Annotated in this window: 39 protein-coding genes; 18 read left to right on the top strand and 21 right to left on the bottom strand. The window is 73.0% G+C overall.

The window, feature by feature from the left end; all coding sequences use genetic code 11:
* The first annotated feature begins 95 nt into the window (after positions 1 to 95).
* Positions 96 to 953, top strand: coding sequence for a hypothetical protein (locus AB0H64_RS41255; RefSeq protein WP_357636364.1), 858 nt, complete (start codon positions 96 to 98; stop codon positions 951 to 953).
* 66 nt (positions 954 to 1,019) lie between these two features.
* Here the strand turns inward: AB0H64_RS41255 and sigJ are convergent, their stop codons facing one another.
* From sigJ to AB0H64_RS41235, 4 genes are all read right to left on the bottom strand, one after another.
* Positions 1,020 to 1,958: an RNA polymerase sigma factor SigJ gene (sigJ, locus tag AB0H64_RS41250; RefSeq protein ID WP_357636361.1), complete on the bottom strand. Its 939-nt coding sequence runs from the start codon at positions 1,956 to 1,958 to the stop codon at positions 1,020 to 1,022.
* A gap of 225 nt (positions 1,959 to 2,183) precedes the next feature.
* Positions 2,184 to 4,688, bottom strand: coding sequence for an NACHT domain-containing protein (locus AB0H64_RS41245; protein WP_357636358.1), 2,505 nt, complete (start codon positions 4,686 to 4,688; stop codon positions 2,184 to 2,186).
* The gene (locus AB0H64_RS41240) at positions 4,685 to 5,362 is read right to left on the bottom strand and encodes a hypothetical protein (RefSeq protein ID WP_357636356.1); all 678 of its coding nucleotides are present in this window, start codon (positions 5,360 to 5,362) and stop codon (positions 4,685 to 4,687) included. Before AB0H64_RS41240 ends, AB0H64_RS41245 begins: the two co-directional genes overlap by 4 nt.
* A 43-nt stretch (positions 5,363 to 5,405) precedes the next feature.
* On the bottom strand, positions 5,406 to 8,966 hold the full coding sequence (locus AB0H64_RS41235; RefSeq protein WP_357636352.1) for an AAA family ATPase: 3,561 nt from the start codon (positions 8,964 to 8,966) through the stop codon (positions 5,406 to 5,408).
* Between the two features lie 76 nt (positions 8,967 to 9,042).
* Here AB0H64_RS41235 and AB0H64_RS41230 point away from each other — a divergent pair, with 76 nt between their 5' ends.
* Entirely contained in the window at positions 9,043 to 10,464 is a 1,422-nt protein-coding gene (locus tag AB0H64_RS41230; protein ID WP_357636349.1) for an NB-ARC domain-containing protein, read from the top strand.
* Between the two features lies 1 nt (position 10,465).
* Here the strand turns inward: AB0H64_RS41230 and AB0H64_RS41225 are convergent, their stop codons facing one another.
* Positions 10,466 to 10,939, bottom strand: a complete 474-nt coding sequence (locus AB0H64_RS41225; RefSeq protein WP_357636347.1) for a hypothetical protein — start codon at positions 10,937 to 10,939, stop codon at positions 10,466 to 10,468.
* 206 nt (positions 10,940 to 11,145) lie between these two features.
* Positions 11,146 to 11,799 (bottom strand): hypothetical protein, encoded by a 654-nt coding sequence (locus tag AB0H64_RS41220; protein ID WP_357636344.1) that lies wholly within the window; start codon positions 11,797 to 11,799, stop codon positions 11,146 to 11,148.
* A gap of 108 nt (positions 11,800 to 11,907) precedes the next feature.
* On the opposite strand from AB0H64_RS41220, the gene AB0H64_RS41215 reads away from it, so the two are divergent.
* From AB0H64_RS41215 to AB0H64_RS41200, 4 genes are all read left to right on the top strand, one after another.
* Positions 11,908 to 12,084 carry a hypothetical protein gene (locus AB0H64_RS41215; RefSeq protein WP_357636341.1) on the top strand — a complete coding sequence of 59 codons (177 nt, stop codon included), beginning with the start codon at positions 11,908 to 11,910 and terminating at the stop codon, positions 12,082 to 12,084.
* A gap of 51 nt (positions 12,085 to 12,135) precedes the next feature.
* Positions 12,136 to 12,432 (top strand): hypothetical protein, encoded by a 297-nt coding sequence (locus tag AB0H64_RS41210; RefSeq protein WP_357636338.1) that lies wholly within the window; start codon positions 12,136 to 12,138, stop codon positions 12,430 to 12,432.
* A gap of 66 nt (positions 12,433 to 12,498) precedes the next feature.
* Entirely contained in the window at positions 12,499 to 16,647 is a 4,149-nt protein-coding gene (locus tag AB0H64_RS41205) for a hypothetical protein (RefSeq protein ID WP_357636335.1), read from the top strand.
* A gap of 90 nt (positions 16,648 to 16,737) precedes the next feature.
* On the top strand, positions 16,738 to 17,418 hold the full coding sequence (locus AB0H64_RS41200) for a hypothetical protein (RefSeq protein WP_357636332.1): 681 nt from the start codon (positions 16,738 to 16,740) through the stop codon (positions 17,416 to 17,418).
* Here AB0H64_RS41200 and AB0H64_RS41195 read toward each other — a convergent pair.
* Positions 17,330 to 19,285: a hypothetical protein gene (locus tag AB0H64_RS41195; RefSeq protein WP_357636328.1), complete on the bottom strand. Its 1,956-nt coding sequence runs from the start codon at positions 19,283 to 19,285 to the stop codon at positions 17,330 to 17,332. The two genes, AB0H64_RS41200 and AB0H64_RS41195, sit on opposite strands and share 89 nt — an antisense overlap.
* Positions 19,286 to 20,335 (bottom strand): hypothetical protein, encoded by a 1,050-nt coding sequence (locus tag AB0H64_RS41190; RefSeq protein WP_357636325.1) that lies wholly within the window; start codon positions 20,333 to 20,335, stop codon positions 19,286 to 19,288. It lies immediately after the preceding gene.
* 227 nt (positions 20,336 to 20,562) lie between these two features.
* Here AB0H64_RS41190 and AB0H64_RS41185 point away from each other — a divergent pair, with 227 nt between their 5' ends.
* Positions 20,563 to 21,492: an NmrA/HSCARG family protein gene (locus AB0H64_RS41185; protein ID WP_357636322.1), complete on the top strand. Its 930-nt coding sequence runs from the start codon at positions 20,563 to 20,565 to the stop codon at positions 21,490 to 21,492.
* A gap of 88 nt (positions 21,493 to 21,580) precedes the next feature.
* Here AB0H64_RS41185 and nadE read toward each other — a convergent pair whose 3' ends face one another.
* Positions 21,581 to 22,393 (bottom strand): ammonia-dependent NAD(+) synthetase, encoded by an 813-nt coding sequence (nadE, locus tag AB0H64_RS41180; RefSeq protein ID WP_357636366.1) that lies wholly within the window; start codon positions 22,391 to 22,393, stop codon positions 21,581 to 21,583.
* A 320-nt stretch (positions 22,394 to 22,713) separates the two neighbouring features.
* On the opposite strand from nadE, the gene AB0H64_RS41175 reads away from it, so the two are divergent.
* Positions 22,714 to 28,182, top strand: coding sequence for a carboxyl transferase domain-containing protein (locus AB0H64_RS41175; protein ID WP_357636320.1), 5,469 nt, complete (start codon positions 22,714 to 22,716; stop codon positions 28,180 to 28,182).
* A gap of 27 nt (positions 28,183 to 28,209) precedes the next feature.
* Here the strand turns inward: AB0H64_RS41175 and AB0H64_RS41170 are convergent, their stop codons facing one another.
* Both AB0H64_RS41170 and AB0H64_RS41165 read right to left on the bottom strand, forming a co-directional pair.
* Positions 28,210 to 28,605: an alpha/beta fold hydrolase gene (locus AB0H64_RS41170; RefSeq protein WP_357636317.1), complete on the bottom strand. Its 396-nt coding sequence runs from the start codon at positions 28,603 to 28,605 to the stop codon at positions 28,210 to 28,212.
* 85 nt (positions 28,606 to 28,690) lie between these two features.
* Entirely contained in the window at positions 28,691 to 29,476 is a 786-nt protein-coding gene (locus tag AB0H64_RS41165; protein WP_357636314.1) for an SDR family NAD(P)-dependent oxidoreductase, read from the bottom strand.
* 72 nt (positions 29,477 to 29,548) lie between these two features.
* On the opposite strand from AB0H64_RS41165, the gene AB0H64_RS41160 reads away from it, so the two are divergent.
* Together AB0H64_RS41160 and AB0H64_RS41155 are read left to right on the top strand one after the other, a co-directional pair.
* The gene (locus tag AB0H64_RS41160; protein WP_357636311.1) at positions 29,549 to 30,004 is read left to right on the top strand and encodes a MarR family transcriptional regulator; all 456 of its coding nucleotides are present in this window, start codon (positions 29,549 to 29,551) and stop codon (positions 30,002 to 30,004) included.
* A 279-nt stretch (positions 30,005 to 30,283) separates the two neighbouring features.
* Positions 30,284 to 30,658, top strand: coding sequence for a DUF2255 family protein (locus tag AB0H64_RS41155; protein ID WP_357636309.1), 375 nt, complete (start codon positions 30,284 to 30,286; stop codon positions 30,656 to 30,658).
* A 126-nt stretch (positions 30,659 to 30,784) separates the two neighbouring features.
* Here the strand turns inward: AB0H64_RS41155 and AB0H64_RS41150 are convergent, their stop codons facing one another.
* From AB0H64_RS41150 to AB0H64_RS41135, 4 genes are all read right to left on the bottom strand, one after another.
* Positions 30,785 to 31,510, bottom strand: coding sequence for a cation transporter (locus tag AB0H64_RS41150; RefSeq protein ID WP_357636306.1), 726 nt, complete (start codon positions 31,508 to 31,510; stop codon positions 30,785 to 30,787).
* Positions 31,507 to 31,923, bottom strand: coding sequence for a metalloregulator ArsR/SmtB family transcription factor (locus AB0H64_RS41145; RefSeq protein ID WP_357636304.1), 417 nt, complete (start codon positions 31,921 to 31,923; stop codon positions 31,507 to 31,509). The genes AB0H64_RS41150 and AB0H64_RS41145 overlap by 4 nt, the downstream gene beginning before the upstream one ends.
* 540 nt (positions 31,924 to 32,463) lie before the next feature.
* Positions 32,464 to 32,874: a VOC family protein gene (locus AB0H64_RS41140; RefSeq protein ID WP_357636301.1), complete on the bottom strand. Its 411-nt coding sequence runs from the start codon at positions 32,872 to 32,874 to the stop codon at positions 32,464 to 32,466.
* 590 nt (positions 32,875 to 33,464) lie between these two features.
* Positions 33,465 to 34,331 carry an SDR family oxidoreductase gene (locus AB0H64_RS41135; RefSeq protein ID WP_357636298.1) on the bottom strand — a complete coding sequence of 289 codons (867 nt, stop codon included), beginning with the start codon at positions 34,329 to 34,331 and terminating at the stop codon, positions 33,465 to 33,467.
* 114 nt (positions 34,332 to 34,445) lie between these two features.
* On the opposite strand from AB0H64_RS41135, the gene AB0H64_RS41130 reads away from it, so the two are divergent.
* The 5 genes from AB0H64_RS41130 (at position 34,446) to AB0H64_RS41110 (ending at position 41,237) form a co-directional block, all read left to right on the top strand.
* Positions 34,446 to 35,141 (top strand): TetR/AcrR family transcriptional regulator, encoded by a 696-nt coding sequence (locus AB0H64_RS41130; protein WP_357636295.1) that lies wholly within the window; start codon positions 34,446 to 34,448, stop codon positions 35,139 to 35,141.
* Positions 35,142 to 35,447: 306 nt separating this feature from the next.
* Positions 35,448 to 36,779 carry a glycosyltransferase 87 family protein gene (locus tag AB0H64_RS41125; RefSeq protein WP_357636292.1) on the top strand — a complete coding sequence of 444 codons (1,332 nt, stop codon included), beginning with the start codon at positions 35,448 to 35,450 and terminating at the stop codon, positions 36,777 to 36,779.
* Complete coding sequence (locus tag AB0H64_RS41120; RefSeq protein ID WP_357636289.1) at positions 36,776 to 37,897, top strand: molybdopterin-dependent oxidoreductase; 1,122 nt, start codon at positions 36,776 to 36,778, stop codon at positions 37,895 to 37,897. Before AB0H64_RS41125 ends, AB0H64_RS41120 begins: the two co-directional genes overlap by 4 nt.
* Positions 37,894 to 39,924: an NAD(P)/FAD-dependent oxidoreductase gene (locus AB0H64_RS41115; protein ID WP_357636287.1), complete on the top strand. Its 2,031-nt coding sequence runs from the start codon at positions 37,894 to 37,896 to the stop codon at positions 39,922 to 39,924. Before AB0H64_RS41120 ends, AB0H64_RS41115 begins: the two co-directional genes overlap by 4 nt.
* Complete coding sequence (locus AB0H64_RS41110; protein ID WP_357636284.1) at positions 39,921 to 41,237, top strand: hypothetical protein; 1,317 nt, start codon at positions 39,921 to 39,923, stop codon at positions 41,235 to 41,237. Before AB0H64_RS41115 ends, AB0H64_RS41110 begins: the two co-directional genes overlap by 4 nt.
* On the opposite strand, the gene AB0H64_RS41105 is transcribed toward AB0H64_RS41110, so the two are convergent.
* Together AB0H64_RS41105 and AB0H64_RS41100 are read right to left on the bottom strand one after the other, a co-directional pair.
* Positions 41,212 to 41,904 (bottom strand): glycosyltransferase family 2 protein, encoded by a 693-nt coding sequence (locus AB0H64_RS41105; RefSeq protein WP_357636282.1) that lies wholly within the window; start codon positions 41,902 to 41,904, stop codon positions 41,212 to 41,214. The two genes, AB0H64_RS41110 and AB0H64_RS41105, sit on opposite strands and share 26 nt — an antisense overlap.
* On the bottom strand, positions 41,901 to 42,896 hold the full coding sequence (locus AB0H64_RS41100; RefSeq protein WP_357636280.1) for an NAD-dependent epimerase/dehydratase family protein: 996 nt from the start codon (positions 42,894 to 42,896) through the stop codon (positions 41,901 to 41,903). Before AB0H64_RS41100 ends, AB0H64_RS41105 begins: the two co-directional genes overlap by 4 nt.
* A gap of 172 nt (positions 42,897 to 43,068) precedes the next feature.
* Here AB0H64_RS41100 and AB0H64_RS41095 point away from each other — a divergent pair, with 172 nt between their 5' ends.
* Complete coding sequence (locus AB0H64_RS41095; protein WP_357636278.1) at positions 43,069 to 43,488, top strand: STAS domain-containing protein; 420 nt, start codon at positions 43,069 to 43,071, stop codon at positions 43,486 to 43,488.
* A gap of 9 nt (positions 43,489 to 43,497) precedes the next feature.
* On the opposite strand, the gene AB0H64_RS41090 is transcribed toward AB0H64_RS41095, so the two are convergent.
* Positions 43,498 to 43,968: a MarR family transcriptional regulator gene (locus AB0H64_RS41090; protein WP_357636275.1), complete on the bottom strand. Its 471-nt coding sequence runs from the start codon at positions 43,966 to 43,968 to the stop codon at positions 43,498 to 43,500.
* 160 nt (positions 43,969 to 44,128) lie between these two features.
* Between AB0H64_RS41090 and AB0H64_RS41085 the strand changes: the two genes are divergently transcribed.
* Complete coding sequence (locus AB0H64_RS41085; protein ID WP_357636272.1) at positions 44,129 to 45,067, top strand: hypothetical protein; 939 nt, start codon at positions 44,129 to 44,131, stop codon at positions 45,065 to 45,067.
* Positions 45,068 to 45,141: 74 nt separating this feature from the next.
* Here the strand turns inward: AB0H64_RS41085 and AB0H64_RS41080 are convergent, their stop codons facing one another.
* Entirely contained in the window at positions 45,142 to 45,555 is a 414-nt protein-coding gene (locus AB0H64_RS41080) for a helix-turn-helix domain-containing protein (protein ID WP_357636269.1), read from the bottom strand.
* Positions 45,556 to 45,639: 84 nt separating this feature from the next.
* Between AB0H64_RS41080 and AB0H64_RS41075 the strand changes: the two genes are divergently transcribed.
* A complete protein-coding gene (locus AB0H64_RS41075) occupies positions 45,640 to 46,455 on the top strand; it encodes an NAD(P)H-binding protein (protein WP_357636267.1) in 816 nt (271 codons plus the stop codon).
* 79 nt (positions 46,456 to 46,534) lie between these two features.
* On the opposite strand, the gene AB0H64_RS41070 is transcribed toward AB0H64_RS41075, so the two are convergent.
* Both AB0H64_RS41070 and AB0H64_RS41065 read right to left on the bottom strand, forming a co-directional pair.
* Positions 46,535 to 46,771, bottom strand: a complete 237-nt coding sequence (locus tag AB0H64_RS41070) for a hypothetical protein (protein ID WP_357636265.1) — start codon at positions 46,769 to 46,771, stop codon at positions 46,535 to 46,537.
* A 162-nt stretch (positions 46,772 to 46,933) separates the two neighbouring features.
* Entirely contained in the window at positions 46,934 to 48,667 is a 1,734-nt protein-coding gene (locus AB0H64_RS41065; protein WP_357636262.1) for a DUF6055 domain-containing protein, read from the bottom strand.
* Between the last annotated feature and the right edge of the window lie 100 nt (positions 48,668 to 48,767).

The following is a 48,767-nucleotide window of genomic DNA, read 5'->3' as shown; positions in this document are numbered from 1 at the left end:
CGCGGCGAGCAACATCAAGAGGGCCGGGCTGGTCCTCCGCGACGCCCGCGCGGCGTAGCGAGAAGCCACCCCGTTTACGGGGTGGAGGAGTCACGATGTCCTCGGGCCCCGTACGGCACCCGTTCCCGATAGCGACCTCCCTGGCCGACCCCATGGCGACCGGGACACCCCTGCCGCCTACGGGCCGACCTCGGTTCCTCGTCTCCGCGCGAACTCCGCTCGTCCACTTTCCCGAGAACTCCAAGACCGGCGTCTTCACGCCGGTGCCGCCCGCCGTGCACAACGCCGGGACCGGGGCGTTCGTCGCGAACATCTCGCTGCCGTCCGGCATTGCGAGCTCCTGGCACCTCGTGGCCGCCGCCCGGGACAACCGCACGTTCGCCATCGCCGGCTGGACCGAACCGAAGAATCCGGAAATCCGGTTCTTCCTGGTGCGTCTCGGCGACGACGGGCGCCCCGAGAAGCCGGTGGCTGTCCCACAGACCGACCCCGACGACCTCACGTCGGTCCACGACCTCGCCCTCAGCGCCGACGGCACCCGGCTGGCCTACGCCACGCCGCTCATCGGAGGCGGCGCCAAGATCTCGGTGCTCGACGTCGCCACCGGCCGGCGCCGGGACTGGAAGACGTTGACCCACTCCATGGTGACGGGCCTGTCCTGGGCCCCGAACGGTCGCTCGCTCGCCTGCGTGCTGGGGGGCCGGGCCATCGCCTTGCTCGACCTCGCCCGCCTGGGCACCGGCCCGGACAGCGCCGCGTCCCGGATCGTCAAGAGCTCCCTGGGCGCCCGGCCGATCGAGTCGGTGGCCCACACCCCCGACGGCAGCGCGCTGGTCTACGCCTCGGGGCACACCGTCGAACGCGTCCCCGTGGCGGGCGGGCCGGCGCAGGTCCTGGCCCGGCCGGAGATCGCGGTTGACGCTGAGGCGCCGTCGATCCGGCTGCTGGTGTAAGTCCCGCGGCACGCCCACGACTTCGGAACCGGCGCGGCGCCTTCGCATCAGTTTCGCCGGCGTGGGTCAGCCGGTCGTCCAGGGCCGGAGCTTGTCGGGGTTGCGTACCGCCCAGAGGCGCGTGATCCGGTCATCTGCGACATCGAACGCCATCACCAGCACGGTGGCGCCGTCCTCCTGGGCCACCAGGCCGGGGCGGCCGTTGACCGTGCGCTCCAGGATCGCCAGGCCGGGCGCCTTGGCGGCGATGTCGACCAGGTAGCGCGCGATCTGCTCACCGCCTTCGACGGGGTGCAGCACGGCGGCGACCAGGCCGCCGCCGTCGGCGATCCCCGTGGCGTCCGGGGCCAGCAGGCCGATGAGGGCGTTGATGTCCTTGGCCTCCCATGCCTGCTTGAAGTCCCGGACGAGACCGGCCTGGCGCGCGGGCGGGATCGCCGGAGCCTGCGACTCGCGGATGCGACGCCGGGCCGAGGAGGCCAGCTGGCGGCAGGCCGCCGGGCTACGGCCGACGATCTCCGCCACCTCGGCGAAGGAGTAGCGGAAGACGTCGTGCAGGACGAACGCCACGCGCTCGGCCGGGGTCATCGCTTCGAGGACGACGAGGAAGGCCATGCTGACCGACTCGTCCAGGGTGACCCGGTCGGCCGGGTCTGCCATGGCGCCGCCCGGCCGGCCGCTGAGCCACTCCGTACGGTCGGGCAGCGGCTCGGGAATCCATTCGCCCACGTAGCTCTCGCGCCGGGCCCGTGCCGAGCCGAGCAGGTCGAGGCAGATGCGGCCGGCGACCGTCGTCAGCCAGCCGCCGGGAGACTCGATGGCGTCCTGCTCCTGCGCGGACATGGCGTACCAGCGGGTGTAGGTCTCCTGGACGACGTCCTCGGCGTCGGCCAGTGAGCCGAGGAGCCGGTAGGCGACGTTGATCAGCTGACGCCGCTCGCCCATGATCGCGCTCAGGCTCGGATCGAACCGGCCGTCTCCCGGCCCGGATGCGGTGGTGCCCATGGTGTCGCCGACTTTCCCTCTGTCGCAGCTGCTCTCACCAGATCGACGGAACAGCCCTCCGGAATGTGAGGTCGGCGGCTCGCCTGACCGGTGACTACGTGTTCGACACCGCCCGCACGCGGATCGGGTTCGTCGCCCGGCGCGTACCTGGACGGCGACGACCCGTCGAAGTCGGAGTTCGACGTCTCCGCGGTCCGCCGGTCCTGACCGGGTCATCACGACGGCTCACGTGTCGTCGGCGTTCGCGGGCGGGGTGAGGAAGTCCTGGAGTTCGCGGTGCCGGAACTGGTACGTGGCGCCGCTGACGCGCAGCAGCCGCGCCTCGCAGGCCCAGTCGAGGAAGGTCCACAGCCGCAGCGGAAGCAGGCCCCGCGCGGCCGCGACGGCCACGCCGATCATGGTGCGGGTCCAGGCGATCGCGCCGAAGGCCAGGCCGAAGGTGACGCCGCCGATGAGCGCGCACACCAGCGACTCGACGACGTCCTGGTTCATCACGAACACCAGGAAGGCGGCGACACCGCCGGTGAGGCCGAAGGCCAGCCCGATGGTGGGGTTGCGGTGGAGGGCCTCGCGGGGGTGGGCCAGCTCCGCGTCCTTGCTCCAGCCCCCGGTGGTGATCTTGAAGACGACCCCGAGCGCGAAGGCCAGCACGAAGGCCCCGCTCACGCCGACGGCCAGCGGCACCGGGCCGGCGTGGGCCAGCCGCAACGGCGCCAGTCCGGTGAGCGCGCCGCACAGTCCGAAGCCCAGCAGCGTGACGGGCTCGGCGCGGACCGCCTCCGGCACGGTCATGCGCTCGGCTCCCCGCCGCCCGGCGGCGGTCAGCCCGATGACCGCCCCGAGCGTCATCCCCCCGATCCCCCCGGCGGCGACGGCGAAGGCGGGGCCGAAGATCCTCCCTCCGGTCAGCAGCAGCCCGGCCAGGCCCCCGAGCACCCCGACGGGTACGCCGGCCAGGGCGCCGAGCAGGCCGCCGGCCACGCGCCGCGCACGCGGGACGTCGGTGCGGCCACCGGCGGCGGCCGGCCATGGCGACAGCGACAGGCCGGTCGCGATGCCCACCCAGCCCGCCATGAGCGCCAGGGTGAGCAGCTGCTCCGGGTCGAGTCCGTCGCGCAGGTCAGCGGGGCTGTCGAGCGCCGATCCCGTCCAGAAGGCCAGCATGGCGACGACCGCGAGGATCACGCAGCACAGGCAGTGCAACGCCCGGATCAGGCGCCGCCCGCCGATCGGCCACAGCAGGTGGGGGACGATGTCGATCGCCGTCAGGCCGGGCGGCGGCCGATCCGCCGTGGCCGTGCGGGCCGCCTGCCACCGCAGGTGGGCCGCCAGGTGCTCCAGCCACGCGCGCACCTGTCCGGGCTGGTACGGAGTGCCGTGGGCGGCGCGGGGCGTGAGGCCGGTCGCCGCCGGGACGTACGCCTCCAGCAGCCTGCGGCCGATCCGCGCCGCTCCCTCATGGGGGTCGGCGTCCGGATCGGCGCCGAGCAACTCGGCCGGGTCGGCACCGGACTCCACGGCGGTCGCGGTCAGCAGCAGCCGCCACGGCGTGGCGAGAGCGGTCAGAACGGCCTTGCCCGCCGGTCCGGACAGCGCCGCGTGGATGCCGTCGCGGTGCCTTCCGCGGGGGTGGCCGTCCGGCCAGCGGGCGTGCAGGTACGTGCTGATCTGTTCGGTGGTCAGGTTGTGCAGATGGATCCGGGCGGCGTCGTCGAGCCCGACCCCGGCCTCGGACAGCTCGGCGTGCCGATCGGCTCGGCAGGTCACGACGACCGCCCCCGGCCGCCGCCCGGACAGGTCGCTGTACCGGTTGAGCTCGGCCAGCAGCCCGATGGCCCGGCGAGGCGAGCCCGTCGACGGCTCGGGGTCCAGCTCGTCCAGCCCGTCCACCACCGGCAGCACTCGGCGGTCCCGTACGAGCCGCAGCGCGTCCTTGACCGCGAGCCCGAAGTCCTGCGCCAGCTGCTCGGCCAGCCACGGCTCGAACGGCCTGCCCAGGGTCCATCGGGCCGCGTTCAGGCGCACCGGCACCGTTCGCGGCTGACCGGGTCGTCCGTCGGCGGCCAGAACGGGCTCCAGCAGTTGCAGCACCAGCTCGATGGCGAGCACCGTCTTGCCCGCCCCCGACTCCCCCACCACCAGCAGACGTGACGAAGGCAGGCCGTCGAAGAAGCGGCCGATCGAGTGCAGGTCGTCGCGCGTCTCCTCGGGGGCGCGGTGGATCGCGTCGGCGTACAGGCCGAAGGAGACGGGTGCGAGGGTGTAGCCCCCGAGCAGTCCTTTACGCGCCCTGTCCTCCTCCCGGACCACGCGCCGCACCAGCAGCTCGACCGCGTGATCCCGTCCGGGCCGGGCGACGGGCTCCGGCGCGGCGGGCGGTGGAGGAGCGACCGGTTCGGCCAGGGCCGTCCTGGCGGCCCGCCAGCGTTCGAGCTCGCCGGGGATCAGCTCGACCGGGAAGTCGCAGGAGCGCAAGCAGGCGGTGACGAAGGCCCGCACGAAGTCCCACCGCGGCAGCTTGCCGGTCTGCCGGAGCACGTGCGAGGTCGTGCTCTTCGGCAGGGTGTCGACCACGGCTCCGTCCGCGGCCGCCGTCTGGCCGCCGAGGGAGCGCAGCCTGCTCAGCGACGGCTCGCCCGCCCACTGTCTGAGCCGGACCAGCGAGCGGACGAACTCCGCCGCGCTGCCGGCCTCGGTGGGATCGGGCGGACGGGGGCGATCCGCCGTCATGGGCGCTCCGTCCGCACCAGCGACCACTCGAACCTCAGCCTGCGGCGCCGCGGCCAGCTCAGCCTGCCGCACCGCAGCCACCGGCTGTCCCGGCACAGGCCCTCCAGGGTCTGCACGTGGCGTGACTCCATCAGGAAGTTGCGCGCCTCGTCCGCCTCGACCAGCTCCCGGCCGACCGCGATGGGGACGAACCCGTGCCGGGGGATGTAGACCCATCGGCCGCGATCCCAGTCATAGGGGTCGAACCAGCGGTGGCGGACCGTGCCGGACACCCGCACCTCCTGTCCGTCGCGGGTCAGGACGAACGAGCCCTGGGAGCGCAGCAGGCTCATCCTGCTGACGTAGAACAGCTCCGTGCCGACGAAGGCGTTGATCCGGGCGTCCCAGTGGTCGCGCAGCCAGGTGGACGCGCCGTCGCGCAGCAGTCCCGCCTCCCGGGCCAGCTGCCGTTCGAAGCGGCGCTGGTTCCTGCGCTCGGCCTTCTTGATCACTGTGAACGAGCGCAGCCACCGCTGCGACATCGTCCTGGAGGCGCCCGCGCCGTCCATGAAGTGCTCCAGGAAGTCGGACGCGATCGGGTGGAACGGGCGGCCGTCGTCGACGATGGAACGGAACAACCCGACCAGTTCCGGGACGGGCCGGCCGGTCCGGCGGCGTAAGCCTCGCAGGAACATGCTCGCTCTCCCCGTGGTGGGTCCAGGGTGGGTCCAGGGTGGGTCACGGACACGTCTGGCGGTACTCCTCTTCCCGCCCCACGTAGTTCTCCCATTCGTCGCGGGTGAGGGAGCGGCCCGCGTTGGCGCACGCCGCGGCCACCAGGTCGGGGGGCGTGCGGACGTTCCACAGCCGGGCGGTGCCGTCGTCCGCGACCGAGGCGACGACCGTCCCGTCCCGGCTGTAGGCGACCGCGGTCACGCCGCCGGTGTGACCGGTCATCGGTGCGCCGAGCCGCCGGTACGTCCGCAGGTCCCACAGCTGCACGTCGCCGCTGGTGAGGCCGGTGGCGAGGACTTCGCCGTCCGGGCTGAACGCGAGCGTGTTCGTGACGGCGTCCTTGACGATCAGGCCGATGCCCGCCGGGCGGCGGCGCGTCACGTCCCAGAGCCGGACGCTGTCGTCAGCGGCCGTGATGGCCAGCTCCCGTCCGTCGGGGCTGAACGCCAGGGCGTTGACGAATCCGCCCGCGCCCGCGATCGACGTGTTCTCGGTCTCGCGGCGGGTGGCCACGTCGAAGAGCCGTACCCGGTTGTCGAAGCCCGTGGTGGCCACGATCGCTCCGTCGGGGCTGATCGCCATCGCCGTGACGAGGTCGGTGTGGCCGGGTACGCGGATGCGCGGCCCGGTCTCACGGCGGCGCGCGACATCCCAGAACACTATGGCGTCGTCCTGGTCGACGGCGACGAACCTGCCGTCGGGGCTGATCCGGGCCACGCCCTTCAGCGTCGCGTCATGGGCCGTCTCACGGCGGCTCGCGACGTCCCAGAGCCGCAGGCCGTCCGGATGGGATGTCAGGAGTGTCCGCCCGTCGGGGGTGAATTCGAGGTGGTACACCGGGCGGCGCACACCCCGGGGAGTCAGCGGAGGGCCGAGGGGACGCTGGGTGGCCACGTCCCACAGCTGGATCGCGGGGTTCTTCTCGCCGGGCACGCCAGTGGCCAGGGTCCGCCCGTCGGGACTCAGCGCGACGGCCGCCTGCGCGGGCATGCGGGTCCCGGTCTGCTGGTGGATCTGCGGGTCGGCCAGCCGTACCACGCCGTCGCCGCCGGCGGCGGCGAGCAGCTTCCCGTCCGGGCTGAACGCCACGCCCTCGACACTGCTGACGTTGTCGGCGAGCGCGAGCACCTGTTGCCGGCTGGCCGTGTCCCACACGACGGTGCGGCCGCTGGTCCCGCCGGTGGCGATCCGGGTGCCGTCGGGGCTGAAGACGATCGAGGCATAGCCGGCGGTGCGGTCAATGAGCCTGCCCGTCTGCTTGCGGGTGGCCACGTCCCACAGCCGGCCGGTGCGGTCCCAGCTCACGGTCGCGAGGGTGGTGCCGTCGGGGCTGATGGCGACATCGGTGACGGGGGCCGTGTGCCCGGTGAAGGGGGCGCCGAGCCGGCGGGACGTGGCGCTGTCCCAGAGCCGCGCGGTCCCGTCGTCGCCGGCGGTGGCCAGGGTCTTCCCGTCCCGGCTGTACGTCACCCTGTGGATGGGGTGTGACAGGCCCGGCCCGTCATGGGGATGGACCATGGGAGCGCCGTACGGACGGTGCGTGGCCACGTCCCACTGCTGGACGACGCCTCTGCTGTTCCCGGTCGCGAAGGTCTTCCCGTCCGGGTTGTACGCGAACGCCGTCGCGACCGCCTGGGGCTTCAGCGGGGCGTCGGCCTCGCGACGGGTGGCCACGTCGTAGAACCGGACGGTGCCGGAACACGCCGTGGCCAGCGTCCGGCCATCGGGGCTGAAGCCCAGGTGGACGCTTGAGCACTCGTACTTCGGAAGGGTGATCGGGGCGCCGAGCAGCCGCCGCGACGCCGTGTCCCAGAGCCGCGTGGTGCCGTCGTCGCTGCCGGTCGCGATGATCGAGCCGTCGGGGCTGAACGCCAGCGCCGTGAGGCCTCTCGTGTCCCCGCTGAAGGTGCCGCGGCCGGTGCCGGTCGCCGCGGACAGCACGCGGTTGCGGGCCTGCTCGGTGCGGGCGATCCGCCACGCCGCCACGGCCAGCACCGAGGACAGGGCGGGGTCGCCGGTGACCTCGCTCTGCGCCGCCAGCAGGCGGGAGAGCGCCAGCCGGCGTTGCCGGCCGGCGTCGTTCGCCGCGTTGACGGCGGCGCCGGCCGCGAGGAGGGCGAGCACCGACAGCACCGCGAGACCGGCCATGACGAGCCGGCGGCGGCGGGCCGCTCGCCGGGCCTCGCGCGTGGACGCCGCGATGAAGGCCTCGGCGGTGGGGCCGGGCGGCGGGAAGCTGTCGGGGTCGCGGTCCCAGCGGGGACGGCTGTCCTGGACGGCCAGCAGCCGGGCGCCCCGGTACAGGAAGGCGGGGTCGCGGTGGTTCTCGGCCCACTGCGCGGCGGCGTCCACGACCCCGTCGTACACCGCCTGCGCGGCGAGGTCGGGCTCGATCCACTGCCGCAGGGTGGGCCAGGCGGTCAGGAGCGCGTCGTGGGCGATCTCGGCGGTGTCCTCGTGCAGGGTGAGCAGCCGCTGACCGGCGAACGCGGACAGCAGCGCCTCGACCCGCTCCCGCCGCTCGGGCGTGTGCGCCGCCGTGGCGGCGTGGATCTCCGCCGCCGTGGCCCTGCGCCGCGCCACCTGCCCTCCCGCGGTGACCAGTGTCATCCGCCGGAACATCCTGAGCGCGGCCCTGCGATCCTCCGGCGACAGCCGGGCGAGGACCTCGTCGGCCGTACGGCGCACGGAGTCGCGGACCCGGCCGGACTCCTCGTAACCCCGGACGGTCAGGGTGCCGTCCTCGCGTCTCTCCCAGGTGTTGCGCAGAGCCTGCGACAGCAGGGGCAGCGCCCCGGCCTCGAGACGGTCTCCGGCGCCCAGCTCGCCGAGGATGGTCTCCACCAGGCCCTGCTCGATCGCCAGGCCCGCCGCGGCCGCGGGGCCGGTGATGGCGAGGCGCAGGTCCGGCTCGGTCATCGGCTCGACGACGACCTGACCGTCCTGGATGGCCTCGGCGAGCTGCGGGTAGGCGGCGCAGCGGTCCCAGTGGTCCGCGCGCACACCGATGATCACTCCGGCGCCCCGCGGGCCCTCGGCCATGGCGTGCAGGGCTCTCACGAACGCCTGGCGCTCCTGCTCGTCCGTCACCAGCGTGAACAGCTCCTCGAACTGGTCCACCACCAGGACGAGCCGGCCGCCCGGCGGCAGAGTCTCCGGCAGCGCCCGCCGTGGATCCTCCCGTAACAGCTCGTCCACCGCTGCGACGCGCCCGCCGAGCGTCCGGGTCCACTCTTCGGCGAGCGCCCGGAACGGCTTCGCGGTCGGCGTGACGAGCAGGCGCGGCCACCGCTCCGATCCGGCGACCGGCAGCCTTCCGCGCGCCAGGGCCGGCATCAGTCCCGCCCGCAACAGCGACGACTTGCCCACCCCGGAGGCGCCCGAGACCAGCAGGATGGACCCGTGGCCGTCCCAGCGCCGTCCCAGGCGTTCGAGGAGGCCGTGCGTCGCCCGTGCGCGCCCGAAGAACAGCCCGGCCTTGCCCGTCTCGAACGGCACAAGGCCCTGGTAGGGGCACGCGTCCTCCGTACGGCCGGGATGGCCGATGTCCTCCCGCACGCCCATGGCGTTCATTCTGACCAACCACGGCCATGCTGATCAATCGTGATTGTCCGCTCCGCGTGCCGTCCGATTTCGTGCGATGTCGTCCGACCTGTGGCTTGAACAGCGGAGACACGGTTTCGATGGACCCGCTGTCTTCACCGGCAGCTCTTCACAGGAAATCGGAGGTGTCGTGACCGTCGAACGCTGGTCGTCCCTTCACCCGCCGGCGGAAGTCACGCGGAATCCCGGTGCCGAGCCGTCTTCGGGAGCGTTGCTGCGCGGGTGGCGGGAGCGGGCATTGCTCACCCAGGAGCAACTCGCCGACAGGGCCGGCCTCAACGTCCGGACCGTTCGCCGGCTGGAGAACAGCGGCCTCCGGCAGCCTCGCACCCGGTCCGTTGTGCTGCTGGCGGAGGCGCTCGAACTGGACGGCCGGGAGCGGGCGACGCTGGCCGCCGTCACGCGCGGCCGGCCGGCTCCCGCCGAACCGGATGATCACGCCGGGACCGGCCCGCCGGCCGGGACGACCGTTCCCCGGCAGTTGCCCGCCGATGTCACGGCGCTGGTGGGCCGAGGGCGCGAGCTGGCGATCGTGGAGGGTCACCGGAGCCCGAACACGGCGACGGTCGTCTCCATCGACGGCATGGCCGGAGCGGGCAAGACGGCACTGGCCGTTCACGCCGCCCACAGGCTCGCCTCGCGATGTCCCGACGGGCAGCTCTTCGTGAGCCTGCACGGCCACGCCCCGGCGACGGCACCGGTCGAACCGGGGGCGGCCCTGGCCCGCGTGCTCCACGCGCTCGGCGTCCCGGCCGAGCGCGTCCCCGCGCACCTCGACGACCGCGCCGCGCTCTACCGCAGCGTGCTGGCCGATCGCAAGGTCCTGATCGTGCTGGACGACGCCGCCGACGAGCACCAGATCCATCCGCTGCTGCCCGCCGGCCCGGACTGCCGGGTGATCGTCACCAGCCGTCGCCGCCTGAGCTGCCTGAGCGACACCTGGAGCCTGTCGCTGGAGACCCTGCCGGTGGCGAAGGCGGTCGCCCTGTTCACCCGGATGGCCGGGTCCGCGACGGACGCGCCGACGAGCGTCCTGGCCGAGGTCGTGCGGCGCTGCGGGCTGCTTCCCCTCGCCATCCGCATCGCCGCCGTCCGGCTGCTGGCCCATCCCACCTGGAGCGTGCGGCACCTGCTGGACCGGCTGGCGGACGACCGGCTGGCCGAGCTGACCGCCGGGCGGCACAGCGTGGCCGCCGCCCTCGACCTGTCCTACGAGCGGCTCTCCCCCGGCCTACGACGCGCGTACCGGCTGCTGGGCTCGCGCGCCGGCACGGACTTCGGCGCCGACGCGGCCGCCGCCCTGCTGCGGACGACCGCGCCGCAGGCGGTACGGCTGCTGGACCAGCTCTCGGACGTGCATCTCCTGCAGGAGCCCGCCCCCGGCCGCTACCGGCTCCACGACCTGGTCCGCGACCATGCCTCGGCCGTGCACGCCGCGCGTGCCGGCCGGGGACGGTAGGTCAGCAGTGGCCGACGTACGGCTTGGTGTGCACCTGGTAGACGTGGTTGTCGCCGGGCAGGTCGCTGATCTCGCCCCAGGCCGTGATGCACCGGCCGGCGCCGTTGACGCGGGCGGGGCCGGCGTAGTACTCGAAGTTGCCGGAGTTGGAGTCGTCGTCGATGGTGTGGCAGTAGGTCGAGCCCTTGTCGGACAGGCGGCAGGAGGAGATCGCGGCGACCATCCACTTGCGCTTGCCCCAGGTGGCCCCGGAGGACTGCATCTCGGCGCAGTTGTTGGTGCCGTCCCAGTAGACGTTGAGCCAGCCGATCGTCGTCCCGGAGACGTTCTTCAGGGGTTGCGACTCGATGCGCGTCCCGCCGCAGGCCACGCCGGCCGACGCCGGGGCGCTCCACGCCACGAGGGATCCGGCCAGCACACCGGCGCCCAGGGCGACCGCGGCGACCTTCCGCAGCACCTTCCGAAAGGCATGCATCGGCAAACTCCTCTTCATGATCAGCTGTTGAGGAGCCCACCCTAGGGCCGCCGCCGCCCGCCCGCCAGTCCCGGGGGACGACCGGCGGGGCCGCCGGGGCCGGTGTCAGTTCGGGGGTGGTGTCAGTTCGGGGGTGGTGTCAGTTCGGGGGTGGTGTCAGTTCGGGGGTGGTGTCAGTTCGGGGGTGGTGTCAGTTCGGCGCGGTGTCAGGAGGTCGTCGTGGGGGCGGCGGTCGGCGAGGGCGAGGAGGTGGGCGGCTGTCCGGGCCGGTCGCCCCGGTGCCAGCGCTCTCCCCGGCCGAACCGGCCCTGCCAGTCGCGCGGGGGCCCGTCGGGCAGGGTCCGATCGCGCAGGGTCCGGTCGCGGATCGCGACGGCAGTGGCCGTGCCGCCGTCCACCTTGGCCATGACCATGACCTTCTGCCCGGTCTTGACCGTGTCGATGCCGCCGCCGCGGTTGATCCGGGTGTCGGCGTCGACGGCGTACTCCTTGGTGTAGCCGTCCTCGCTCTTGACGGTGACCGAGTCCTGGTCGACGGACGTGACGTCGCCGTACTGGGTGGCGACGGTCACGTACGTGCCCTCACCGTCGGGGACGACGTACTCGCCGTGGATGGGCGGACCGCCGATGCCCATCCTGTGTCTCCAGCCCGGCGCCCTGTCGGAAGGCGTACCGGACGGGCTCGCCGACGGCGGCGGTGACGGGGCGGGTGACAGCGCCGCCGCGGCGGCCACGCCGGCACCCGTGACCAGGACGAGCGAGGTGGTGGCGACGAGCAGCAGGGAGCGGGGGAAGCGGCGGCTGGGCGGCTCGTTCGCCAGGGTCTCTGCGGTGCTGAATCCGTCCGGCCCAGGGGTCATCTCGTCCTCCCGACAGGTATGCAATGGGACAACAGTGCAGCGAACTACCTAAGACCGACGTAAGCGCCAGTTCGCCGGGGGACGCGGCCGGGACGGTAGGTTCGGGGCATGAGCGCTGACGACCCGCGGCCTCCGCTCTTCGAGGTCCTCCCGGAGCAGGACGAGCGGCCCGAGCCGATCATCATGCACACCTCCGAGGGCACCCTGAGCGTGGCGGGCGATCTGACGGCCGAGGAGTTCGAGATCCTCGACGAGCTCAGGCGGGCCGCCCGCAGGCGGAGCTGAGCTCTGTGCCGAGTTGTACGATGCTCCTGTGACGGGTGAGGTCAGAGGGGCATGACGGGCGACGGCTACACCGCGGCGCCCCATGCCATCAGGCGGTCCGGGCAGGTCTCGGCGCAGGAGGCCGAGCGCATCCGCGGCGTGCTGCACGACGTGCGTGAGGCGTTCGCCGAAGCCGGACGGCCGATGGGCGGCGACCAGTACGGCTCCGAGATGGAGAAGAAATACCCGGCCATGCGCGACGGCGTGATCTCCGCCTTCCACGCCTACATCGACGACCTCGACGGGGTCGGCGGAGGCTTGAACCTCACCGCCGCGAGCTACCAGGCGGTGGAGCGCCCGGAGGCCTGACGACCGGTGTGGCTCGACGGGGGGATACCCGCTTGGCTGCGGCCCTGGGTGGGGTGGGCGGTCGGCATGGACTGGCCCCAGGCCGAGGAGTCCAAGCTGTTCGCGCTGGCCGACGCGCTGGTCACCGCCGCCTACCGGGTCGCCGGCGGCACCGGCCTCCGCCCTCCCGACGCCGACGCCTGGGACGGCGAGGCGTTCAGGGCCTTCATCACGAGCACCGCGAAGAGAGTCGGCGGGCGTCAGGCCGAGGTGCTGGTCCGCCTGTCCGCGATGGCGTTCTCGCTGAACGACCTCGGCGTGCAGGTCCAGTACACCAAGCGGATGATCAAGCTGTCGATCGGGCTGCTGATCTTCCAGCTCGCGACCCTGCTGCCGGTCATCGCCAACCCCGCCACGGCCGGCCACGGGCTGAGCGCCGCGATGCTGCGCGCCCGCTTCACCAGGCAGGTCGTCCAGCAGCTCGCCAAGCGGCTGCTGTTCAACATCGCGCTGTTCGGCGGGCTGATGGGCGGGATGGACCTGTACGTGCAGGCCACCCAGAGCCGGCGCGACGAGATCGACTGGAACCAGGTGCTGACGTCGATGGGCAGCGGCGCCCTCAACGGCGTGTTCCTGACGGGCACCACCTGGCTGGCCCCGCCGCGCCGGCTGCTGGACTTCATGCTCGCCTCCGGTGTGGCGGGCGGCCTGACCGACGCGACCCTGCAGGCCTTCGACGACGAGCCGTTCGACCTGACGCGGCTGCTGAAGGGCGTCACCTCGGGAGCCGTCGGCGCCGCTGACGCGCACTGGGCGAGCTGGAACCCGCACGCCGGCGGGCCGGGCGGCGCCGACGGCACGCCGCACGTCCCGGGCGTGCCGGGCGTGCCGGGCGTGCCGGGCGTGCCGGGCGTGCCTGATCACGTTCCCGCGGCGTGGACGGCGCACGATGCGCGCACAGCGCTCGCCGGGTACGAGCCCTCGCCGCACGCGCACCCGGACGGCGCCACGTGGCAGCCCCACCACCAGCCGCTCACCGCGCGGCAGGACTTCCTGGCCCGGCATTTCAAGGAGGAGACCTGGTCCGGGCTGTGGTTCCGCAACCCTCAGAGCACGGACATGAGCGTCACCGGCGACATGCGGCGCCGCCCGCCGCTGCCCGGCCACTTCGACGTCGGCATCCGCGCGAACTCCGACGGCTTCTCCATCGGCGGCTTCCGGCAGCCCCCCGCCGACGTGCCGCCCGGCACGCACCTGACCCCGGGCCGGGACGTCCACGTGAGCGCCGCCGACCTGGCCGCCGTGCTCCGCGAGGACCGGCGGCTGTCGGCGCAGCCGGACGCCGCGTTGCGGCTGTTCGGGCCGCACGCCCGCCACGACGCGCCGCTGCTGCAGGACCTCGCCGACCGCACCGGCCGCGCGGTGCTCGCCGCCGACAACGGCATGCCGTACGGCAGCGGCCAGGGCTACCGGGGACCGCTGGACGGCCAGTGGCACCGCTTCGAGCCGCGCCCGCCGGGCGGCCCGTTCGAGAGCGTGGCCACCGGCGTGCACCACACCGGAGAGGCCGCCACCCTGCGCGGCCCGCGGCCCGGCTCGATCGACGGCCTGCTCAACTGGGGCCGGAGAGCGCCCGCCGCCGGCCCGTGGCGGCCGCTGGACGCGTTCAGCCAGGTGGCCGGCCAGGGGACGGTCGGCCCCTGGGAGCCGGCCACGCCCGACGGCGCCCGGGTCACCCTCACCGACGGCTCGCACGCCATGCTCGTCGACCTGCCCTCGCCGCAGGCCAGGGACGCCAAGATGCTGATCGCCCGGCTCGGCCAGGAGCTCGGGCTGAAGATGCCCGCCACGCACCCGGTCGGCGAGGCCGGGCTGCTCATCGACTCCGTGTACGACGGCACCGGCCCGACGCAGTGGCAGGGCGAGGCGTGGAACGTCCAGGACAGCGTCACCACCCGCGACGGCGTGCTCGTCGGCCTGCTCGGCGCCCTCGTACGGGACGAGCCGACGCTGCTGGAGGCGCTGACCGGAGAGCCGCCCCTCATGCCGGAGCCCGCCGCGACGGGGAGGCTGAGCACGTACTTCATCCGCGACCTGGGCTCGGGCCAGGAAGTGTGGGCGCCCAACCCGCTCGCGCCGTCCGACGTCATGACACTCCGGAGCACGCTGGCGAGGATGGCGGAGGACTTCGGCGACGCGGGCCTCGCCGACGTCCACGCGCGGCTGACCGCGACGCTGCGGCAGGTCGCCGAGCACGCCGTCAGCACCGAGTCCATCCTGAAGACCGACCCCTCCGAGTCGCTGGCGGAGATCACCCTGCAGCGGCTCGACGAGAGGGGCCGGGAGGTCGCCGACGTCGCCGCCCAGCTCAGGGACACCACCCCGCCCGGCGCAGGCCGCCCCCTCAGGGACGCCGCGCAGCGGCTGGCCGGCAACCTCGACGACATCGTCGCCACCCGCGAGTCCGACCTCGGCCACGTCGTCACCTTCGGCGACGGCTCCCAGGCGCTGGAGCTCACCGGCAGGGCCGCCGACGAGGCGCTGGAGGCCGCCCTGGCCCGGCGCGCCCTCGGTCTCGACGGCCCCGCGGTCCACCGGACGGCCGACGGGACCGTCTACCAGACGCACGGCAGCGACGAGCTGCGCGCCGCCCTGGCCAACGGTGTTCGCGACGCGGAGCTGGTGCCGCTGACCTCGAACAGGACCGAGGTGGTGACGTTCAACGACGGCACCCGCGCCATCCGCCACGAGTTCGACAGCATCAGCCACGCCGACGAGTTCGAGGCGCGCGCCCACGAGGAGCACGCCATCAGGGACGGCGTCCCGGGCACCTACCGGGCCTCCCCCACCGTCGTCTACGAGTACCGCGTCGACCCCTGGCACATGGCCGAGGACGAGCGCGCCGTGCCCCCCGCGCTCCGGCCGGAGCTGGACAGGCGCGCCCTCCACGCCCGGCTCCTCGACTCCGACCCGCCCGCGGACCTGGTCAGGCAGAATCCCCGTCTCGACGCGGTTCTGCGCGCCGGGCCGCTGCTCAGCGAGGCCGACAGTGCCGCGCTGCGCGCCAGGTACGAGGCGCTGCGGCCGGAGTTCGAGCGGTACGGGCTGGGCGACCGCTACCGGGAGCACCTCCAGGTGATCGGCCTCGCCGGCCCGCACGCCGTCCTCGACCTGGGCCCGCTGCACGACCCCTCCCCGCTGGCGCCCGACTTCCGCGACGTGCCGTGGCGGCCGCCGGGCGACCACGTGCCCGCGCTGCCGGACCTCCTGGAGGGCGGCAACCTGCGTCAGGTCAACGAGCTGGCCGTCGGACGCGCCGACGATCCCGCGCTCGTCCCCGCCGCCGAGGCGATGCTCGACAGGGCGGACGCCGAGCTCGCCGGCCGGCCCACCACCTCCGGCCATGTCTCCGCGCGCGTGCCCGCCGACTGGCTGCCGCACGACGTCCGGGCCGGCAGCGAGATCGTCTTCCACGGGCTGCTCGAAGGCGTCGACTCCCCCACCCACCTGGGCGAGGAGCCCGGCAGCGTGCGGCTGACCATCAGGGCGAGCGAGTACGCCGACGTCTCCGCCCTCTCGGGCAAGCCCGCCCACGCCCTCTTCCGGGCGGGGCTGCGGCTGAAGGTGCTGGCCGTACAGGAGTCTCCGGGCGAGCGGCACCTGCTGGCCGTGCAGGTGCCCGACGGCCGCGCCGTCGACTCGATCGCGACCGCGGTGACGCGGGCGAAGCCGCCGCTCACCGCCGAGCTGCGTCACCACCTCAAGGAGCACGTCGAGCAGACACCCGCCGGCGTGTGGCTGCGCGACCTCCTCCATCCGGACGACCGGGCCCTGGCCGAGTCTGCCCGCAACGTCAAGCCGATCGAGGGCGCCTTCTACGTCGACGGGCACGGCACGGAGGAGGGCAACCTGATCGGCGAGGAGGCCCTGGACGCCCGGCAGATGGCGGCGCTGCTGATGAACAGTCCCGGGCTTGAGCCGCACCACCACGTCATCCTGCTCGCCAACTGCAATGTCGGCGCCGGCCGGTACGCGCTGGACGTCGCCCGGCTCACCGGGCGCGTGGTGATCGCCGCCGACTCCGACATCCACCTCACGAAGGACGGGTACATGACCGCGGTCACCAAGGACTTCGGCAGGCTGGGCGGGCGCGGCCAGTTACGCGTCTACCTGCCGGACGACCCTGTATCGGGCCGGGTGATGGGCCAGGTCAAGGCCTGGTTCCAGGCGCCGTGAGACCCAGGCGGGTGGTCCGGCCGCGGGTGGCGTGCCGGATCGGCCGGCCGGTCGGTAACGCCGGGCGGCGTCTCGGGTGATACTGGCAAGATGCCGGTTACCTACGGGCCCGAATACTGCCGCCCTGACCTGCCGGTCCCGCTGGTGCCGTTGTCGGGGGTGCCGGTGGTGGTCCGGCGAGCCCTGGCCTGGCCGGCGCCTGAGCGGGCATCCGCGGCGACGGTCGGCTGGGCGGTGCTCACCGCCGGGCTCGCGCTGGCGGCGACCTTCACCCCGCATCCCGCCTTCTCCGCGGCCACCTGGCTGACCGCGGGATACGTGGTGGCGCGGGTCGTGGCGCTGCGGCGGTTGTCGCGAGCCCAGTGCCGGTTCGAGCCCGCCTGGCTGGCCGCGCAGACGAGGGTCCTGCGCGGGCACGGCTTCGACATCCTGCGCTGCACGGTCGCCGGCCGGGTCTGCGACCTGACCAGGGCCGGCGACGTGGCGGCGCTGAAGCGGGCCGCGCCCGGCGCGGAGGTGATCCTGGAGTTCGGCTACCGGCCGGCCGCGGGAGGCCGGGTCGCGGTCGAGCGGGTCCGCCGCACGCGCGCGGAGCTGGAGATACGGCACGCGGCCTTCCCGCCGGACAGCGGCCGCGTGCGCTTCCCCGAGGCGAGCTACGTCATCGGCGCGAGCGGCCGGGTCACGGTCTGGTCGCTGGCGGGGCGGGTGCTCCTGACGCCGGCGGTCGCGGCCCCGCTGCGGCCTGATCCTGCAGCAGCTCGTGCCTGAACTGGTAGTAGGGCCCGGTACGGCGGAGCACTCCGCGCTCGTAGGCGTCGTGCAGGAACGTCATCAGCCGTAGCGGCAGCGCCCGCCGCCACGCGAACCACAGCCGGACGTCGATGAACCGTCCCCAGGCGCTCGGCGCCATCATCGTGACGCCGAACCCGACCGCGCCGAGCACCGCGCCGCAGGTGGCGCCGATGAGCGTCTGCGGCCACCGGCCGAGGGTGAGCAGCCACACGTGGTCCCTGACCCGTAGCCCGGTCTCCATCCACCAGCCGAGGTAGGCACCCACGGCGAGCCCGACCAGGCCGCCCGCGGTGAAGGCCAGCAGCACGGCCGCCCGGTCGTTGCGCAGGAAGCCGTCGGGTGTGCCGGCCTTGTCGGCGTTGGCCGGGGCCAGGGCAAGGGAGGCGGCCAGGAAGCCGACCAGGAACACCGCGCCCTCGGTGAGGGCGTACGTCACCCCGTCGTACAGCACCAGGACGATCACCATGCCAGGCGTCACGCACACCAGGCCCTGGCCGAGGCGGCGCAGCAGGTAGCGCCGGGTCAGTGTCTTGCGCAGCTTCGGCCCCGCCTCACGCGGGTAGTGCTGCTTGGCCAGCGACACCGTGAGGCCACCGGCCAGCCCGATCGCCAGGCCGAACCACCAGCCGACCGCTCCCAGCCCGAACAGCACGGTCACGGCCGTGCAGAGCGGCACGAAGATGGCCATCCCGAGCACGGTCTGGACGGTGGGGACCACCGCGCGCGGCAGCGCCTGGTGCAGCTCCCACCAGGCCAGGTCGCCGGTCCCCCGGCGGCGCAGGAACTCGGCCAGGAACCGGAGGTGGCGGGCCGCCTCGTCGGGGCTCCACCGCTGGTCGCCCTCCGGTTCCGGCCGGTAGACGGCCGGCACGAACCCCGCCACCAGGCCCTGCCGGATCCGTACGGCGGTGCCGTCGACGCGCGGGGAGTGACCGCTCTCGCAGGTGCGGGCCGCCAGGAAGATCATCAACGGGGTGTCGAGGGCCTCGGCCAGCGGCCCCCGCGGCTCCGCGCGCAGCCGGGCGACCAGTGCGGCGGCCGCGGGCACGTCGCCCCAGCGCGACTCCAGGTATCCGGCGGCCCCCGCGCCGTCCACCGGCAGCAGCCGCGCCACCGGCGTTCCGGCGAGCCTGCGGGTGACGGGGCCGGTGTACGCCTCGACGCGGCTGGTCAGCACGTACGGCGAGCCGGACCAGTCCTCGTCGATGGCCCTGACCACGTCGGCGCGGCGCGCGGGCGGCACCTCGTCGAAGCCGTCGAACACGGCCAGCAGGCTGCCGCTCCTGATCAGCCGTTCCAACGCGAGCGGAGTCTCCCGCAGGAACGGGAACTCGGTGACCAGCCGCAGCGCCACCCACTCGCGCAGGGCCAGCCGTGGCTCCCACGACGACAGCGGCAGCGTGACCGGGATCGGCCGGTGCTGCACCGAGGACATGCGCAGCGCCAGGAGCAGGCCGAGCGTGGTCTTGCCCGAGCCCCGCTCCCCTGTCACCACCACCCGTCCTTTCATGGCGAGGAGGTGGTCGGCCAGTTCCTCGATCGTCCCGGGCAGCTCGCCGCCGGACTCACACCGGATCGGGATGCCACGGCTGTCGGGGACGTCGCGGTTGCCGGCCTCCCGCCGGGCCGCCTTCATGATCTCGTCGGCCAGCCTGTCGGCCAGGTCGGAGGGGTCGTTCGGGGGCCGGGCGCCACGCAGCGTGCCGATGTAGGCGACGACGAGGGCGGCGGCGGCGATGACCGCCTCGACGTTCGACCACCCGCCCACCGCCAGCCGTACGACCGCCAGGAGGACGAACGCCAGCGGGAGGATGACGAGAACCGCCGTCTGCAGCTTGCGCATCTATGAGGCCCTCTTCGGGGGGATGGCGTGGGTGCCGCCGGCCAGCAGCAGCCCCAGCGGGGTGTCGGTCGTCGTCCTGCCGCGTCCGCGCCGGTGGCGTTTGAGCACGTCAGCCACCAGGACGAGGAGGAGCGTCGCGGCGAAGGGCCGGGCGGCGGCTCGCCCGTAGCAGGCGGCCAGCCGGGGCCGCAGGGCCCGCAGCCGGGCGCCCACCTCGGCCAGGCTCACCTCGCCCCGATTGAGCGGGGTGCCGATGCCGTCGCGGAGATCGGCGTCCTGGTCGAGGTAGTCGTCCAGGAGCTGCAGCGCCTCGCCCGCCTCCATGACCGCGTCGCGCTGCACCACGCTCATGTCCGGGTGCACCATCCCGAACAGCACGACGCACGCCAGGCCACCCTTCCCCCGAGCGATCTTGCCGAGCTGTGCCGCCGGGGTGGCGGGATCACGCTGGCGGCGGGAGAGCACCTGGTAGTCGTGCAGTTCGAGCAGCGCGGTGTGCCAGAGCTCGCCGGGAGCACGGCGGCGGATCTCGGCGTAGAGCGCGGCCAGCAGGCGCCGGTGTTGATCGCGGGGCACGGGACGCCCGTCGCCCTTGAACCCGTCGCCCTCGAACCCGTCGCCCTCGAATCCGTCGCCCTCGAACCCGTCGCCCTCGAACCCGTCCGCCTCGAACCCGTCGGCTTTGAGCCCGTCCGCCTTGAACAGGGACGCCACCCACGCGTCGATCTCCGCGTCGCCGCCGTTGTCGATCATGTCGTCGTAGAGCCGCGCGACCGATCCGGCGAGCATGACCAGCTCGCCGTCGCAGGGCCGGCCCGCCATCCTGGCGTAGGCGTGGATGCCGACGTTGAAGGTCAGCGCGGTGCCGCGCAGGGAGGCGATCATCGCCGCCCGCTCGGGCTCGCACAACACGCCGCGGACGATCGGCTCCACGGCCCGCTCGAAGTCGCGCACGGCGGCGGGGGCGCAGGCGACGGCGTCCTTGAGCGCGATGGGGAGGGCGATCGCCGGCCGGGCACACCGCAGAACGGTCAGTAAGTCGCGAATCACTGCGCTCCCATCGGCAGACGGTGAGCGCATGATGACACGACGTCGAGCAGCGGTAAACACAGGCTTTCCGCCTCATGCGACGACGGCACGGCTCCCCTGGTCACCGAGCTGACCCACGCGGCGAACTTGCAAAACGGGGTGGCCCTCCATATCGTACTCGACCAGAACCGGAGGGCCACCCCATTTAAGCGGGTGGCCTCCGCATGCCTACCGAATGGAGACACATCGTGAAGACCATCGTGGTGGTGGGGGCGACCGGCCTGCAGGGCCGTGCCGTGACGGCGCGTCTGCTGGCCGAGGGCTGGCGGGTGCGCGCGGTGACGCGCGACGCGAACTCCCCCGCGGCCCGGACGCTGGCGCAGGCGGGCGCGGAGCTCGTCAGAGCCGAGATGGACGACGTCGCCTCGCTCGTCGCCGCAGCCGAAGGCGCCCACGGCGTCTTCAGCGTGCAGCCCACCGTCGGCTCCCCCGGCACCGCGCCGGGCTTCAGCGCCGACGACGAGGTCCGCTGGGGCCGCAACGTCGCCGACGCGGCCCACGCCGCCGATGTGCGGCACCTGGTCTACACCTCGGTCGCCGGCGCCGGCCGCCACAACACCGAGAAGCTGCCGCAGAACGTGGTGAACAAATGGCGCATCGAACAGCACATCACCCGGCTGGGCCTGCCGGCGACCTTCCTGCGCCCCGTCTCCTTCATGGAGAACTACACCGGCCCCTACCACCTGCACGGCGGCACCGTGGCCGCCGCCTTCGCGGCGGACGTGCCGCAGCAGATCATGGCTGTGGACGACGTCGGGGCGTTCACCGCGCTGGCGTTCGCCCGGCCGCAGGAGTGGATCGGCCGCTCCGTCGACCTGGCCGGGGACGAACTGACCCCCGTACAGATCGCCGCCGCCATCTCCGAGGCCGTCGGACTGTCACTGCCCTACGTCCAGACCCCCGTCGAGACGATCGCCGAGTTCGGCGTGGAGTTCGCCTACTCCTACATCTGGCTCAACGAGCGCGGCTACCGCGCCGACGTCGCCTTCACCCGCGCCCTGCACCCCGGCCTGATGGACCTGCCCACCTGGCTGGCCCGCACCGGAGCGGCCCAGATCAGCAACTTCCTGGCCGCGCAGGACGCCACGCGGCAGGACAGCGCGCGGCAGGACCGATGAGCACGCCCGACCTCGGACGGGTCGGCAGCTGGGCGGGTGAGACGGACCGCCACCCCGCCCCCCCGATCGCCGGTCAGCAGCGGGCCGTTCAGGGGGCGATCGGCGGCTGCCGCTTGTGCTCGGTGAGCCGGTAGCGGGCGGCGATGGCCGCGAAGGCGGCCTCGTCGACCGGCTTGCCCTCCAGGAAGTCGTCGATGTCGTCGTAGGTGACGCCGAGCGTCTCCTCATCCGGCTTGCCCGGGTTCAGGGTCTCCAGGTCCGCGGTCGGGGTCTTCCAGACCAGCGCGGACGGCGCGCCCAGGGCCTCCGCCATGGCCCGTACGCGCCGCTTGGTCAGGCCGGTGAGCGGGACCACGTCGGCCGCGCCGTCGCCGAACTTGGTGAAGAAGCCGGAGACCGCCTCGGCGGCGTGGTCGGTGCCCACCACCAGGCCCGCGTGCGCCCCCGCCACCGCGTACTGGGCGATCATGCGCTGCCGGGCCTTGATGTTGCCGTGCACGAAGTCCTGCTGATGGTCGTCGCGGAAGACCATGCCGCCGGCCAGCAGCGCCTCCAGCGCGGCGTCGGCCGCGGACCTCACATCGACCGTCAGGACCTGGTCGGGCCGGATGAACTCCAGCGCGAGCTGCGCGTCCTTCTCGTCGGCCTGGGCGCCGTACGGCAACCGCATCGCGAAGAACGTCGCCTCGCCCCCGGCGGCCCTGACCCGCTCGGCCGCGAGCTGGCACAGCCGTCCCGCGGTCATGGAGTCCACCCCGCCGCTGATGCCGAGAACCAGCGAGCGCAGGCCCGTGGAGGTCAGCTGATCGGCGAGGAAGGCCACCCGTCGCTCGATCTCCTGCCCTACCTCGAAAGTCGCGCTCACCTGGAGATCCCGGGCGATCCCCTGCTGCAGGGACATGGACGCCAGGTCGGTCACGGTCGCTCCTCGGTCGTGCTCGTGCTCGTGGTGGGGGCCACAGCCGCGTGTGGGACGCAAAGCACTCTAGAGGAGGCCGCGGAGCCGTGCTCAACGGCCTCGGGACCAACCGCTCACCCTTCCGCCGCGGAGCCCGACAGGCGAACCGGCGCGGTTTTGGTGGTTTTCCCACAACTCGGGCCGCGTAACGTGCGCTGTCTGCGACATGGCGGTGCCCACCCGGTAGAGGGAAGGGTGGAGACTACCGGGGGGCCGCCGCGTCGCGGCGCGCACATCATTGGTCTACAGGAGGGCTCGGTCGGGTGTTCAGTCGTGTCGCCATCGTCAACCGTGGTGAGGCCGCCATGCGGCTCATCCACGCCGTCCGGGACGTCGCCGCGGAGACCGGGACACGGATGGAGACCGTCGCCCTGCACACCGACGTGGATCGCACCGCCACGTTCGTGCGCGAGGCCGACATCGCCTACGACCTCGGCCCCGCCTCCGCCCGGCCGTACCTCGACCTGAAGGTGCTGGAGCGGGCCCTGGTGGAGACCGGCGCCGACGCGGCCTGGGTCGGCTGGGGCTTCGTCGCGGAGGACCCGGCGTTCGCCGAGCTGTGCGACAGGATCGGCGTCACCTTCGTCGGACCCGGCGCGGAGGCCATGCGCAAGCTCGGCGACAAGATCGGCGCGAAGCTGATCGCCGAGGAGGTCGGCGTGCCGGTCGCGCCGTGGAGCCGTGGCCCGGTCGAGACCCTGGACGCCGCCCTGGCCGCCGCGGCCCGCATCGGCTACCCGCTGATGCTGAAGGCCACCGCCGGCGGCGGCGGGCGCGGCATCCGCGTGATCACCGACGAGGCCGAACTCGCCGACGCCTACGAGCGCACCAGCCAGGAGGCCGCGCGGGCGTTCGGCAGCGGCGTCGTGTTCCTGGAACGCCTGGTCACCGGCGCCCGGCACGTCGAGGTCCAGGTGATCGCCGACGGCGAGGGCACCGCGTGGGCGCTCGGCGTCCGCGACTGCTCGATCCAGCGGCGCAACCAGAAGGTCATCGAGGAGTCGGCGTCCCCCGTGCTCAGCCCCGTGCAGACGGCCGAGCTCAAGGCGTCGGCCGAACGCCTGGCCATCGCCGTCGGCTACCGCGGCGCGGCCACCGTCGAGTTCCTCTACCACCCCGGCGACAAGCAGTTCGCCTTCCTCGAGGTCAACACCCGCCTGCAGGTCGAGCACCCCATCACCGAGGTCACCACCGGCTTCGACCTGGTCAAGGCACAGCTGCAGGTGGCCTCCGGCGGCAGACTCGAAGGCGAGCCGCCGCTGGAACGCGGACACGCCGTCGAGGCCCGTCTGAACGCCGAGGACCCCGACCGCGACTTCGCGCCCTCCCCCGGCCGCATCGCCCGCCTCGACCTGCCCGCCGGGCCCGGCATCCGCGTGGACACCGGCGTCAGCGAGGGCGACACCATCCCCGCCGACTTCGACTCCATGATCGCCAAGATCATCGCCTACGGCCGCGACCGCGACGAAGCACTCGGCAGGCTGCGCCGCGCCATGGCGCAGACCACGGTCATCATCGAGGGCGGCGCGACGAACAAGAGCTTCGTGCTCGACCTGCTCGACCAGCCCGAGGTCATCGACGCCAGCGCCGACACCGGCTGGATCGACCGCGTCCGCGGCGAAGGCCGGCTCGTCTCCCACCGCCACTCCGCCGTCGCGCTGGCCGCCGCCGCCATCGAGGCGTACGAGGAGGAGGAACGCGTCGAGCGGCAGCGGCTGCTGTCGACCGCGTTCGGCGGACGCCCCCAGGTGCAGCACCAGAGCGGCCGGCCGCTCGGCCTCAAACTGCGCGGCGCCGCCTACCGCGTCCGCGTCGCCCGGGTCGGCGCGGACCGCTTCCGCGTCGGCGTCGAAGCCGGCGACGACGTCCGCATCGCCGACGTCGAGCTCGACCGCTTCGACCGGCACACCGGCCAGATCATCGTCAACGGCGCCCGCTACCGCCTGCTCACCGGCACGCACGGCCCCACCCACCTGGTCGAGGTGGACGGCGTGACCCACCGGATCAGCCGCGACGAGGGCGGCGTCGTCCGCTCACCCGCGCCCGCGCTCGTCGTCGCCACCCCGCTGCAGGTCGGCGCCGAGGTCGAGGCCGGCGCGGCGGTGCTGGTGCTGGAGAGCATGAAGATGGAGACCGTCTTGCGGGCGCCGTTCAAGGCGCGGCTGACGGAATGCGTCGTGTCCGTCGGCAGCCAGGTGGAGACCGGCGCGCCGCTGCTGCGCCTCGAGCCGCTCGCCGACGGCACCGAGGACGCCGCCGCCGGCTCCGCCCACTCGGTCCAGCTCGACCTGCCGGCCGCTCCCGGCGAGGTCCCGGCGCGCCGGCGCGCCACCCGCGGCCAGGAGGACCTGCGCAGCCTGCTGCTCGGCTTCGACGTCGACCCGCACGACGAACGCCGGCTCCTCGACGACTACCTCACCGCCCGCAAGGCGGCCACCGACGACGGCCACCGGCCGCTCGCCGAAGAGCTCGAACTCATCGACGTGTTCGCCGACCTCGCCGAGCTGAGCCGCAACCGCCCGGCAGGCGAAGACGGAGGCGACGGCGGCGACAGCCACGTGCACAGCCCCCGCGAGTACTTCCACACCTACCTCCAGAGCCTCGACGTCGAACGGGCCGGCCTCCCGCAGTCCTTCCAGGCCAAGCTCGCCAAGGCCCTCAGCCACTACGGCGTCACCACCCTGGAGCCCTCCCCCGAGCTCGAAGCCGCGGTGTTCCGCATCTTCCTCGCCCAGCAGCGCGCCTCCGCCGACGCCACCGTCATCGCGACCCTGCTGCGCGCCTGGCTGCGGGAGGCGCCGCCGGACGAGGCCCTGCGCGAGCCCGCCGGCCTCGCCCTGGAGCGGCTCGTCGCCGCGACGCAGGTCCGCTTCCCCGTGGTCGCCGACCTCGCCCGCGGCGTGGTGTTCGCCTGGTTCGCCCAGCCACTGCTGCGCCGCAACCGCGCCAGCGTCTACGCCCGGGTCCGCAAGCACCTGCGCCACCTGGACGCCCACCCCGACGCCCCCGACCGCGCCGAGCGCGTCGCCGAGATGGTCCGCAGCACCGAACCACTGGTGCGCCTGCTCGGCCAGCGGCTCATCCGCGACAACCTCGACAACGCCACCATGCTGGAGGTGCTGACCCGGCGCTACTACGGCAACAAGGGCCTCACCGGCGTCCGCACCAGCCAGGTCGCCGGCTGCACGTTCGTGGTCGCCGAGCGCGCCGGCTCATGCGTCGTCTCCTCCGCGGTCGGCTTCGAGGCGCTGGGCGACGCCCTGCGCGGCCTCGCCGAGCTCGCCGACGGCGAGGACGCCATCGACGCCGACATCTACCTCGCCTGGGAGAACCAGCCGCAGGACTCCGACGCGATGGCGGCCGCCCTGCACGAGGTCGTCAGCGCCCACCCGCTGCCCAGCCAGGTCCGCAGGCTCACGACCACGGTCGCGGGCAGCCGCGGCGCGGTGATGCACCACCACTTCACCTTCCGCCCCTCGCCCACCGGGATGACCGAGGAGCGGCTCATCCGCGGCCTGCACCCGTTCATCGCCCAGCGCATGCAGCTGGAGCGGCTGAGCAAGTTCGACCTCACCCGCCTGCCGTCCTCGGACGAGGAGGTCTACCTCTTCCAGTGCGTGGCCCGCGACAACCCCTCCGACGACCGCCTCGTCGCCTTCGCCCAGGTACGCGACCTGACCGAGCTGCGCGAGCACGACGGCCGGCTGGTGGCGCTGCCGACCGCCGAGGACACCATCGCCTCCTGCCTCGACTCCATCCGCCGCGCCCAGGCACTGCGACCGTCCGCCAAACGCTTCAACACCAACCGCATCGTCGTCTACGTCTGGCCGCCGATCGACATCACCCGCGCCGAGGTCGAGATGATCGCCGGACGCGTACGCCCCACCACCGCGGGCGCCGGGCTGGAGGAGATCCTGTTCATCGCGCGACAGCGCGACCGCAGGACCGGCGAGCTGACCAAGGTCGCCGTCCGCATCTCCTTCGACGCCGCCGGCGGCACCGAGCTGACCATCGGCGAGCCGTCCGACGAGCCCGTCGAACCGCTCGACGACTACCGGCAGAAGGTGCTGCGCGCCAGCAGCCGCAACACCGTCTACCCGTACGAACTGACCGGCCTGCTCGGCGACTTCACCGAGCACGACCTCGACGACCAGCACCGGCTGGTGCCGGTCGACCGGCCCAAGGGGCGCAACACCGCCGCCCTCGTCGCCGGCGTGGTCACCACGCCGACCCCGCGCCACCCCGAGGGCGTCACCCGGGTCGTGCTGCTCGGCGACCCGACCAAGTCACTCGGCGCCCTGTCCGAGCCCGAGTGCCGCCGCGTGATCGCCGCCCTGGACCTCGCCGAGCGGATGCGCGTGCCGCTGGAGTGGTACGCCCTGTCCTCCGGCGCCCGCATCTCCATGAAGTCCGGCACCGAGAACATGGACTGGGTCGCCGCCGCGCTCAAGCGGATCGTCGAGTTCACCCAGGACGGCGGCGAGATCAACATCGTCGTCGCGGGCATCAACGTCGGCGCCCAGCCCTACTGGAACGCCGAGGCGACGATGCTCATGCACACCAAGGGCATCCTGATCATGACGCCGGACTCCGCGATGGTCCTCACCGGCAAGCAGGCACTCGACTTCTCCGGCGGCGTCTCGGCCGAGGACAACTTCGGCATCGGCGGCTACGACCGGGTGATGGGCCCCAACGGGCAGGCCCACTACTGGGCGCCCAACCTGACCGCCGCGCGCCACATCCTCATGTCGTACTACGACCACACCTACATCGCGCCCGGCGAGCGCGCACCACGACGGGCGACCACCACCGACCCCGTCAACCGCGACATCTCCGACTTCCCGCACGCCCTGGACGGCAGCGACTTCACCGCCGTCGGCCAGATCTTCTCCCCCGAGGCCAACCCCGACCGCAAGAAGCCCTTCGACATCCGCACCGTGATGCGGGCACTGTCCGACCAGGACCACCCCGTGCTGGAGCGCTGGGCGGGCATGGCCGACGCCGAGACCGCGGTCGTCCAGGACGTCCACCTCGGCGGCATCCCCGTGTGCCTGCTCGGCATCGAGTCACGCTCCGTGCCGCGACGCGGCTTCCCGCCCACCGACGGCCCCGACACCTACACCGCCGGCACCCTGTTCCCCCGCTCGTCCAAGAAGGCCGCCCGAGCGATCAACGCCGCCAGCGGCAACCGGCCCCTCGTGGTGCTGGCCAACCTGTCCGGCTTCGACGGCTCGCCCGAGTCGATGCGCAAGCTGCAACTGGAGTACGGCGCCGAGATCGGCCGCGCGATCGTGAACTTCCGCGGCCCCATCGTGTTCTGCGTCATCTCCCGTTACCACGGCGGCGCGTTCGTGGTGTTCTCCAAGGCGCTCAACCCGAACATGACCGTACTCGCCCTGGAAGGCTCCTACGCCTCGGTCCTGGGCGGCGCCCCGGCCGCCGCCGCCGTCTTCTCCGGCGACGTCAACGCCCGCACCGCGGCCGACCCCCGCGTACGCGACCTGGAGACCCGCGTCGCCGCCGCCACCGGCGCCGACCGCGCCGCCCTCACCGCCGAGCTCGACGAGCTCCGCTCCGCCGTCCGCGCCGAGAAGCTCGGCGAGGTGGCCGCGGAGTTCGACCGCGTGCACAACATCCGGCGCGCGGTCGAGGTCGGCTCCGTCGACGCCGTCATCAGCGCCGCCGAGCTGCGCCCGCGGATCATCGAGGCCATCGAGGCCCGCCTGCGCTGACGGTAGGAGGCAGGAACGCCGGCGTGTTCAGGCCGAGACGGCCCGGACCGCCTCCCGGATCACGCCGGCGACCTCCTCGGGACGGGACACCGCGACCGCGTGCGAGGCGCCCGCCACCTCGACGACCGTCGCCCCCGCCCGCTCCGCCCCGAACCGCCCCACCTCGGGGTTGATCGCCTGGTCGGCGCCGGCGACGATCGCCCACGAAGGCTTCGCCCGCCAGGCCGCCGTACTCGCGGCCTCGGCGAACGCCCCGCCCGCCAGCGGCCGCTGTGCCACCGCCAGCACCCGGGCGCCTTTACAATGTAGATTTATAATTGGGCCCAGCCCTGAGCGACCGCTTCGCCGGTCGTCTCCGCCCACCGCGTCAGGTGCGGCCCTCGCTCCCCCAGTCCGTACGGGGCCCGTCGATCGAGCGGACACCCCCTCCCCTACGAGCGCCCGCTCGGCGGCCCAGCCAGGAGGCGACCGCGCCCTTTCCCCGAGCAGGAGGTCATTGAGAGACTTGTCATAGACCGGCGTACCGGGTGGCCGGGGTGGGGCGGTTGCCGCCGGTCAGAAGGGCGGACTCAGCGGTGTTCAGGGCGTCGAGGGCGGCGGCCCGGTCCTCCAGGCCCGGGACGCAGACCGTCTCACCCAGACGCAGGCCGGCCAGACTGGCCCGCGCCACGTCCTCGGCGGTCATGGCGAAGGGGACGGTGCGTCCGACGCCGTTGTTGAACTCCGTGGCCACCACTCCGGGGCAGACCACCTGGGTGCGGACGGCGGTGCCGGCGAGCTCGTGGGCGAGGGTGCGGGTGAAGGCGACGGTCGCGGCCTTCGCGGCGGCGTAGAGGGTGCGCCGGGGCATGCGCGGATCGTCCTGGCCGGCGCTGAAGGCCAGGAGCGAGGCGACGGTGACGATGGCGCCCTCGCCGGCGGCGAGCATGCCGGGAAGGGCGGCGCGGGCCAGCTGGACGGGAGCGACGGCATTGAGCGTGAGCAACCGGTCGGCCTCTGCCGCGTCGACGTCGGCGAGCGGGGCGTAGCCGCCGGCTCCCGCGTTGCTGATCAGCATGCCGACGTCCCCGGCCGCCAGACGGCCGCCCACGGTGGCGATGCCGTCGTGGGTGGCGAGGTCGGCGGGCAGCACCTCGACGGCGGCGCCGGCGGCGCGCAGCTCCTGCGCCAGGTCGCCGAGCCGGTCGGCGCGCCGGGCCACCAGCACGAGGTCGCGGTCGGCCGCCAGGAGACGGGCGTAGGCGGCGCCGATCCCGGAGGAGGCGCCAGTGATCAGAGTGAGAGTGCGAGACATGGATCCAGCGTGCATCAAACGCTGGCTAAGTGTCAAACGTTTGATACGTATGAAGTGTCGTATCCTTCAGTCATGGGGCTGAAGGACGAGGAGCCCGTCGGGCTCGACGCGCTGGACCGGTTGACCTGGGCGTTGCGCCGCGCGGAGCTGGCGGTGCAGGCGCTGAAGGAGCAGCGGCTGCGCTCACTGGGCATGGCGGCGGCACACTACTCGCTGCTGATCTCGGTGCACACCGAGCCGGGGCTGACCGGCGCCGAGCTGGCCCGACGCCTCAACGTGACCCCGCAGGCGGTGGCGTCGCTGGTCAGCCGGCTGGAGGGCCGCGGGCAGATCGAGCGCCGCGAGCACCCGCGCCACCGCCACGTGCAGGAGCTGCATCTCACCGACGCCGGGCGGGAGACGCTGCGCGCCGCCGACGCGGTGATCGCCGGGGTCGAGCGGCAGATCACCGATGAGCTCGGCCCGGACGAGAGCGCGCGGCTGCGGGCACTGCTGAGCCGGGTGGCCGAGACGGTCCGCGACGGCTGAGCCCAGGGCCCGCCCACTCAGGAGGACGGCCGCGTACCACCACCCTCGGCCGCGGTGGCCCCGAGATCGGCGTTGCGGCCCTCGCGACTGACGTGCCCTGCCGTCGAAGCGCCGCCGAGTCGGTGACCGCCGGCGTCAATCGGGCACGACAGCACTGATGCCTTGCAGCATCGACCGCCGGGCCGTTGCTCCGCCCTGCCGCACGTTCCGGTGCGCGGGGTCCGTGCCGCCGCCCGATTCATCAGCGGCTCTCAGCCCACCCGTGAAGGAGACACACCCATGACTGTCTGGACCAGCGACGAACTGCAGCGCATCGCCGGCACCGAGGAGCTGGACATCGCTCCGCGGCGCGACGACGGCAGCCTGCGCGCGCCCACCACCATCTGGGTGGTCCGCGACGGCGACGAGCTGTTCGTCCGCTCCTGGCGCGGCGGCGACGGAGCGTGGTTTCGCGCCGCCCGCGCCAGCCACGCCGGGCGGGTCAGCGCCGCAGGCGTCACCAAGGACGTCGCCTTCGCCGAAGAGACCGACCCGGCCGTCAACGACCGCGTCGACGCCGCCTACCGCGCCAAGTACGGCCGCTACAGCAGCTACGTCGAGCCGATGGTCGCCGCCTCCGCCCGCGCCACCACGCTCAAACTCCTGCCGCGCTGACGCGTTCGCCCCGGCGAGGTGCGGATACGGCGCTTCGGCCGCGACTGCAAAGCACCCGGCCGGAGTACGTCCGGACGGGGCGCACCCGAACGAGTGCATTCGGGACGGGTGCATCCGGGCGGCCGATCACCGGGGTTCCTTACCGGCAGCTGAGCAGCAGCCGTCGGTGCACGGGGCGGGTGTGGCGGCGTCGGCGGACGGGGCCATCGCGCCGCCGGGCACCGCGCAGCAGGCGTCTCCGCGCCAGGCCTCGCGGCCTTCCTTGACCGCGACGGCGGCGATGACCAGGGCGGCGACCGGGTCGGCCCAGGACCAGCCGAGCAGGCTGTTCAGAGCCAGGCCCACGAGCAGGACCGCCGACAGGTAGGTGCACAACAAGGTCTGCCTGGAGTCCGCCACCGCCGAGGCCGAGCCGAGCTCGCGGCCGGCGCGGCGCTGCGCGTACGACAGGAACGGCATGACGACCAGGGACAGGGCGGCCAGGATCAGGCCGGGCGTGGAGTGTTCCGCCTCGCCGACGCCGAGCAGCGCCCGGACGGCGTCGACGGTGACGTAGGCGGCCAGGGCGAAGAAGGAGAGCGCGATGATGCGCAGCGCGGTCCTCTCGCGGCGTTCGTGGTCGGCGGCGGAGAACTGCCATGCCACCGCGGCGGCGGAGGCGACCTCGACGACGGAGTCGAGGCCGAAGCCGATCAGCGCGGCAGAGGAGGCGAGGGTGCCGGCGGTGATCGCCACCCCGGCTTCGATCACGTTGTAGGTGATGGTGGCGGCGACCAGCAGCCGGATGCGGCGCCGCAACAAGGCGCGCCGGGCTGTGGCTGGGGCCGGGCCGGGCATGTTCGGCGCACTCATGACGCCGACTGCCCCCCTGCCACCAGTTCGGTGCCTCCGTCGCCGGCGACGCTGTCGGGGCCGGCGACGGGGCACAGCGCCACGGCGTGCCCGGTGGCGGACAGCAACTGCTCGGCGGAGGCGAGCAGGTCCATCAGCTCGGGCCGGGTCAGGGAGTAGAAGGACTGGCGGCCTTCGGCGCGGTAGTCGACGAGCCCGCAGTCGCGCAGGCAGGCCAGGTGCTTGGAGACGGTGGACTGGGCCAGGGCGAGCTGGGTGGTCAGGTCCACCACCCGGGCCTCGCCGCGCGCGAGACGCTGCACGATGCGCAGCCGGGTCTCGTCAGCCAGGGAATGGAACAGCGCCGCCGCCGGGGAGATGCCGGCGGTGATGTCGGCGCTGACACATCGGCCACCCTCAGCTTCAATCGCCATACGGCGATGATAGCCCGATTTCGCCATGTATAGACAGGCTGTACGGCGAACGCCGCGTGCTGCGGCGGGTGCCGCCCGACGTGCCAGGCGAACCGGCGCCCGACGACGGTGGGGGGTGCCGTCTGACGCTTCCTGCTGCTCACCGCAGGCCGGCGTGGTGACTCGCCGTAGTTCCGGAACGTCCTGAACGCCATCAACGTCCCCCGGATCGGTGCCGGTCGTCCGCGCACCCGGCCTGACCGGGTGCGCGACGACAAGGCCTACAGCTCCCGCGCGAACCGCGCCTACCTACGCAGGCGTAGCATCCTCGCGACGATCCCCGAACCTGCCGACCAGATCCACCACCGCAAGAACCGAGGCGAGCCGGGAGACGTCCACCCCGCTTCAGCTGCGAGGAGTACCGAGGCCGTCACGCCGTCGAATGCGGCATCAACCGACCAACACCGCCACCGGCTACGACAAACTCGCCGTCCGCCAGGAGGCCAGCCTCCACATCGCCATCATCAACGACTGGCTGCCGACCTCGCGTTGAGTCAGGTCCTAGTCGTGCTTGGGCCAGATCGGGCCCTGGTCGGTCCAGATGACACCCTTGTTGCGGCACATGCAGAAGGGGTGGCCGATCGGGTCGGTATAGACCCGCCAGCCGTAGCCTTCGGGGCCGATGAAGTCCTGCTGCAGCGTCGCGCCGAGTTCGAGGACGCGGCGCTGCTCGGATTCGATGTCGTCCACTTCGAAGTCGAGGTGGAACTGCTTGGGGTGCTCGCTGTCGGGCCACTGCGGGGCGCGGTAATCGTCCACCCGGATGAAGGCCAGTTCGATCTCACCGAATTGGATACCGGCCCAGTTCTCGTGGCTGCCTCCCTTGATCGGGCGGCCTGTCACCTCGGAGTAGAAAGCCGCCAGCTTCATGGTGTCCGGGCAGTCGATGATGAAATCAGTGAGTTTGAGCATCCCAGGAGCTTGCCAGAAGATCACGGGAGCCCGAGAGTTGCCCGAACACGAGGCCAGGCTCGGTAGCCCTCGAGCTTGGCAACGTTGGCACCGACCACGCCATTTGCTCAGCAAACAGACTTGAGTTCACTGACGCCTCGGACCGACGGGGTGGCCGGTGACATGCGGACCGCCCCTCGATCTGCGGTGCCGGGTGAGAGGCGTGTCCGGCGACATTCCCGATCGCATCCGGCGACATTCGTGATCGCGTGCGGCGATCGGCCTCGCAGTTCGGAGGGACGAAGTCGGGGCCGACTCGGGAACTCCCGGGCTACGGTGCCCCCGCGACCGGCTCTCGCCCATCCCTCAGGCGGCCACCGCCACCTGACGCGAACGCCTTACGTACCTGGCTGAGGGTCGCCGGAGCACCGCATCGTTCATGAATCTTCACCAGCTCCTTGGACGTCCTGGCGGTCTCGGCGGCGTAGGCCGGAATCGCGAGCAGCACGGGCAAGCATGGGCCCGACCGACGGGACTCCGCCGGGGGCGGTGCAGCAGGTAGTCCGTCGAGGTCACGGGCCTCGCGACGAGCACGGGGCCGTCGGCGTCGGTCAGTTGTCAGTGGCGGGCAGGGAGCCGCGCAGGTAGTCCTCGATCGTCGTCGCGGGACGGTCGATGAGGGTGGCCAGGGCGGGGTCGGCGGGTCGGAAGTCACCGCGCCGGCTGGCGGCGAACAGGCCGACCAGCATCTCGGCCGCCGGTGCGGGCAGCCCGGCCGAAAGCAGATCATGCCGGTATTCGTCGTCGGAGATGACGACGCGCCGGATCGCTCGGCCGGTGATGTGCGACGCTATCTCGGCCACGCGATTCATGTCGATCGCGTCCGGGCCGGTCAACGGCGGGGTGCGGCCGTCGAATCGTCCGTCGACGAGGATGCGTGAGGCGGCCTCGGCCAGATCGGCGTGGGCGGTCCACGCGACGGGTCCGTCCTGCGGGACGCGTAGCTCACCGGTGTGCAGCGCGTGCCGCAGCAGTCGGGGCACCGTCGAGGCGTAGAAGCCGTTGCGCAGGGAGGTGAACGCCGTCCCCGACGCCCGCAGGGCTTCCTCGGTGGCGGCGTGGTCGGGCATCGGGGGGAACGGAGACGACGGGTCGGCGCCCATGTGGCTCGTGTAGAGGATGCGCTTGGCGCCTGCCGCCACAGCGGCGTCGATGGCGTTGAGGTGCTGGCGCACGGTTTCGGCGCCGGTGCTGTTCGCCGACACGATCAGCACCTGGGACGCGCCCTCGCACGCGTCCCGCAGGCTCGCGGGGTCGGCGAAGTCGCCGCGCCGGACCCGCACGCCACGTTGGGCGAGGCTCGCGAGCTTCTGCGGGTCGCGGACGCTGACACCGATCTGCTCGGCGGGCACGAGCCGCAGCAGATGATCCACGACGGCACTGCCCAGCTGGCCACTTGCCCCGGTGATGATGATCATCGCTTCTCCCTCTCACGACTGCCGAACCCGCCGACGCAGGTGCTATCGGTGGAACGACGATGACCATACCATTGTTAATAACGTCGGAAACACAGTTGTGTTATCGTTGGCGCCGTGGACAGCAGAGAGGTCAGTTCCCCGCGCGAGCGCATCATCGCCGCAGCCCTGGAGTTGCTCGGGGAGGGCGGCGAGGAGGCGGTCTCCACCCGAGCGGTCAGTGCCGCCGCAGGGGTGCAACCTCCGACCATCTATCGCTTCTTCGGCGACAAGCAAGGGCTGCTCGACGCGGTGGCGGCCAACGGTCTGCACGCCTACCTCGCCACCAAGTCCGCCGTGCCGCTGTCCGACGACCCCGTAGCCGACCTGCGCCGAGGCTGGGACCTGCACGTCGAGCTCGGCCTGGCGCGGCCCGCCCTCTACACGCTCATGTACGGCCGGCCGCGCGCCGGCGCCGCCGCCTCACCGGCCGCCCGTGCCGCCGCCGACATCCTGGCCGACCACATCCGACGCATCGCCGAAGCAGGCCGCCTACGGGTGCCCGAGGCACTCGCCGCCGGCCTCGTCCACGCCGCCGGCTCCGGTACGACCCTCGCCCTCATCGCCACGCCCGAAGATCAGCGCGACCCTGCCCTGTCACCCACGGCCCGCGAAGCGGTCATCGCCGCGATCACGACCGACCAGCCCATCGGACGCCAACCCGGACCAGTGACCGCCGCCGTCGCCCTGCACGCCGCTCTCCCCCACGTCGACACGCTCACCGCCGGCGAGAAGACGCTGCTGGCCGAGTGGCTCGACCGCATCACCACCTGACCACCCGCTTGACCGCGCCACAGGGAAGGCGCCATGCGCGAACACGACCGGTGTGCCGGCGGCGGCTCAGCCGTATGCCGGAACGGTGTCCCCCCTGGTTCGTTCGGGCGGCTGCGCAGGCGCGGGAGCGAGCCATAGGCGTCACACAGAGCGGAGCCGTTCTCAGGAGCGCGTGGTCCGGGGTGTGAATCGTACGAAGGGAATGTGTCGGCCGACCTCGCGGTAGTCGTGCGGAGTTCTTACAGACTCCGGACGTTCGTGCCGCGGAGCCCATCGACCCGCTCCGATGGTGAAAGGCTCGACGGCGTGAGCAGGTACGGCGCCGGTGGGCGCATGACGTGCGCCGTCGCGATACTGTCGGCCCTGGTCGCCGTCCTCGTCAGGATGGCGCTCGGCGGCTCCGGCCTGCTCGGCTGGTATCTGGCCGGGTGGGCACTGTTCGCCGCCGCCCTGTGGGTGGCGCGGACGCTGCCGGCAGGCCGTCTCACCGGCCTGGTCGTGGCCGGGGGCATCGCCGTGACCGCCACCGGCCTGGTGGCACCGCCGAGCACCAGCACCGATTCCTACCGTTACGCGTGGGACGGCCGGGTGCAGGCGGCGGGCATCTCCCCCTACGACCACGCCCCCGCGGACCCGGAGCTGGCCTTCCTCCGGGATGACTGGCTCTTCCCCGGCGACTGCGCGGCGCCCCGGCTCGCTCCGCTCGGGGACGGAGCGTGCACCCGGATGAACCGGCCCGCCGTGCACACGATCTATCCGCCGGTCGCCCAGGGCTACTTCGTGCTGGTGCACTGGCTCTCGCCCGAGGGGTCGCGGCACAAGGTCCTCCAGCTCGGGGGCGCGCTGATGGCGATCGCCGTGCTGCTCGCGCTGTGCCGGTGGAGCGACGTGCGGACCGCCGCCTACTGGGGCTGGTGCCCGGCCGTGCCGGTCGAAGCGGTGAACAACGCGCACGTCGACGTCCTGGGCGTGCTGCTGGTGGTGCTGGCGTTCTGCGTGGCCAAGGGGCGGGGCCGGGGGGCGCTGCTCGGCGCCGCGGTCGCGGCCAAGCTGCTGCCCGCCACCGCGTTGCCCGGCGCCCTGTCGGGCGTGCTCAGGCACGGGATGGCGTGGCGGCGGTGTCTCGTCGTCATGGTGCCGGCCGCGCTGGTGGTCATGGCGGCGTACCTGCCGTACGCGCTCCTCTCGCGGGGCTCGGTGCTGGGCTACCTGTTCGGGTACGTCCAGGAGGAGGAGTACGCCGACCCCTCGGCCAAGGGCCGGTACGGGTTGGTGCGGCTCGTGGTGCCCGACGCGTGGGCGCCGTTCGCCGCGATCCTGCTGCTGGGGCTGGTCGTCCTGTACGTGCTGCGCGCGGGGGACCCCGAGCGGCCCTGGGCCGGGGCGCTGCTGGTCACCGGGTCGCTGTTGTTGCTGTTCACACCGGCGTACTCCTGGTACGCGCTGCTGGTGGTCGCGATGGTGGCCATGGACGGCAGGTGGGAATGGCTGACTGTGGCGGCGGCCGGAGCGGTCGCCTACCTGTCCGGCCCGGCCACGGCGGCCTACGCGGCGGCGGCGCTGGCGGTCGGAGCCGGCTGGGCCGTACGCCGGTCACATCGTTCCCCCGCACTGACACGAGGAGGAGCGCAGCCATGACTCTCCAGACGATGGCCGCCAAGGTGTCCGACCGGTTCTCCAGCCGGCTGCGGTCGGAGCAGGTCGCCGCGAAGCTCGGCATGTGGCTGGGGATCAGCTTCACGGTCGCCTTCGCGACCGGGCTGTTCAGCCACTTCACGCAGCATCCGCCCCCCTGGCTGCTGTGGCCGTCACGGCCGGTGAATCTCTACCGCGTCACGCAGGGCGTGCACGTCATCAGCGGCATCGCCACGGTTCCGCTGCTGCTGGCCAAGCTGTGGACGGTCTACCCCAAGCTGTGGCAGTGGCCGCCGCTGCGTTCGGCCGGGCACGCCGCCGAGCGCCTGTTCGTCCTGCTGCTCGTGGCCGGGTCGCTGTTCCAGCTGGTCACGGGGCTCATGAACATCGCCTACACGTACCTGTGGCCGTTCGGTTTCATCCAGGCGCACTACTGGACCGCCTTCATCGTGTACGGCGCGCTCATCGTCCACGTCGTCAACGAGTGGGCCAAGATCCGCCGGCACGCGTGGCCCCGTGTCGAGGACCCCGGCCGGCGCCGGTTCCTCACCACCGTGGCCGCAGCCTCGGGCCTGGCCGCGCTCGTCACCGTGGGCGAGGCCGTCACCCCGCTGGGGCAGCTGGCCGTCCTGGCTCCGCGCAATCCCCGTGTCGGGCCACAGGGCGTGCCGGTCAACCGGTCGTCGGTCGCCGCCGGAGTCACCGAGGTGGTCCGCGACCCTGCGTACCGGCTGGTCGTGACAGGAGCGGTCCGCACGGAGCTGTCGCTCAGCTACGCCGAGCTGCTGCGGCTGCCGCAGCACACGGTCCGGCTGCCGATCTCGTGCGTGGAGGGCTGGAGCGTGGGCTGCGAATGGACGGGGGTCCGGCTGCGCGACCTCGTCCGGCGCGCGGGAGGCTCGCCGGAGGCGTTCCTGACAGTGGAGTCGCTCGAACGCGTCGGCTACTACCGCACCAGCGAGGTGCGGCCACCGCACTGGAACGACCCGCTGACCCTGCTCGCCCTGAAGATCAACGGACGGACGCTCGACGCCGACCATGGCTACCCCGTCCGGCTGATCGCGCCCAACCGGCCGGGCGTCATGCAGACCAAGTGGGTCGCGACGGTGAGGGTCTCATGAGCGGCGGCGCGGGTCTCATGAAGGGCGGCGCGGGTCTCATGAAGGGCGGCGCGGGTCTCATGAAGCACGGTGCGGGGCTCGTGAGGTGGGCCGGTTACGCGCTCGGCTGCGCTCTCGTCGTCCTCGGCCTGACCGGGATCGTGCTGGACAGCAACCCGTCCGGCTGGGCGCTGTGGTTCGGCGGCGTCCTGCTGGCCCACGACCTCGTCCTGGCGCCTGCGGTGCTGCTCGCCGGGATCGTCCTGGCGGGCCGGGCGGACCGGTGGCTGCGCGCCGCGTTGATCGTCGCGGGCCTGGTGACGCTGGCGACTCTGCCCACCGTGCTCGCGCTCGGCAGGCGGGCGGACAACCCGTCGATCCTGCCGCAGGACTACGGCCGCAACCTGCTGCTCGTCCTGGGCACGGTCGGCCTGGCCGCCCTCGCCCCTCGCTGCAGGACCAGGACCGTGGCACTCGGCCTGGCGGCCGGGGCGGCGGCCGGGGTGCTGGTCGCATCCCTCATGGCGGTCAACGGCATGGTCGACCTGCTCCAGGGGGTGCTGTTCGTCGGCCAGGCCGCGGTGCTGGGCGCCGTCCTGGGCGGGTTCTTCGGCGCCCGGCTGTACAACCTGGCCAACGCCTTCGCGTGTGGCCTGATCGTGGGCCTCATCGGCTGGGTGGCGTGGCAGCTGACGGTGCTCCCCATCCTGCTCGGCGGTTCTCCCACGTGGACCATCACACCGGGGACGTTCCGGGCGCTGGTGGGCGAGGTGCTGCTGGGCGGGATCACCGGCGTCCTGCTGTTCGCCGCGCTGAGCAGGCTGCCCGTCCCGGCCACCGCTCCGGCCCTCACGACGGCCGGTACGGCGGCGCCGCGCGTCGTCATCGTGGGCGGCGGCTTCGGCGGATGGAGCGCGGCCCGGCGCCTGGACCGGCTCATCGCTCGGGGGCTGCGTGCCGAGGTCACGCTCGTCAGCGACTCCACGGCGCTGCTGTTCACCCCGATGCTGGCGGGCGTGGCCGGCGGCGCGCTGGAGGCCGGCCACGTCAGCGTGCCGGTCCGGGCCACCCTCACCCAGACGTCGTTCGTGCACGCCCGCGCCGAGAGCATCGACACCGAAAAGCGCCAGGTCCGGCTCACCGGCGCGGCCATGGTCCCCTATGACCAGCTGGTGCTGGCGGTCGGCTCGATCCCGTCCTTCCACGGGCTGCCCGGACTGGCCGAGCACGCGTACACGTTGAAGACCGTCGGCGACGCGACCCGCCTGCGCGACCACGTGCTCGACCTGCTCGAACGCGCCGACCTGGGCGGCGGCGAACGCGCGGAGCTGCTCACGTTCGTGGTGGCCGGGGGCGGGTTCGCCGGGGCCGAGCTGGTCGCCGAGCTGTTCGACCTGGTGCACGGGGTGCTGCACCGCTATCCCGGCATCCACCCCGCCGAGCCCCGGTTCGTGCTCCTGCACGGCGGCGACCGGATCCTGCCCGAACTGCCGGCCACGCTCGGGGCGTACGCGCACCAGAAGCTGGCCCGCAGGGGCATCGACGTCCGGCTGCGGACGCGGGTGGCCGGAGCCGGGCCCGAAGCCGTCGAGTTGCGCGGGGGCGAGGAGATCCGGACGCGCACGCTGGTCTGGACGGCGGGCAACCGGCCGCATCCTCTCGGCGCCGGCCTGCCGGACGCCGACGCGTGCCTGCGCGTCCCCGGACGGGCAGGGGTCTGGACGGTCGGCGACTGTGCGCGGATTCCCGGCCCGGACGGCGCGCCGTACCCGCCGACGGCCCAGCACGCGCAGCGGCAGGGCCGGGCCGTGGCCGACAACATCGCCGCCGTCCTGGCGGGCGGGCGGCCCGCCGAGTTCCGCTACCAGGCACTCGGCACGCTGGTGGCGCTGGGGCACCGGACGGCCGTCGCGGAGCTTCTGGGGCGCAGGCTGTCAGGCTTCGCGGCCTGGGCCCTGTGGCGGGTGGTCTACCTAGCCAAGCTGCCGAGGCTGGTGAACAAGCTCCGGGTCGTCACCGACCTGGCCTTCCCGAGGGACGTCCAGTGATCAGGGGGGCGGTGTCCGGGCTGGGCGGCGGGCTGGTCTTCGGGGTCGTCATGGCCCAGGTCGGTTTCCTGCCGACTGTCGCCGCGATCGTCCGCACCGACTCGGCCGCGCTCGGGTTCGCCGTGCACATGCTGTTCGCGGCGATCATCGGAGCCGTGTTCGGCCTGCTCGTGGAGCGCCAGCGTGCCGAGGCGCCGGAGTTGCTGTTCTGGGGGCTGGTGTACGGCGCGATGTGGTGGTTCCTGGGGCCGCTCACGCTCCTGCCGATCCTGCTCGGCCGGCCCGTCACCTGGGATCTCTCCAGCGGGCAGAGCCTGGCTCCGAGCCTGTTCGGTCACATGGCGTACGGTGCGGTCACCGCCGCCGTGTACGCCTGGCGGCCACAGAGCGGGGCCGGCCGGATCGGGTTCGCCGTGGTCGTCAAGGGGGCGGCGGCGGGGCTGCTGGCCGCGGCCGCGCTGATCTTCGGCTTGGGCGTCATGGTGGGCGAGATCCCGTACGAGCTGCTGCTCGCGTCCCCGGCCGTCGGAGCGGGGTACGCCCTGCTCTTCGGCAGGCAACCGGACGGCCCGGGGCCCGCGCTGATCAGGGGGATGGTGTACGGCTTCGCCTGGTGGATCGTCCTGGTTCTCACGCTGCCCCCGCTGCTGGCCGACGGACGGCTGGACTGGTCGATCGAGGCGGTCCGGAGCGCCCTGCCCGGCCTGCCGGGCCACCTGCTGCTGGGCTCCGGCACGGGCGTGATCTTCGTCTGGCTGGGCGGGCTGCGGCGGCTGCTGTTCGAGGACGACGTCCGCCGGCTGCGGCCCGGCCGGTTCGGTGTCTCCGCGTCGCGGGCGGCCGGGTACGGCGCGGTCCTCGGCGGGGCGGGCGGCCTCGTCGCCGCGGCCTTCGGCGGTCCCCTGGCGATCCCGACCGGCCTGGTGATCGGAGTGTCGTACGCGCTGCTGTTCCGCGGCCGGAGCTTCGACCCCGCCTCGGGGATCGGCTGGGGCGTCTCGTACGGGTTCCTGTGGTGGATCCTGGGCTCGCTGACCCTGCTGCCGTTCCTCGTGAGCGGGCACCCGCGGTGGCAGGCCGCCGACCTGGCGGCGGCGTTCCCGTCGCTGATCGCGCACCTGGTTTTCGGCGCCGTCCTGGGGATCGGCTACCAGAGGCTGGAGGAGCGGAGCAGCCCGTGGTGGCTGACCCGCGGGCAGGTCGCGGCCGAGCGGGCGGCCGCCCTGCGGGAGCAGACACTCGGCTCGGCGCCCGCCATGTGGACGCTCGTCCTGCTGCTGGCGGTCATCATCCCGACGCTCGTGGTCGGGTGAGGCTCTGGTCGCGCATCACCTGGCGCATGTCGGCGACGGCTCGCAGGGTGCCGCGTACGGTGCCGGTGACCTTGGAACGGCCATGACGCCGGAGGTAGCCGACGTCGACCTCGTCGATCCGCCAGCCGGCCGCGGCGGCCCGCAGCACCATCTCCAGCGGGTAGCCGAAGCGGCGGTCGGTCAGCCCGAGATCGATGAGGCCGGCTCGCCGGCAGGCGCGCATCGGGCCGAGGTCTCGCAGGCCGATCCCGGTGCGGCGGCGCAGGATTGCGGCCAGCACGGCGTTGCCCAGCCGGGCGTGCGCGGGCCAGGACGCTCCCGGCTGCGGGACGCGCCGCCCGAGCACCAGGTCGCTGCGTCCGGCGAGGACCGGGGCCGCCACGTCGGGCAGCCGGCGCGGGTCGAGGGAGGCGTCGGCGTCCATGAAGCACACGACGTCCGCGACGCAGGCCAGCAGCCCCGCGTGACAGGCGGCGCCGAACCCGCGCCGTGGCTCGCTGACCACCCGCGCGCCGAGTTCGGCGGCCAGCCGGGCCGAACCGTCCGTCGAGCCGTTGTCGACCACGATCGGGGCGAAGCCGGGCGGCATTCGCCCGAGGACCCACGGCAGGGCGGCTTCCTCGTTCAGGCAGGGCAGCACCACGTCGACGGCCGGTCCGTGGATCATGGGGCGTCCAGCGGGGCGGTGGCCAGCTCCTTCATCCCCGTCTCGAAGGTGATCGCGGCCTGGAAGCCCAGCTCGGCCCTGGCCAGGTGGGAGGCGGCGACGATGTGCCGGACGTCGCCGAGCCGGTATTCGCCGGTCGTCACCGGCCGCGGCCCTCCGCGCGCGGACGCCAGGGCGGCGGCCAGTTCCCCGACGGTCCGCGGGGAGCCGCTGGCGATGTTGTAGGCGGTCAGGCGTCCCGGGTCCGGTGCCGCCTTGAGCGCAGCCAGGTTCGCCCGCGCCACGTCCGCCACGTGGACGAAGTCGCGGGTCTGCCGGCCGTCCTCGAACACCCGGGGGGCGCGATCCGCCTCCAGCGCGGAGCGAAAGATCGCGGCCACGCCCGCGTACGGGGTGTCGCGGGGCATCCGCGGGCCGTACACGTTGTGGTAGCGGAGCGCCACCGCCGTCCCGCCGGTCTCGCGTGCCCAGCTCGCGGCCAGGTGCTCCTGGGCGAGCTTGGTGGTGGCGTAGGCGTTGCGCGGATCGGGCGGGGCGTCCTCACCGATGGCCGCCCGGCGCACCTCCGCGCCGCAGCGCGGGCACGCCGGCTCGAAGCGCCCGCGGCGGAGGTCGTCCGGGCGACGGGGACCCGGCCGGACCGGGCCGTGCTCGGCGCAGTCGTAGGCCCCCTCGCCGTAGACGACCATCGAGGAGGCCAGGACCAGCCGGCCGATGCCGTGCCGGGCCATGCCCGACAGCAGCACGGCGGTGCCGTACACGTTCACCGCGGCGTACGCGGGCAGGTCGCGCACGTCCACGCCGAGCCCGACCTTGGCCGCGTGGTGCACGACCGTCTCCACGCCGGGAAGCAGCCGGTCCAGGGTGGCGGCGTCGCGCACGTCGTGCCCGTCGCGCAGGTCGAGCCGCACGACCTCATGGCCGGCCGCTTCGGCGGTCTCGGCGACATGGCTGCCGATGAATCCGGCCGAGCCGGTGACCAACACCCTCACCAGGCCGACGGTAACCGCTGACCGCGCACGTCAGAAGCACCGCCGCCGACCGGCGCGCCGTCGACCTCGCGCCTCCGAAGTTTCTTGCACAGGGCAAGGATCTGCTACGGTCGTTGACGGTGAGCCGGGAAGTCTGGTCGGCGTGTAAGCGTCGTGCGATCGAAGGGCAGCCGTGAGCCGGAACCAACCGCTCCCAGCGGACCGCTCCGCCCTGCGGGTGCAGCAGTGGAACGTGGGCCCGGTGATCGTCCTCACGCTCAGCGGCCTGCTGACCTCCGACACCTCGGGCACGCTCGAGCGCCCTCTGGTACGAGCCCTGGCCGCGCGCATGCCGCCGCTCGTCGTGGTGGACGTGGCGCGGACCGATGAGATCGACTCCGCTGGCCATGCCCTGCTGGCCGACGCCGCGCGATACGCAGCGGCGGCGGGCGGCCGGCTGATCGTGGCCGGAGGGAGCGGAGACGCCGCGGGAGCCACGGCTGCCGCCGCGATGCCGACCCTGGAGGAGGCGCTGAGCGAGCTGGCCCGGCCGGCCCGACGCGGTCCCACGCCTCCGCCGGCACCGTCCGGCGGCGCACCGGCCCAGCACTAGGAACGTCCGTCAGATGTCGGGCACCGCCTCCTCGTCGGCCGCCTGGGCGAACGCGCTCAGGGCCGCCACCACCGCCTCCCGCTGATCCTGCGTCAACTGGCCCAGGATCCGCGCCAGGTCGCCGCGGCGATGCCGGGTGACCCCGTCCACCAGCGCCCGTCCCTGCGGTGTGAGCGCGATGCTGACCGTCCGCCTGTCGTCAGCGGGCCGGCTGCGTCGCACCAGGCGCTTGGCCACCAGCCGATCGCACATCCGCGACGCCGTCGACTGGCTCACGTCCAGCGCGTCGGCCAAGGTAGCCAGCCGCTGCGGGCCGCGCGCCGCGATCACCACCAGCACCCGGTACTGCGGAAGCGTCACGTCCCCGCCCGCCGCCGCGATCGACCGCGCCGCCACCCCCACCAACGCGCGGCTCGCCGTCAGCACCGACTCCACAACCGGATCGTCCTCCGACAACCGCTCAGCGACCGGAACATCCACCGCACTCCCCACATGTCGACCTTCGCCGCACCATCCAACCGCGATCATCGCGGTTCCCGCCGGGCCTCGGGAACGGCACCTTCCCCAGCGGCGCGGCTCTACCGGGCGACCCGGGCCGGAGATGTGGAACGTCCGGGGTATCTCGTTCGTCCTTCGAGGTGTGACGAGCTCACCTGATCGTGACGGGCGGCTGCGGGACGCGGCCGCCCGCGTGCACCGGGCGGATCAGCTGCGGCGGCTGTGTGAGGCGACGGCGGAGCAGATCCAGGACGCCCGCCGTACCCTGGCCGGCCTGGAGCAGGAGCTGTCCAAGGAGGAGAACGACGTCACCCGCCTGGAAGGCGGGCTGTCGGCCGTCCTGGCCCGGCTGCTGGGCGACCGCGCGGAGCGGCTGGACCGCGAGCGTGCCGAGGCGGTCGCCGCCCGGCAGCGGGTCGAGGGGCACCGGGCTCGACTGGCCCGGCTTGAGGAGGACGCGCGCGCCGCCGAGGCGGAGCTGGCCGGGCTCGCGGCGGCCCCGGAGGAGTACGCGGCGTTGCTGGCCGAGAAGGAGCGGCAGATCGCCGGCAGCGGTGACGCCCGCGCCAGGGAGTTGGCCGACCTCGGCGCCGCCCTGGACCGGGTGGCGGCGGACCTGCGTGAGCACGCGGAGGCGCGGCAGGCCGGACAGGCGGCGCATGAGGCGCTCCGTCAGGTGCTGCGCCATCTGAGCTCGGCCAGGAGCGCCTCCACCTGGGACATGCTCGGCGGCGGCCTGTTCGCCGACGCCATCGAGCACGGCCAGTTACGCACCGCCGACCAGGCCGCCTGGCACGCCCAGCGAGCCCTGGACGTCTTCTCCCGCGAGCTGGCCGACGTCGGCGTCTCCGCACGTCCGCTCCTGCCCAAGGTGGACACGCGGTGGTTCGTCGACACGTTCTTCGACAACATCATCACCGACCTGCTCAAGCATCAGCGCATCGCGAACACCCGCGCCGAAGTCGCCAGGACGGCCCAGTGGGTCCAGGACATGGGCGCGCACCTGCGGTCCCGCACTGTCGAGCTGTCGGCCGAGCACTCGCAGCTGCTGGCCAGGCGGGAGTCGCTGCTGCGCGGCTAGGCTCGCGCGGACGCCCGCCCATGCGGCCGGAGCGCATGGCGGGCGCATGGCCGGCGCGCATGGCCCGAGCGCAGTCAGCGCACGCCGGAGCCGGGGTTCAGCTCGTCCCAGTCGCGGCGAGCCAGCGCGATGGCGTCGCGGTGCTCCGCCGACCAGTCGGCCAGGGTCCTGACCAGGTGGGTCAGGCTGTGGCCCATCGGCGTCAGGGCGTACTCGACCTGCGGCGGGATGGTCGGATGGACGGTGCGCGTGATCATTCCGTCGCGCTCCAGCCGCCGTACGGTGAGCGTCAGCATGCGTTGTGAGATGCCCGGGACCGCGCGCTGGAGCTGACGGAAGCGACGCACCCCCTGCGCCAGCTCGACGACGACCAGCACCGACCACTTGTCGCCGATCCGGTCGAGAACCTCGCGTATGCCGCAGTCCTCGCGCTCTCCCCCGCACGTGACCACGGGCTGGGTGGTTACCGCCGTGTGCCCCACTGACATCGAAGTGCCTCCTTCCGCCGCGCGGCCCGGACCCGCAGCATGGTCGTGGTTACCAAGAAGAACCTACTGCCAGGGAGAACTTCGATGATTCTGGTCACCGGCGCCACCGGCGCGCTGGGCACGCTCGTCGCCGAAAGGCTGTCCGGCCGGGACGACGTGATCCTGGGCACCCGCGCGCCCGAGCGTGCCGGGGGGACGCTGCCCGTCCGCCGGGTCGACTTCGACGCCCCGGACACGCTCGCCGAGGGCTTCGCGGGCGTCGACGTGCTGCTGCTGATCTCCGCGGGCTACGGCGAGGACGACACCGTCATCGCCCGCCACGAGGCCGCGATCGCCGCGGCGGAGAAGGCCGGCGTCGGCCACGTCGTCTACACCAGCCTGACCGCGGACGGCGACCACCTGCCGTACGCGCTGCCGCACCGCTGGACCGAGCGCCGGCTGCGCGACAGCGCGCTGACCTGGACGATCCTGCGCAACGGCCTCTACGCGGAGCTGCTGGCCCTGCTCACGACGCCGTCGCCGGACGGCAGGGTCACCGCGCCGCTGGGCGACGGGCGGGCGGCCGTCGTGGCCCGCGCCGACCTGGCCGAGGCCGCCGCGCTCGTCGTCACCGAGGCGCCCGCCCACGCGGGCCGCGTCCACGAGCTCGTCGGCGAGCACGCCGTCGGCGGCGCCGACCTGGCCCGGGCGTACGGCGAGCACGTCGTGTACGAGCCCGGGACGCTGGCCGAGGCCCGCGCCGGCGTCACCGCCCTCGGCGTCGAGGCGTTCCAGGTGCCGATGCTGGTCGGCACCTACTCCGCCATCGCCGCGGGCTTCCTCGGCCGTACGGGCGGCGAGCTGCGCGCGCTGCTCGGACGGGCGCCCCGACCGGCGATCGAGGCCATCACCTCGTCCTGAGGAGAGGCCGTCCTGAGGAGAGGCCGTCCTGAGGAGAGGCCGTCCTGAGAAGAGGCCGGCCAGAGTCACCCGGTCGAAGTCAGCCGGCCAGCCGCCGGCGCAGGTGCTCCTTGCCCTGCTCGGCGCCCTTGCGGCTCTCGGCCTGGGCTCTGCGGAAGAAGTCCGCCAGCTCGGAGTCGCCGGCCCGTTCGGCGTCGGCGATGTAGCTCTCCAGCCGCAGCGCGTTGCTGAGGCACTTCTCGACGAACCAGATCAGGTTGTAGTCCTTGTCCTTGGTACCGGTGACCTCACCGGTCTCCTGACGCGACGGATCCATGGGCACCTCCGGTCGAAGACACGGACGCGCACCCCGTAAGGGGCGGCATCCGGTCCTGTACCCGAGCCGCGGCGAATATATCTCCAGGTGGCGAGGGGTGCGGCGCACCAGGGTCGCGGACGGGCCCCCGTCCGCGACCCTGCCACGGGGTCGAGGGTCAGGTCAGTTCGGCGCTCCGCCGCCGAAGGCGAGGTCGCTGTCGCTGAAGATCGGGTGCGCCGGGTTCACGTCGGCCTCGCCGGCGCCTCCGTCGCAGCGGCGGTCGGGACTGAACATCAGGTACGTCCCCGAGCCGCAGGCCGTGGCGGGCTCGGCGTCGCCGCCGATGACCACGCTGCCGCTGAGGTTGGCCCCTCCCTGGACCAGGGCGCTGTTCTTCACCACGGCGTTGCCGGTGACGGTGGCGCCGCTGTTGACCCAGGCCAGGTCCTCGACGCGAGCATTGCCGCTGACCGTGCTGTTGCCGTAGACGGCGGCCCGGGGCCCGACGTAGGCGGTGGCGGCCACGTTGGCCCGGTTGTCCACCCAGCCGCCGCCGTTGGAGTGCCAGTGGCCGTTGCCCGGCGCGGCCGGACGCACGTGACCAGGCTCGTATCCCCATGGCGTGGCGCCCTGGAGGCGGAACTGGTACGGGTAGCGGTAGTTGCGCGGATAGCCGTCGAGGAAGGCGTACTTGTGCACGGCCGCCGGGGCGCCGACGACCACGAGGTAGACGTCCTTCTCGCCCGGCTGGGTCTGGAAGGTCACCTCGCCGTTGGGTGAGCTGGTGACGGGGCCGTAACGGGGGACGCCGTTCTTGACCGCGACGAACCCGTACGACCAGCCCGACTGCGCCGCGCTGTTGACGTGGCCCCTGAAGCGCATCCGGATGAGGGCGCCGTCACTGCTGGGGACGAGGCGGATCTTGTTGTAGCCGTAGTCGGACGGGGCGAGGGCGTCGGAGATGCGGAAGTGGCCGGCGGCGGCGTTGACGGGCTCCACCGCCACCCCGTTGTAGGCCGTGACGAACGGGTACAGACGGTTGATGAACGGCATGACGTCGGCCCGGTTGGAGTAGTCCCAGGTGACGTTGTGCTGGGCGTACTCACCGACGCGCCGGTTCAGCTCGGCCTGGTCGATGCCCGAGATGCGGCGGTAGACCTCCAGCGGGTGCTCGGTGTTGCGGGCCTCGTTCCAGATGCGGTTGAACATGGCCAGGCCGTCGCGGTCCTTGATGTACTGCAGGAGCATCCAGGCCCCGTAGTGGTGCCGGCTGCTGCTGTAGGCGAGGTTCTCGGTGCGGATGAACCTCGTCAGGTCGCCCGCGGCGGTCTTGGGGTAGACCTGCATGGCCATGAACTCGGCGCCGGCCTCCCAGAACGTCCCGGCGCTCGGGTGGGTCAGCCCGTAGCCGGGCCTGCCGAGGAACGTGTAGTTCTGGAAGACATGGCCGAGCTCGTGGGCCAGACCCCAGGACCCTGGCTGCGCGGCGCCGGGGGCGATGTTGATGACGCCGACCTTGCCGTCGGTGGAGCCGCCCGTGGCCCAGGCGTCGAGCGGCGCGTTCGACCAGGTCGTGGTGACGATGACGATGATCTTGTACTGGGCCAGCAGGCCGGTCTCGGGCGTGAACTTCATGGTGTTCACGTAGAAGGAGTAGAGGCTCTCCAGCTGGGAGAGCATGTTGTCGGGGTCGAACCGGTACGGCGAGGGGGCCGACCTGGGGTCGGTGCCCGACCGGTCGCCCCACAGCAGGATGAAGTTCGCCGACTCCTTGGTACGGGAGCTGACCCACGGCACCTCGCCGGTGCTGGCCCAGCGCGACGGGATGTACACGGTCTTGGTGGCCGCGTGGGCGGCGGGGGCTACGAGGAGCGCGAGGAGGAGGCAGAGGACTGCCGTGACTCTAGTAGCCATAGCGACTCTTCAGGTGGCGCCACCAGTCGCGCAGCATCCACGCGTCGAACTCGGTGATCGAGGTGGCGCTGCCGGCCTTCATGATGAAGCAGCACTGCCC

It is taken from the genome of Nonomuraea sp. NPDC050733 (assembly GCF_040654215.1).
Taxonomy (GTDB): Bacteria; Actinomycetota; Actinomycetes; order Streptosporangiales; family Streptosporangiaceae; genus Nonomuraea.
Note: the sequence above shows the minus strand (reverse complement) of the source record. Positions and strands in the feature narration are given on the sequence as shown.

Coding starts and splice junctions, on each gene's coding strand:
- AB0H64_RS41255 (WP_357636364.1), top strand. CDS start 96: ATGTCCTCGGGCCCCGTACGGCACCCGTTCCCGATAGCGACCTCCCTG.
- sigJ (WP_357636361.1), bottom strand. CDS start 1,958: ATGGGCACCACCGCATCCGGGCCGGGAGACGGCCGGTTCGATCCGAGC.
- AB0H64_RS41245 (WP_357636358.1), bottom strand. CDS start 4,688: ATGACGGCGGATCGCCCCCGTCCGCCCGATCCCACCGAGGCCGGCAGC.
- AB0H64_RS41240 (WP_357636356.1), bottom strand. CDS start 5,362: ATGTTCCTGCGAGGCTTACGCCGCCGGACCGGCCGGCCCGTCCCGGAA.
- AB0H64_RS41235 (WP_357636352.1), bottom strand. CDS start 8,966: ATGGGCGTGCGGGAGGACATCGGCCATCCCGGCCGTACGGAGGACGCG.
- AB0H64_RS41230 (WP_357636349.1), top strand. CDS start 9,043: ATGTCGTCCGACCTGTGGCTTGAACAGCGGAGACACGGTTTCGATGGA.
- AB0H64_RS41225 (WP_357636347.1), bottom strand. CDS start 10,939: ATGCATGCCTTTCGGAAGGTGCTGCGGAAGGTCGCCGCGGTCGCCCTG.
- AB0H64_RS41220 (WP_357636344.1), bottom strand. CDS start 11,799: ATGACCCCTGGGCCGGACGGATTCAGCACCGCAGAGACCCTGGCGAAC.
- AB0H64_RS41215 (WP_357636341.1), top strand. CDS start 11,908: ATGAGCGCTGACGACCCGCGGCCTCCGCTCTTCGAGGTCCTCCCGGAG.
- AB0H64_RS41210 (WP_357636338.1), top strand. CDS start 12,136: ATGACGGGCGACGGCTACACCGCGGCGCCCCATGCCATCAGGCGGTCC.
- AB0H64_RS41205 (WP_357636335.1), top strand. CDS start 12,499: ATGGACTGGCCCCAGGCCGAGGAGTCCAAGCTGTTCGCGCTGGCCGAC.
- AB0H64_RS41200 (WP_357636332.1), top strand. CDS start 16,738: ATGCCGGTTACCTACGGGCCCGAATACTGCCGCCCTGACCTGCCGGTC.
- AB0H64_RS41195 (WP_357636328.1), bottom strand. CDS start 19,285: ATGCGCAAGCTGCAGACGGCGGTTCTCGTCATCCTCCCGCTGGCGTTC.
- nadE (WP_357636366.1), bottom strand. CDS start 22,393: ATGTCCCTGCAGCAGGGGATCGCCCGGGATCTCCAGGTGAGCGCGACT.
- AB0H64_RS41165 (WP_357636314.1), bottom strand. CDS start 29,476: ATGTCTCGCACTCTCACTCTGATCACTGGCGCCTCCTCCGGGATCGGC.
- AB0H64_RS41160 (WP_357636311.1), top strand. CDS start 29,549: ATGGGGCTGAAGGACGAGGAGCCCGTCGGGCTCGACGCGCTGGACCGG.
- AB0H64_RS41155 (WP_357636309.1), top strand. CDS start 30,284: ATGACTGTCTGGACCAGCGACGAACTGCAGCGCATCGCCGGCACCGAG.
- AB0H64_RS41150 (WP_357636306.1), bottom strand. CDS start 31,510: ATGAGTGCGCCGAACATGCCCGGCCCGGCCCCAGCCACAGCCCGGCGC.
- AB0H64_RS41145 (WP_357636304.1), bottom strand. CDS start 31,923: ATGGCGATTGAAGCTGAGGGTGGCCGATGTGTCAGCGCCGACATCACC.
- AB0H64_RS41140 (WP_357636301.1), bottom strand. CDS start 32,874: ATGCTCAAACTCACTGATTTCATCATCGACTGCCCGGACACCATGAAG.
- AB0H64_RS41135 (WP_357636298.1), bottom strand. CDS start 34,331: ATGATCATCATCACCGGGGCAAGTGGCCAGCTGGGCAGTGCCGTCGTG.
- AB0H64_RS41120 (WP_357636289.1), top strand. CDS start 36,776: ATGACTCTCCAGACGATGGCCGCCAAGGTGTCCGACCGGTTCTCCAGC.
- AB0H64_RS41115 (WP_357636287.1), top strand. CDS start 37,894: ATGAGCGGCGGCGCGGGTCTCATGAAGGGCGGCGCGGGTCTCATGAAG.
- AB0H64_RS41105 (WP_357636282.1), bottom strand. CDS start 41,904: ATGATCCACGGACCGGCCGTCGACGTGGTGCTGCCCTGCCTGAACGAG.
- AB0H64_RS41080 (WP_357636269.1), bottom strand. CDS start 45,555: ATGTCAGTGGGGCACACGGCGGTAACCACCCAGCCCGTGGTCACGTGC.
- AB0H64_RS41075 (WP_357636267.1), top strand. CDS start 45,640: ATGATTCTGGTCACCGGCGCCACCGGCGCGCTGGGCACGCTCGTCGCC.
- AB0H64_RS41070 (WP_357636265.1), bottom strand. CDS start 46,771: ATGGATCCGTCGCGTCAGGAGACCGGTGAGGTCACCGGTACCAAGGAC.
- AB0H64_RS41065 (WP_357636262.1), bottom strand. CDS start 48,667: ATGGCTACTAGAGTCACGGCAGTCCTCTGCCTCCTCCTCGCGCTCCTC.